49 protein-coding genes (2 of these 49 only partly in view) are annotated in these 57671 nt (G+C 52.6%); 26 read left to right on the top strand and 23 right to left on the bottom strand.

Annotated elements, in window-relative coordinates:
• Positions 1-820 carry the start of a beta-N-acetylhexosaminidase gene (locus LX87_RS06375; protein WP_111627289.1) on the bottom strand. 1535 nt of this gene lie to the left of the window's left edge, so 820 of the gene's 2355 nt are visible here — the first part of the coding sequence; its start codon is at positions 818-820; the stop codon falls past the left edge of the window.
• Between the two features lie 59 nt (positions 821-879).
• Here LX87_RS06375 and LX87_RS06370 point away from each other — a divergent pair, with 59 nt between their 5' ends.
• The 6 genes from LX87_RS06370 to LX87_RS06345 all read left to right on the top strand — a co-directional run bounded on the left by LX87_RS06370 (position 880) and on the right by LX87_RS06345 (position 11037).
• Entirely contained in the window at positions 880-1485 is a 606-nt protein-coding gene (locus LX87_RS06370; protein ID WP_229310561.1) for a DUF6134 family protein, read from the top strand.
• Between the two features lie 363 nt (positions 1486-1848).
• Positions 1849-4881: a SusC/RagA family TonB-linked outer membrane protein gene (locus LX87_RS06365; protein ID WP_111627288.1), complete on the top strand. Its 3033-nt coding sequence runs from the start codon at positions 1849-1851 to the stop codon at positions 4879-4881.
• A gap of 30 nt (positions 4882-4911) precedes the next feature.
• The gene (locus LX87_RS06360) at positions 4912-6294 is read left to right on the top strand and encodes a RagB/SusD family nutrient uptake outer membrane protein (protein WP_111627287.1); all 1383 of its coding nucleotides are present in this window, start codon (positions 4912-4914) and stop codon (positions 6292-6294) included.
• A gap of 18 nt (positions 6295-6312) precedes the next feature.
• On the top strand, positions 6313-7944 hold the full coding sequence (locus tag LX87_RS06355) for an alpha/beta hydrolase-fold protein (protein ID WP_111627286.1): 1632 nt from the start codon (positions 6313-6315) through the stop codon (positions 7942-7944).
• Positions 7945-7961: 17 nt separating this feature from the next.
• Positions 7962-9872: a CocE/NonD family hydrolase gene (locus tag LX87_RS06350; RefSeq protein ID WP_229310560.1), complete on the top strand. Its 1911-nt coding sequence runs from the start codon at positions 7962-7964 to the stop codon at positions 9870-9872.
• Positions 9873-9984: 112 nt separating this feature from the next.
• Positions 9985-11037, top strand: a complete 1053-nt coding sequence (locus tag LX87_RS06345) for a sialidase family protein (RefSeq protein WP_111627285.1) — start codon at positions 9985-9987, stop codon at positions 11035-11037.
• Between the two features lie 18 nt (positions 11038-11055).
• Here LX87_RS06345 and LX87_RS06340 read toward each other — a convergent pair whose 3' ends face one another.
• Both LX87_RS06340 and LX87_RS06335 read right to left on the bottom strand, forming a co-directional pair.
• Entirely contained in the window at positions 11056-11454 is a 399-nt protein-coding gene (locus tag LX87_RS06340) for a hypothetical protein (protein ID WP_229310559.1), read from the bottom strand.
• Between the two features lie 102 nt (positions 11455-11556).
• The gene (locus tag LX87_RS06335; protein ID WP_111627283.1) at positions 11557-12012 is read right to left on the bottom strand and encodes a hypothetical protein; all 456 of its coding nucleotides are present in this window, start codon (positions 12010-12012) and stop codon (positions 11557-11559) included.
• Positions 12013-12366: 354 nt separating this feature from the next.
• Between LX87_RS06335 and ileS the strand changes: the two genes are divergently transcribed.
• Positions 12367-15795: an isoleucine--tRNA ligase gene (ileS, locus tag LX87_RS06330; protein ID WP_111627515.1), complete on the top strand. Its 3429-nt coding sequence runs from the start codon at positions 12367-12369 to the stop codon at positions 15793-15795.
• 306 nt (positions 15796-16101) lie between these two features.
• On the opposite strand, the gene LX87_RS06325 is transcribed toward ileS, so the two are convergent.
• The 4 genes from LX87_RS06325 to argS all read right to left on the bottom strand — a co-directional run bounded on the left by LX87_RS06325 (position 16102) and on the right by argS (position 20217).
• Positions 16102-16812 carry an aspartate/glutamate racemase family protein gene (locus tag LX87_RS06325; protein ID WP_111627282.1) on the bottom strand — a complete coding sequence of 237 codons (711 nt, stop codon included), beginning with the start codon at positions 16810-16812 and terminating at the stop codon, positions 16102-16104.
• 20 nt (positions 16813-16832) lie between these two features.
• Entirely contained in the window at positions 16833-17726 is an 894-nt protein-coding gene (locus LX87_RS06320) for a 1,4-dihydroxy-2-naphthoate polyprenyltransferase (protein ID WP_111627281.1), read from the bottom strand.
• Positions 17727-17804: 78 nt separating this feature from the next.
• A complete protein-coding gene (locus LX87_RS06315) occupies positions 17805-18422 on the bottom strand; it encodes a glutathione peroxidase (RefSeq protein WP_111627280.1) in 618 nt (205 codons plus the stop codon).
• Positions 18423-18438: 16 nt separating this feature from the next.
• Positions 18439-20217: an arginine--tRNA ligase gene (argS, locus tag LX87_RS06310; RefSeq protein WP_111627279.1), complete on the bottom strand. Its 1779-nt coding sequence runs from the start codon at positions 20215-20217 to the stop codon at positions 18439-18441.
• 227 nt (positions 20218-20444) lie between these two features.
• On the opposite strand from argS, the gene LX87_RS06305 reads away from it, so the two are divergent.
• From LX87_RS06305 to LX87_RS06290, 4 genes are all read left to right on the top strand, one after another.
• On the top strand, positions 20445-21506 hold the full coding sequence (locus LX87_RS06305) for a hypothetical protein (protein ID WP_111627278.1): 1062 nt from the start codon (positions 20445-20447) through the stop codon (positions 21504-21506).
• Positions 21507-21570: 64 nt separating this feature from the next.
• The gene (locus tag LX87_RS06300; protein WP_111627277.1) at positions 21571-22086 is read left to right on the top strand and encodes an RNA polymerase sigma factor; all 516 of its coding nucleotides are present in this window, start codon (positions 21571-21573) and stop codon (positions 22084-22086) included.
• Positions 22067-23278, top strand: a complete 1212-nt coding sequence (locus tag LX87_RS06295) for a hypothetical protein (RefSeq protein WP_111627276.1) — start codon at positions 22067-22069, stop codon at positions 23276-23278. The genes LX87_RS06300 and LX87_RS06295 overlap by 20 nt, the downstream gene beginning before the upstream one ends.
• Positions 23279-23348: 70 nt before the next feature.
• On the top strand, positions 23349-24965 hold the full coding sequence (locus tag LX87_RS06290; RefSeq protein WP_229310558.1) for a hypothetical protein: 1617 nt from the start codon (positions 23349-23351) through the stop codon (positions 24963-24965).
• On the opposite strand, the gene LX87_RS06285 is transcribed toward LX87_RS06290, so the two are convergent.
• Both LX87_RS06285 and LX87_RS06280 read right to left on the bottom strand, forming a co-directional pair.
• A complete protein-coding gene (locus LX87_RS06285) occupies positions 24931-25158 on the bottom strand; it encodes a DUF2905 domain-containing protein (RefSeq protein WP_111627275.1) in 228 nt (75 codons plus the stop codon). The two genes, LX87_RS06290 and LX87_RS06285, sit on opposite strands and share 35 nt — an antisense overlap.
• A 67-nt stretch (positions 25159-25225) precedes the next feature.
• The gene (locus tag LX87_RS06280) at positions 25226-26659 is read right to left on the bottom strand and encodes a glycoside hydrolase family 140 protein (RefSeq protein ID WP_229310557.1); all 1434 of its coding nucleotides are present in this window, start codon (positions 26657-26659) and stop codon (positions 25226-25228) included.
• A 138-nt stretch (positions 26660-26797) separates the two neighbouring features.
• Here LX87_RS06280 and LX87_RS06275 point away from each other — a divergent pair, with 138 nt between their 5' ends.
• The 4 genes from LX87_RS06275 (at position 26798) to LX87_RS06260 (ending at position 30112) form a co-directional block, all read left to right on the top strand.
• The gene (locus LX87_RS06275; RefSeq protein ID WP_111627274.1) at positions 26798-27316 is read left to right on the top strand and encodes an L-threonylcarbamoyladenylate synthase; all 519 of its coding nucleotides are present in this window, start codon (positions 26798-26800) and stop codon (positions 27314-27316) included.
• 56 nt (positions 27317-27372) lie between these two features.
• Positions 27373-28884 carry a CCA tRNA nucleotidyltransferase gene (locus LX87_RS06270; RefSeq protein ID WP_111627512.1) on the top strand — a complete coding sequence of 504 codons (1512 nt, stop codon included), beginning with the start codon at positions 27373-27375 and terminating at the stop codon, positions 28882-28884.
• A gap of 44 nt (positions 28885-28928) precedes the next feature.
• Positions 28929-29132 carry a hypothetical protein gene (locus LX87_RS06265; protein ID WP_111627273.1) on the top strand — a complete coding sequence of 68 codons (204 nt, stop codon included), beginning with the start codon at positions 28929-28931 and terminating at the stop codon, positions 29130-29132.
• Positions 29133-29308: 176 nt separating this feature from the next.
• Complete coding sequence (locus LX87_RS06260) at positions 29309-30112, top strand: YciE/YciF ferroxidase family protein (RefSeq protein ID WP_111627272.1); 804 nt, start codon at positions 29309-29311, stop codon at positions 30110-30112.
• A gap of 60 nt (positions 30113-30172) precedes the next feature.
• On the opposite strand, the gene LX87_RS06255 is transcribed toward LX87_RS06260, so the two are convergent.
• Positions 30173-31474, bottom strand: a complete 1302-nt coding sequence (locus LX87_RS06255; RefSeq protein ID WP_111627271.1) for a DUF2851 family protein — start codon at positions 31472-31474, stop codon at positions 30173-30175.
• 127 nt (positions 31475-31601) lie between these two features.
• Positions 31602-32426: an orotidine-5'-phosphate decarboxylase gene (pyrF, locus tag LX87_RS06250; protein ID WP_111627270.1), complete on the bottom strand. Its 825-nt coding sequence runs from the start codon at positions 32424-32426 to the stop codon at positions 31602-31604.
• Positions 32427-32559: 133 nt separating this feature from the next.
• On the opposite strand from pyrF, the gene rfbC reads away from it, so the two are divergent.
• The 3 genes from rfbC (at position 32560) to LX87_RS06235 (ending at position 34725) form a co-directional block, all read left to right on the top strand.
• Positions 32560-33105 (top strand): dTDP-4-dehydrorhamnose 3,5-epimerase, encoded by a 546-nt coding sequence (gene rfbC / locus LX87_RS06245; protein WP_111627269.1) that lies wholly within the window; start codon positions 32560-32562, stop codon positions 33103-33105.
• A 191-nt stretch (positions 33106-33296) separates the two neighbouring features.
• On the top strand, positions 33297-34067 hold the full coding sequence (locus LX87_RS06240; protein ID WP_111627268.1) for a tyrosine-protein phosphatase: 771 nt from the start codon (positions 33297-33299) through the stop codon (positions 34065-34067).
• Positions 34068-34323: 256 nt separating this feature from the next.
• On the top strand, positions 34324-34725 hold the full coding sequence (locus tag LX87_RS06235) for a hypothetical protein (protein WP_111627267.1): 402 nt from the start codon (positions 34324-34326) through the stop codon (positions 34723-34725).
• An 82-nt stretch (positions 34726-34807) separates the two neighbouring features.
• Here the strand turns inward: LX87_RS06235 and LX87_RS06230 are convergent, their stop codons facing one another.
• From LX87_RS06230 to LX87_RS06195, 8 genes are all read right to left on the bottom strand, one after another.
• Positions 34808-35824 (bottom strand): DUF6807 domain-containing protein, encoded by a 1017-nt coding sequence (locus tag LX87_RS06230; RefSeq protein WP_111627266.1) that lies wholly within the window; start codon positions 35822-35824, stop codon positions 34808-34810.
• 99 nt (positions 35825-35923) lie between these two features.
• On the bottom strand, positions 35924-37270 hold the full coding sequence (locus LX87_RS06225; protein ID WP_111627265.1) for a Gfo/Idh/MocA family protein: 1347 nt from the start codon (positions 37268-37270) through the stop codon (positions 35924-35926).
• A 126-nt stretch (positions 37271-37396) separates the two neighbouring features.
• Complete coding sequence (locus tag LX87_RS06220; RefSeq protein ID WP_111627264.1) at positions 37397-38140, bottom strand: 3-keto-disaccharide hydrolase; 744 nt, start codon at positions 38138-38140, stop codon at positions 37397-37399.
• 87 nt (positions 38141-38227) lie between these two features.
• Positions 38228-39151 carry a sugar phosphate isomerase/epimerase family protein gene (locus LX87_RS06215; protein ID WP_111627263.1) on the bottom strand — a complete coding sequence of 308 codons (924 nt, stop codon included), beginning with the start codon at positions 39149-39151 and terminating at the stop codon, positions 38228-38230.
• A gap of 165 nt (positions 39152-39316) precedes the next feature.
• The gene (locus LX87_RS06210; RefSeq protein ID WP_111627262.1) at positions 39317-41044 is read right to left on the bottom strand and encodes a RagB/SusD family nutrient uptake outer membrane protein; all 1728 of its coding nucleotides are present in this window, start codon (positions 41042-41044) and stop codon (positions 39317-39319) included.
• A 32-nt stretch (positions 41045-41076) separates the two neighbouring features.
• Positions 41077-44166, bottom strand: a complete 3090-nt coding sequence (locus tag LX87_RS06205; RefSeq protein WP_111627261.1) for a SusC/RagA family TonB-linked outer membrane protein — start codon at positions 44164-44166, stop codon at positions 41077-41079.
• 103 nt (positions 44167-44269) lie between these two features.
• Positions 44270-45097 carry a FecR family protein gene (locus tag LX87_RS06200; protein WP_111627260.1) on the bottom strand — a complete coding sequence of 276 codons (828 nt, stop codon included), beginning with the start codon at positions 45095-45097 and terminating at the stop codon, positions 44270-44272.
• Positions 45098-45326: 229 nt separating this feature from the next.
• Positions 45327-46184 carry a CAP domain-containing protein gene (locus tag LX87_RS06195; RefSeq protein WP_111627259.1) on the bottom strand — a complete coding sequence of 286 codons (858 nt, stop codon included), beginning with the start codon at positions 46182-46184 and terminating at the stop codon, positions 45327-45329.
• Positions 46185-46561: 377 nt separating this feature from the next.
• Here LX87_RS06195 and LX87_RS06190 point away from each other — a divergent pair, with 377 nt between their 5' ends.
• Complete coding sequence (locus LX87_RS06190; RefSeq protein WP_111627258.1) at positions 46562-47941, top strand: AMP-binding protein; 1380 nt, start codon at positions 46562-46564, stop codon at positions 47939-47941.
• A gap of 136 nt (positions 47942-48077) precedes the next feature.
• Here the strand turns inward: LX87_RS06190 and LX87_RS06185 are convergent, their stop codons facing one another.
• Positions 48078-48476: a hypothetical protein gene (locus LX87_RS06185; RefSeq protein ID WP_111627257.1), complete on the bottom strand. Its 399-nt coding sequence runs from the start codon at positions 48474-48476 to the stop codon at positions 48078-48080.
• A 439-nt stretch (positions 48477-48915) separates the two neighbouring features.
• Positions 48916-49827 (bottom strand): nucleotidyltransferase family protein, encoded by a 912-nt coding sequence (locus LX87_RS06180; RefSeq protein WP_111627256.1) that lies wholly within the window; start codon positions 49825-49827, stop codon positions 48916-48918.
• Positions 49828-50067: 240 nt separating this feature from the next.
• Between LX87_RS06180 and LX87_RS06175 the strand changes: the two genes are divergently transcribed.
• From LX87_RS06175 to LX87_RS06145, 7 genes are all read left to right on the top strand, one after another.
• Positions 50068-51246, top strand: a complete 1179-nt coding sequence (locus tag LX87_RS06175) for a homogentisate 1,2-dioxygenase (RefSeq protein WP_111627511.1) — start codon at positions 50068-50070, stop codon at positions 51244-51246.
• Positions 51247-51260: 14 nt separating this feature from the next.
• On the top strand, positions 51261-52397 hold the full coding sequence (gene hppD, locus LX87_RS06170; protein ID WP_111627255.1) for a 4-hydroxyphenylpyruvate dioxygenase: 1137 nt from the start codon (positions 51261-51263) through the stop codon (positions 52395-52397).
• Positions 52398-52507: 110 nt separating this feature from the next.
• On the top strand, positions 52508-53233 hold the full coding sequence (gene phhA, locus LX87_RS06165) for a phenylalanine 4-monooxygenase (RefSeq protein ID WP_111627254.1): 726 nt from the start codon (positions 52508-52510) through the stop codon (positions 53231-53233).
• An 81-nt stretch (positions 53234-53314) separates the two neighbouring features.
• Positions 53315-53752, top strand: coding sequence for a MarR family winged helix-turn-helix transcriptional regulator (locus tag LX87_RS06160; protein ID WP_111627253.1), 438 nt, complete (start codon positions 53315-53317; stop codon positions 53750-53752).
• A complete protein-coding gene (fahA, locus tag LX87_RS06155; protein ID WP_111627252.1) occupies positions 53749-54927 on the top strand; it encodes a fumarylacetoacetase in 1179 nt (392 codons plus the stop codon). Before LX87_RS06160 ends, fahA begins: the two co-directional genes overlap by 4 nt.
• 96 nt (positions 54928-55023) lie before the next feature.
• The gene (locus LX87_RS06150; RefSeq protein WP_111627251.1) at positions 55024-55383 is read left to right on the top strand and encodes a hypothetical protein; all 360 of its coding nucleotides are present in this window, start codon (positions 55024-55026) and stop codon (positions 55381-55383) included.
• Between the two features lie 131 nt (positions 55384-55514).
• A complete protein-coding gene (locus LX87_RS06145; RefSeq protein WP_111627250.1) occupies positions 55515-55877 on the top strand; it encodes a DUF1801 domain-containing protein in 363 nt (120 codons plus the stop codon).
• 73 nt (positions 55878-55950) lie between these two features.
• Here LX87_RS06145 and LX87_RS06140 read toward each other — a convergent pair whose 3' ends face one another.
• Both LX87_RS06140 and LX87_RS06135 read right to left on the bottom strand, forming a co-directional pair.
• Complete coding sequence (locus LX87_RS06140; protein WP_111627249.1) at positions 55951-57384, bottom strand: SusD/RagB family nutrient-binding outer membrane lipoprotein; 1434 nt, start codon at positions 57382-57384, stop codon at positions 55951-55953.
• A 23-nt stretch (positions 57385-57407) separates the two neighbouring features.
• On the bottom strand, positions 57408-57671 hold the final stretch of the coding sequence (locus tag LX87_RS06135; RefSeq protein ID WP_111627248.1) for a SusC/RagA family TonB-linked outer membrane protein. The gene runs 2859 nt beyond the window's last position; 264 of the gene's 3123 nt are visible here — the last part of the coding sequence; the start codon falls outside the window, past its right edge — the gene reads right to left on this strand; the stop codon is at positions 57408-57410.

Below are 57671 nucleotides of genomic sequence, written 5' to 3'. Positions count from 1 at the left end.
CCGGAATTACCGTAACGTATCTGGATTGGGCATACCGCACCACCTCGCGCACTTCCTCCTGGGTATAAAAACCGCCGTACGGTTTTCCGTCAAACTGCTGCGGATCAGACTCATAATAATGACCGATCAGGGTTTCCTGACGCTGGCTACCCACCTGCGTGAGCTTGGGGTACTTTTTAATTTCGATTCGCCAGCCCTGATCGTCGGTCAGGTGCCAGTGAAACGTGTTGAACTTGTGCAGGGCCAGCAGGTCAATGTATTTTTTGATAAACGAAACCGGGAAGAAATGCCGGGCTACGTCCAGATGCAGTCCACGGTATGAGTAACGCGGCTGATCCTCGATCCGGCAAGCGGGAACGGACCAGTTTACAGCCGTTGAAACTCGGGTCGAACTAAAAATTTCGGGCGGCAGAAGCTGATACAGCGATTGAATCGCGTAAAAAAATCCCGCTGGCTGGGCCGCTTCAATCGTTATTGTCCTGGTAGTAACATCCATTCGGTAGCCTTCCGCACCCAGACCCGTATCCCCGACGGAACGGAACGTCAGCACACTTTCGGCGGCCCCGGATTCGTTAGCAGACTGAATGCCAAGAGTCAGGCCACTGGCGGTATTGACCTGCCGGATGAAATTTTCGGCCAGCGTTCGCAGTTCCGGGTTTGCAGCCGGAATCCGGACAATGGTGGTGTTACTCAGCACAAAACGGCCTTCACGGGTTTCAAGATGGGCTGGCCGGGGAATAATCGGACACCGGTTTTCCGACTGACCCAGACAGGTAAAAGACAGGAGAATACCCAACCACAAAAAACCTTTTTTAAACATAAAGACAAGCTGTTGAGTTTTTGACGATTCAAAACCATAGAAACAAACCCAACCCCAACGTGCTACAATTCGTTCTGATTTTCGGCTTGCTGATGCTGACTTGTACACGCAGTTTCTGCCAGACCATCACCCAAAAATACGACATCGAAATTGCCGGCATTACCATCGGTCACATGACCGTCGCGCAGGTTACCAGTCCAGCTTCCGTGGTTTATGATCAAACCTGCAACGTGGAGTTCTGGTTTTTCGGGAAAATACGCATCGCCTACAAAACCCTTTCCCGCTTCGACCCCAATACCAGCCAGCTCCTGCGCTCCGACATTGATGCCCATAGCAACCGGGGTGATTACCTGTCGGATGTTATCTGGCAGAAAGACCATTATGATATTAACGTAAAACAGTACAAATACGAGCGAAAAGCCGTGGAGACCCAGCCCATTGATTTCACGGCCATGCAGCTATATTTTGAGGAACCCGTGGGCCGCAGCCGGGTTTTTGCCGAATATTTTGGCGACTACGCCACCATCGAACCCACCCGAAAAGGCAGTTACCGCATCCGGATCGACGACCGGGAAGACGAGTATTTTTACGAGAATGGCAAGCTGATCAAAATTATCAAGAAGAATCCGATCAAGAATTTTGTTATCCGCCTGAGCAATTCTTAACGCTGCGCACACGCCTGATTTAGCCCCATTTTCAGTTTGACAGGCCGCTACTTTAAAAGTAAAACAATACAAATATTTAATTTTAACAAACCAAGATTACTCATTAACAAATTCCGTCTTTTTAAATAATATCAAAATTATATTTGCGCTTTAACTACAAGTACCTATAATTGCATCGGCGGTAGAAGCAAACAATTATAAAATCTACTGGCATAAGCCATCTCGGGCAAACGTTCCGGTTTGCTGCTTCATATCCCTTGGTTTCAGTCTTGAATTTACCTCCTCAATTTGGGGAGTGTTGTCATTTGTATTGCCTTTTCACACCACCTCCTTGATTATTCTTACACAACAACCCAATTAAGAATGAAGCAATTCTATGCATTTCTGCTCGTCTGGCTCGTAGTCGGCGGCCTGGGGAGAGTCTGGGCGCAGGACCGAACGCTGTCCGGAAAAATTACCAGTTCGACCGACGGCTCTCCCCTGCCCGGCGTCAACGTGGTCGCCAAAGGTTCATCGAAAGGCAGCGTCTCGGACGCCGACGGTAATTACACCCTGGCCGCCCCCGCCGGTACCAAAACCCTGGTTTTCTCCTACATCGGTTTTCTCACGCAGGAAGCCCCCGTGCCCGCATCCTCCAACACCGTCAACATCGCCATGACGGAAGCGGCCCAGAGCCTGGACGAAGTGATTGTTTCGGGTCTGGCCACGAGCGTTAAACGCAGCAATGCCGCCAATGCCGTCGCCCGGATTACTGCCGACGAACTGGTGGGTAAAACCCGCCCGGTTACGCTGGATGCGGCTATGAGCGGCAAAATCGTCGGGGCCAATATTGTGCAGAACAGTGGCGCCCCCGGTGGTGGTATTTCCGTTAAACTACGCGGTATTTCGTCCATCAACGGCAGTTCCGAACCGTTGTATGTGGTGGATGGCGTATTTGTGAACAACTCCCAGTTTGCTACCGGCGCGGGTTCGGGTTCATTCAGCGGAGCGGGAACCAACCAGGATCAGGCACCCAACCGGATTTCGGACATCAACCCCGCCGACATTGAATCAATGGAAATCCTGAAAGGCCCCAGCGCGGCCGCCATTTACGGAACGCGCGCCAATGCCGGAGTTATCATCATCACCACCAAAAAAGGCAAAGCGGGCAAAACAAAGGTGAGCTTCGGGCAGGATATCGGCTTTTCGTCGGCCATCCGGCTGCTGGGTTCGGAGGGCTGGAGCCTGGACCCCATCGGCCCCGAGGGACAAAACAAATTTGATTACGTGTTCGGAAACGGCACACCCGGCAGCGGCAGCAAAACCGAAATAGAACTCTGGCAGAAAGCCACCGCCGAAGGCAAAATCTACGATTATGAGAAATACATTTACGGCAATACCGGCCACATTAGCAACACGCGCCTGAGCGTTTCGGGTGGAAACGACAAAACCAAGTTCTACTTCGCAGCGGGCCTGAACGACGAAACCGGCATTCAGAAAGGAACGGGTTTTCAGCGCAAATCCATCCGCCTGAACGTGGATCACAAGCTTGCAAAGTGGATCGATTTCTCGATTGGTTCGAACTATATGCGTACCGGTGCGCAGCGGAGCTTCAGCGGAAACGACAACCGCGGGGTTTCAATCGGTTATACGCTGGCCTACACGCCCAACTACGCCCAGCTTTTCCCCGTCAACGGCGTCTATCCGCTCTCCCGCTATACCGGCGACAGCCCGATTGCCATTGCCGAGCGGACCATCAATGACGAGATGACCAACCGGTTTATCCAGTCGTTCACCAGCAACGTGTATTTCCTGCAAAAGCCGAACAGCACCCTCAAGCTGGCGCTCCAGGGCGGTCTGGATTACGTCAACACCGAAGCTGAAGTCTATTTTCCGGAAGATTTGCAGTCACAACTCACGCGGGCGACGCCGGGTGCTTCCCGCTATTCGAAAAACCGGAGTTTCAACACCAACCTTCAGGCTTTCCTGATCTACAACTGGCAGTTGGCGGGGGGCAAAATTGACCTCACGTCGCAGGTGGGTGCCGTTCGGCTGACGACGGACAACGACTTTAGCTGGATTCAGGGCGACGGTCTGCTGCCGAAGCAGAAAAACCCCAACACCGGCAGCGTCCGGACGTTCAACGAAACCTGGCAGGCGTGGCAGGATGTGGGTCTGGTAGCCCAGCAGGAGGCCAATTACCAGGATAAAATCATCGGTACGCTGGGCATCCGGTTCGACAAATCGAGCCTGAACGGCGATAATCAGAAATGGTATAGTTTTCCACGGGCATCGCTGGCCGTTAACGTTGCCAAGTTTGATTTCTGGTCTTATGACCCCATCAGCCAGTTGAAATTGCGGGCGGCTTTCGGACGCACCGGCGGGGTCCCGGCTTACGGCAATATTTTCACCTCACTGGGCACCACCATCATCGACGGTCAGCTCGGTTCGGTGGTTCCAACAACCGTGGGCAACCCGACCATCGAACCCGAAACCGCGCAGGAAATCGAATGGGGAATCGATCTGGGATTTCTTAAAAACCGTATTGGGCTGGAAGCGACTTATTACGACAAACAGATATTCAACCTGCTGAATCCCTACACCTTATCGTCCGGAACGGGGGTAACACAATTCAATGCCTATCCAGTCGGCGATTTGCAAAACCGGGGGATTGAACTGGGCCTGAACCTGGTGCCGGTTGAGATGTCAAATTTTACCTGGACCTCTTCCGTTCAATACTGGTTTAACCGCAGCAAGATCACGCGGCTGGAAATTCCGAACACGACGGTTGGCTCAGGTTTCAGCATCTACGGACGGAATCAGTTGCGGCTGGGCGAATCGCCGACGCGCTGGTTTGGCTCCCCGAACGTGCCGGACGAAAACGGTGTCGCTCAGGCCACGCGGTATGAAGACGCCCAACCCCGCTACCAGATTTCGTTTTCGAACCAGATTAAACTCTTCCAGCATTTTGATTTTGGCTTCCTGCTGCACACCAGTCAGGGCAATTTCAACTCCAACCTGACCACCAAGCAAAAAGATACGGGAGGTACGACGGTAGACTGGAGCCAGGTTGATAACCTGTACGGCAACGTGGGGCTGCCCAACGGCCGCGCCCGGCTGCCAACCAACCCCAACGTAACGGCCCGGGAGTTTATTCAGGATGCCAGCTACGTGCGTTTGCGGGAAGTATCGCTGTACTACACCCTGCCGAAAACCCTGCTGACCAGAGCCTTCAATAATGTGGTATCGAACATCCGCGTGGGTGCATCGGCCCAGAACCCGCTGACCTGGACCAACTACCAGGGGTATGATCCGGAGGCTTCCAACTTCGGTAATCAGTCGGTGGGCGCAAGCGTCGATAATGCCGCGTTCCCGAACAGCAAACGGTTATTTTTCCACCTGGCGGTCGATTTTTAATAATCCTGGTCTATCCCAAATCATCCCTTCATGAAATTCTCTTTCAAACATATGGTGCTGCTGGCCGGACTTACCCTGTCCATGCCGTCCTGTAGCTTTTTCGAGGTCGAAGACACCATCGACCCCAACAATCCCACGCTGGAATCCATCCTGACCAATGCGTCGCGGATTCAGATCAACCAGCTCGGTATCGGTATTCAGTCGGCCCTGCGCAACGGTCGGTCGAACTTCGTACTGGTCGCCGGTTCGATTGGCCGCGAGATTTACAACCTGGCTTCAACCGAGTTGACCTGGACAACCGAACTACTCGGAAGCACCAACGGCGGTTTTAGCGCAACCACCTTATTCAACGGCTATTACGCCGATTTCTCACAAACCCGTCGCCGGGCGGAATTCTTCAAAATGGCCGCTGAAAATTCGGCTCCGGGTGCGCTGACCGACGCCGAGAAAGACGGCATTCGGGGGTTTGTCAATACCGTGGAAGCCTACACGATGCTGAATATGCTCAACATGCAGTATAAAAACGGCATCCGCATCAAGTACACCGACCTGTACAGCCCCGGCGATTTGCTCAAACCTGGTCCGTTTGTTTCGTACGAAGAGGGGTTGAAGGAAATCCGGCGACTGCTGGACGAAGGGGCAACGCAACTGGCCGCGGGCGGGGCCACCTTCGGGTTCACGATGACGAGCGGTTACGCCGGATTCAACACCCCCGCGACGTTCCGGAAAGTAAACCGGGCGCTGGCGGCCCGCACGGCCATGTACCAGCAGGACTGGACCGGTATGCTGACGCTGCTCAACGACTCGTTTCTGGATCTGAACGGCCCCATGACAACCGGCCCCAACTTTACGTACTCAACCACATCGGGCGACATTACCAACCCGCAGTTTCAGCAAATGAACACGACGGCTTCGCCGGTTGTGGCCCAGTCGCTCTTTATCACGGAAGCCGAACCGGGTGATACGCGGGTAGCGAAGAAAGTCACCAAGCGGAGCTCGGTCCGGGCGATGAACGGTATTATTGGCGAGTATGACGTGTCGTTGTATCCCACCAGCACCTTGCCCATTTCGATCATCCGGAACGAAGAACTAATTCTGATGTACGCCGAAGCAATGATGCAAACCGGCAAACTGGCCGAAGCGGTCACGGCGCTGGACAAAGTTCGGGTAGCCGCCGGTTTGAAGGAACTGGCCGTTGCGAAGCCGACGGTTGTTAACAACAAAGCCGCCCTGATCGACGAGTTGCTGAATCAACGGCGGTATTCGCTGTTTTACGAGGGTTTCCGGTGGTTCGACATGCGCCGGTACGGGCGTCTGGATCAGTTGCCGAACGATCAGCCCAACCACAAGGTCTACGAGCAGTTGATCCGGCCATTTGCCGAAGTACAGTGGGATGCCAAGAATCCGCAATAATTAAACCCCTGAACCTTCATGAAAAAAGTTTTTTCAAATTCAATATTTCGCTGGGCGCTGGTTATTCTGGCGGTTTTCAGTTCGGGCGGCAGTTTTGCCCAGACGAAGCTCCGGTTTGAGATTTCGTACCCGGCTTCGATCAGTTCGGCCCCGCTCACGGGCCGGATGTTTCTGATCATCTCCCGCAAGGACAGCACCGAACCGCGTTTGCAGGTGGGCCGCTATGGTACGCAGTTCTGGGGGGCTGATTTCGAGAAACTGGCTTCGGGCAAAACCGTCACCATCGACGGTTCGACGCTCGGTTATCCCATCAACGCGCTGAAAGACGTGCCGAAAGGCGAGTATTTTGTGCAGGCCGTACTGAACAAATACACCGAATTCAAGCGGTCGGACGGGCACACGGTCTGGATGCACATGGACCAGTGGGAAGGCCAGCAGTGGACGCGGTCGCCGGGAAACGTGTACAGCGAAGTCCGGAAAATCACAATCGACCCGGCGAAAAGCGAAACCGTTAAGCTGGAGGTTACGAAAGTGATTCCGCCGATTTCGGTGCCCGCCGATACCAAATGGGTGAAACGCATCAAAATCCAGAGCCAGAAACTGACTAAATTCTGGGGTCATCCCATTTACATCGGCGCAACGATTCTGCTGCCCAAAGGCTACGACGATGAACCGGGCCGGATGTACCCGACGGTGTATCAGCAGGGCCACTTTTCCATTGCGCCCCCGTTCCGTTTTGCCGAAAATCCGGCCAACGAATTCTACAAAGACTGGACCGCCGACGATGCGCCCCGGTTTATTGCCGTCACGCTCCAGCATCCGTCGCCGTATTTCGATGACTCCTACGCGGTCAATTCGGCCAACAACGGTCCGTACGGCGATGCGATTCACGAAGAATTGATTCCGGAAATCGAGAAGAAATTCCGCTGCATCCGTGAAAGTTACGCCCGCTTGCTGACGGGCGGCTCTACCGGCGGCTGGGAATCGTTTGCGTTGCAGGTCTGGTACCCGGATTTTTACGGCGGCACCTGGTCGTTTGCGCCCGATCCGCTCGACTTCTGGAACGTGGAAGGCATCGACATTTACAAGGACAAAAACGCGTTTTATAAGGAATACGAGTGGTATAAGGTTCCCACGCCAAACACCCGCATCCCGGCCACGGGCGAAACCCGGCTCACGTCCGAACAACGCAACACGATGGAACTGGTCAACGGAACCAAAGGCCGGTCGGGTGGTCAGCTCGACGTCTGGAGTTCGGTGTTTGGGCCGGTCGGTGCCGATGGGTATTTTAAACCGTTGTTCGACAAAAAAACCGGTGTGATTGACCCCAGCGTAGCGCAGTACTGGAAGGAACATTACGACTTACGGTATTATCTGGAAAAAAACTGGGCGACCGTTGGGCCCAAACTCGTTGGCAAACTCCACGTGATCTGCGGGCGGATGGACGATTTCTTCCTTAACTTTGGGGTGTACAAAATGGAAGAGTTTTTGAGCAAAACCACCAGCCCGGCCTACGGCGGTTCGTTTACGTACGGCGACCGGGGTGGGCATAGCTGGCGGCCCTATTCCAACGGCGAGCTGCTCAAAATCATGGACGCGCACATCAAAAAGATGGCCCCGGCCAAAAGCACGACCAGCAAAGCCAACTAGTCAACACACTAAACTGTATGAAAATGAACCTGAAAATACCGTCCGTTCGTCGGCTTCTGTCGCTGGCCTTCGGAACGGTTTTGGCAAGCCCGTTGCTGGCACAGCCGGTGGTCAACAAAGCCGATTCGCTGTATATCGTCCAGAATTACACCAAGATGGAACGGATGGTGCCGATGCGCGACGGGGCAAAGCTGTTTACCTCCATTTATGTTCCGAAAAACACGTCGCAGAAATATCCGATCATGTTCGACCGGACGCCCTACAGCGTGGCTCCGTACGGGGAAGATAAGTATAAAACGTCGCTGGGTCCTTCAATGGCGTTTGCCAGAGACGGCTATATTTTTGTTTATCAGGATGTTCGTGGACGCTGGATGTCGGAGGGCGAGTTTGTGGCCGTTCGGCCGCATAACCCCGATAAGAAGAAAAAAACCGATGTGGACGAGAGTTCGGACACGTATGATTCCATCGACTGGCTCATCAAAAACATTCCGAACAACAACGGCCGGGTAGGCACCTGGGGGATTTCGGCCCCCGGTTTTTACACGACCATGACGGCCATCGACGCCCACCCGGCCCTGAAAGCCGTATCGCCCCAGGCTCCCGTAACCGACTGGTATATGGGCGACGACCGGCACCACAACGGCGCGTTTTTCCTGATGGGGACGTTTGCCTTTCTGTCGTCGTACGGTAAGCCCCGGCCTGTTCCAACGTCCAAACCGTCGCCCGGTTTCTCAGCCTACGGAACGCCCGATTCGTACAAGTTCTACATGAATGTCGGACCGCTCTCGAAAATAAACGAACGGTTTTTCAACAACCAGAACAAAGTCTGGCAGGAGATGATCGACCACCCGAATTACGATGAATTCTGGCAGGCCCGGACGCCCGTGCCGCACCTGAAAAACATCAAACCGGCGGTGATGACGGTGGGCGGCTGGTTCGATCAGGAAGATTTGTACGGTCCGCTGAAGACCTACGCCGGCATCGAGAGCAAAAACCCGAAGACCAAAAACATTCTGGTGATGGGTCCGTGGATTCACGGCGGCTGGGCGCGCAGCAACGGTGATGTGCTGGGCAATATTACATTTGGTGCTAAAACCGCACCGTATTACCGGGAGAAAATCGAACTGGCGTTTTTCAATCATTACCTGAAAGACGGCCCCGATCCGCAACTGCCGGAAGCGTCGATTTTTCTGACGGGTTCCAACGAGTGGAAACAGTACAGCCAGTGGCCGCCCAAGGAGTCGCAGGAACGCAACATTTACCTGCACACCAACGGTAAGCTGTCGTTTGAAGCACCAAAAGAAACCGAACCGGTGTTTGATGAATACCTCAGCGATCCGAAAAAACCGGTTCCGTATACCAACGAAGTCCGGATTATCCGGGGCAGCGATTTCATGTACGAGGACCAGCGGTTTGCGGCTGCGCGCCCCGACGTGCTGGTATACGAGTCGGAACCGTTAACCGAGGACGTGACCATTACCGGCAACGTCATGGCGAACCTCTTTGTCTCGACCACCGGCACGGATGCCGATTTTGTAGTCAAACTTATCGACGTATATCCCGACACCACCAAAGCCACCAGCCCGATTCCGACGACTAAAATGGCCGGTTTTCAGCTCATGGTGCGGGGCGAGGTCATGCGGGCTAAATTCCGGAACAGCTTTTCGAAGCCAGAACCGCTGAAGCCTGGCGAGATTGCGGAGGTAAAGTTCGATATGCAGGACGCGGCCCACACGTTCAAAAAAGGCCACAAAATGATGGTGCAGGTGCAAAGTTCGTGGTTTCCGCTGGTAGACCGCAATCCGCAGAAATTCATGAATATTTACGACGCAACAGAAGCCGATTACCAGAAGGCTACCCACCGGGTTTACTTCTCCAACAAAAACCCGTCGCACGTCAAAGTGCGGGTGCTGAACAAAGGAATTTAACGTTTTAGAATTGCCGGAAAGCCGTAGGGGATTGTCTCTTACGGCTTTCTGCTTTTTATTTAGAGCATAAAACCAATACCTTTGACCCTACTTCCTAACCCTCCAACTACGCATGAAAACCACAGTGATTATTCTTTTGCTGGGCCTGTTGCCCGGCTTTCTGGCCGCTCAGCAAACCAGCGGTATCGTCACCTCCGAATTCATTTACGAGCAGGCACCCTTCCCCTCCTGCCATGCCTCCACCCTAGCCGAAACGCCAGACGGTATTGTGGCGTCCTGGTTTGGCGGTACGCGTGAAAAACATCCCGACGTTGGCATCTGGGTCAGCCGCCGGACTAAAAAGGGCTGGACGGCCCCGGTCGAAGTCGCCAACGGTGTTCAGCCTGACGGTAGCCGACACCCAACCTGGAACCCGGTCTTGTTTCAAATGCCCAAAGGCCCGCTGCTGCTGTTTTACAAAGTCGGGCCCGATCCGGAAACCTGGTGGGGCATGAAAATCACCTCGTCCGATGGCGGTAAAACCTGGTCGAAACCCGAGCGACTACCCGACAACATCGTGGGGCCGATTAAAAACAAACCCGTCCTGCTGGCATCCGGCACGTTGCTCAGTCCGTCGAGCAGCGAAGACAACGGCTGGCGGCTCCACATGGAAAGTTCTGCGGACGGCGGCAAAACCTGGCAGAAAACTCCGGCGCTCAACGACGGTAAAGAATTCAGCGCCATTCAACCCAGCGTATTGTTCCATCCGGGCGGCCGGTTGCAGTTGCTTTGCCGAAGCAAAAATAAGCATGTACTGGAAGCCTGGTCGGAGGATGGCGGCAAGACCTGGTCGGCCTTGAAAGCGACGGAACTGCCCAATCCCAATTCCGGAACGGATGCCGTCACCCTGCGCGACGGTCGGCAGTTGCTGGTGTATAACCACACGCCAAAGGGCCGCTCCCCGCTGAACGTGGCCCTGTCGCCCGACGGAAAACAATGGCAGGCGGGTGTAGTGCTGGAGAAGGAACCCGGCGGTGAGTTTTCGTATCCGGCCGTTATTCAAACGCGCGACGGACGGGTGCATATTACGTACACCCATCACCGGAAAAAGATAAAATATGTGGTGGTTGACCCCGCTAAATTAAAACTGGCCGATATAAAAGAAGGACAATGGCCAAACCTGTAACGGGTTTGGCCGGGATGATTAACGAACGGTTTGCTGTCGCTCGATGACGGTTTTAAGCCGTTCGATTTCCTGCTGCTGGCTGTCGGCTTTGAAATAATAGTATAAACCGGCGATCAGGAAAATCTTTGACAGAATAAAAACAATCAGAAAAGCAAGCCGCCAGAGCCTGTGGACCCGGATGAAGGAATCGCTTACTTCGACTTCCAGATACGCTGGTTTGTCGGCTTTTGGCTCGTCGTTTTTCTGCTGCTCCTGCCCGTTCAGATCGCGTTTTTTGATCTCCTTGCCGGTCGTCCGGGCCTGAATGAGTTCCCAGGTTCCGGGCGGTGGCGGAACCGCATTATCCAGACAATATTGTTCAATTACAATTTCAAGCTCATTTAAAGCCGCAGAAACTTCCGGATAAAGAACCTTCATTTGCTGAACGTCCTGCTCTTCCTCCTCCGAGGCTAGCCCCAGCAAATAAGCTTCTAAAACTCCGCTACTTATGTAATTCTGAATATCCAACTTCCTGTGTAATTACGAACGACGAAACAGATGTATGTAATTCCGGACGGCTTTTAAGATCTCCGGTTTTGAAATATCCAATTGTTCGGAAATCGCATCAAATGAATATCCCTGGCGAAATGACAGATCAAAAATAAACTCCGGGGAGAAACGGCCCGCCGACGAACTGGGCTCGGCACTGGCAGCGTCCGGTTCGCTCGTTCGGGCTTTACGTTCAAGCGCCTTCAAACGGGCCAGCCTGATGATAGCAAGGGCGGGACTGGTTGAACTGGTCGAAAAAGAAGACAACGATAAGGAAGTGAATACGTCCAGCAGTGCCTCCTGCGCCAAATGCGTTTGGGGGAGTATCTGTAAAATAACCCCATAAGCCATCGCGCCAAAACGATCGAACAAAGCCCGCTGATCCGTAGGGGTTCGGAGGTGCTGCCATTGGGAAGCGTTTCCTGCCGATCGTTCCAATTCATTCATGCCATACCATCCTTAAAAAGAACCTGAATTACCGGCAATACGGTTAACATAATTGCTATACCGGTAAGCTTGCGGCTGTTTCAGTATAGGCTTCGTTTCAAATTGAATCAGAACAAAATACGACCAACTACCAGTAAAAGTGCAAAGAAAGCGTCTAACATCCTAATAGCGTACCGGATACAGAACCACTTGGAAAAGCGTTGCAGCAACAACCAGTCGGAAACCTTGCTCCGCCGTGAGCCTGAAAGCCGTCAATCACGCTAATCGGGTCTAAACAATTCTACTTTGGGGGATTGTCCGCTACTCACCTTAAAAATCCGTATCTTTGCACCTGATTTCAAATCCAGCAATACCGTGAGTTACAAAGAATACAAAAACCTGAATTACGCACAGGTAACCAACGATATTTTAGCGTTCTGGAAAGCCAATCGCGTCTTCGAACAATCGGTTGAAACGCGCGAAGGACAGCCTACGTTTACGTTTTACGAAGGACCGCCGTCGGCCAACGGAAAACCGGGTATTCACCACGTCATGGCGCGGTCGATCAAGGATATTTTCTGCCGGTATAAAACCCTACAGGGCTTTCAGGTGAAGCGCAAGGGCGGCTGGGATACGCACGGGCTGCCCATTGAGTTGCAGGTTGAAAAAGAACTGGGTATCAACAAAGACCATATCGGCAAACCCGAATCGGAAGGCGGTATCAGCATCGAAGCCTACAACCAGAAGTGCCGCGAAGCCGTGATGAAGTTTACGGATATGTGGAACGACCTGACCGAAAAAATGGGCTACTGGGTCGACCTCGACAGTCCGTACGTTACCTATCATACCGAATACATCGAATCCATCTGGTATCTGCTCAAGGAGCTGTATCAGAAGGGTTTACTATACAAAGGATACACGATTCAGCCGTATTCGCCCAAAGCCGGAACGGGTCTGTCGTCGCACGAACTGAACATGCCCGGCACGTACAAAGACGTGAAGGACACGACGATTGTGGCGATGTTTAAAACCAAACCGTCGGAGCAAACCGCCCGCGTCTTTGGCGACCTGTCAGGAACAACGCCCTACATCCTGGCCTGGACGACAACCCCCTGGACGCTGCCCGCCAACGCGGCCCTGACCGTTGGGAAAGACATTGACTATGTGCTGGTGAAAACGTTCAACCCGTACACCCACGAACCTGTACACGTGGTGCTGGCGAAAGCGCTGGTAGGGCGATGGTTCAACGAAAAAGGCAAGGACGGCGATCTGGAAGGCTACGCGGCTTCGGACAAAAAACTGCTGCCGTGGACGATTGTGGGCGAATTCAAAGGCGCGGATCTGGCCGGTATCGAATACGAGCAGCTTCTGCCCTACGTCCAGCCCGACCGACCGGCCTTCCGCGTTATCCTCGGCGATTTCGTGACGACCGAAGATGGTACGGGCGTAGTCCACACGGCTCCGACCTTCGGGGCTGACGACTTCCGGGTTGCCCAGCAGAACGGTATCCCGGCCATCATGGTGAAGGACGAAAACGGTAAAGAAGTACCGATTGTCGATAAACAGGGCCGGTTTGTGAAGGAAATCGGTGAGTTTGGCGGCCGGTATGTGAAAGAGCAATATTACTCGGACGAGGAGCAGGACGCACCGGAGTTCAAGCCTACCGACGTGCTGATTGCCATCAAGCTCAAGAGCGAGGGCAAAGCCTTCAACGTGGAGAAATACGAACACCCCTACCCGCACTGCTGGCGGACCGACAAACCCGTGTTGTACTACCCGCTCGATAGCTGGTTTATCCGCACGACGGCGGTGAAGGACAAACTGGTCGAACTGAACAAAACCATCAACTGGAACCCCGAAAGCACCGGAACCGGACGGTTTGGCAACTGGCTCGAAAACCTCGTTGACTGGAACCTGAGCCGCAGCCGGTTCTGGGGAACACCGTTGCCCATCTGGCGCAACGATACCGGTGAAGAAGTCTGCATTGGCTCGGTAGCCGAACTGAAAGCGGAAGTCCAAAAAGCCGTGGCGTCGGGTGTGTTGTCGGAAGAGCAAAAAGCCAAAAACGAAGCCTATCTACAAAAACTGGCGTCGGGCGATTATGACCTGCACCGGCCTTTTGTTGATGAACTGTACCTGCTTTCCGAGTCCGGCAAGGTGCTGCAACGCGAACCGGACCTGATCGACGTGTGGTTTGACTCCGGGGCTATGCCGTACGCGCAGTGGCATTATCCGTTCGAGAACAAGGATATTTTCGACAAAGCGTACCCGGCGGATTTCATTTCGGAAGGGGTCGATCAAACGCGCGGGTGGTTCTTCACGCTTCACGCCATTTCGGGGATGCTGGGCACGCTGGACGGTAAAGCCGATTCGTCGGTGGCCTTTAAAAACGTGGTTTCAACAGGTCTGGTGCTCGACAAAAACGGCAACAAAATGTCGAAGCGGCTGGGCAATGCCATCGATCCGTTTACGACGCTGGAAACGTACGGCGCCGATGCAACGCGCTGGTACATGATCACCAACGCCGAGCCCTGGGACAACCTGAAGTTCAACCTCGACGGTATTGCCGAGGTTCAGCGCCGGTTTTTCGGAACGCTCTATAATACGTATTCGTTCTTCGCGCTGTATGCCAACCTCGACCAGTTCGATTTCGACGGTGTGCGGACCATTCCGGTTGAACAACGCCCGGAACTGGATCGCTGGATTCTGTCGAAATTGCAGTCGCTGGTATTGGAAGTCGAGCAGCAGTTCGAGAATTACAACCCGACGAAAGCAGGCCGGGCCATTCAGGATTTTGTCAACGATCAGTTGTCGAACTGGTACGTACGGCTGTCGCGTCGGCGGTTCTGGACGGGTTCGGCGCAGGGCAGTTCGGCGGAAGATAAACAGGCGGCTTACGAAACGCTGCACGAGTGTCTGACGACGGTTTCAAAACTGATGTCGCCCATCGCGCCGTTCTTCGCCGACTGGCTATACCGCAACCTGACGAAAGAACAAGAGTTGTCGGTTCACCTGTCGTCGTTCCCGAAAGCCGAAACCACCCTGATCGACAGCGATCTGGAAACGTCGATGCAACTCGGTCAGGATATCTGTTCGCTGGTTCACTCGCTGCGGAAAGGCCACAAAATCAAGGTGCGCCAGCCTTTGACGAAGGTGCTGATCCCGGTTCTGAACGAAACCACACGTCGGCAAATCGAACACGTTTCGCCGATTATCCAGTCGGAAGTAAACGTCAAAGCCGTGGAATTCATCGACGATGCATCCGGTATTCTGAAAAAGAAAATCAAGCCGAATTTCAAGACGCTCGGGCCGAAATTTGGGCCAATGATGAAAGATATCGCTACGACGATCAACGCCATGACCGAGGACGACATCCGCAAGCTGGAAGCCGCCGGAAGCCTGCAACTGGCGCTTGGCGAGATTACGCTGGCCGACGTGGATATCCGGACGGAGGATGTGCCGGGCTGGATTGTCGCCAGCCAGAACGGTTTGACGGTGGCGCTGGACGTTACCATCACGGCTGAACTGCGGCAGGAAGGCATCGCCCGCGACTTTATCAACCGCATCCAGAACCTGCGCAAAGACCAGAATTTCGACGTGACCGATAAAATCCGGATCGAACTGGAGGAAGGTACCGGCGAAGGCCCGAATGAGGTGCTGAACACGGCCATCCAGACGCATAAGGACTACATCTGTCAGGAAGTGCAGGCGCTGTCGCTCGACCTGGTTACGGACCTGAACGGCAACGCGACGGAAATTGAAATGGACGAGTTCCGTCTCCGTTTAAAAGTAGCCGTCGCCTAACAAGCCAGGCGGTTAAAAGAAAGTCCGTGTTTCTGGAAGATACTAGCTTTCAGAAACACGGACTTTTAGTTATGGTCAATTCTATTTTACAAACTGTTCTTTTACAATCTGTCTTCTTAAACGAATTGATGGAGGTGGCATAACGGCATCAAGAATCAATTCCTGCAACAATTTGTCTGATAACTACCCGTCTAAGAAGGCGATAAAAAGAAAAGATGGTGAACACCTTCCGCACAATCCTATCATCTCCGCGTCCACCATCTTACTGGTTTTAACACGTTATGACGTGAATTGTTTGAAATATGTTTATCCGGCAATTGAAATTTTGGCCAAGCTAAAGTTAACGGCTGCCAGCGCATGAAGCGTTGTCGTGTCGAACAAAGGGACGGCGGTATGGCGGGACTGTACCAGCAACGGAATTTCAGTGCATCCCAGAATAACGCCTTGCGCGCCGTCCTGAGCCAGTTTCTCAATGATGGACACGAATCGCTCACGCGTGCTTTCACTGAAAACGCCCTGACTGAACTCGGTATAAATCTTCTGGTGGATATACTGCTGGTCTTCTGGGTTCGGCAACGTGACGTCGATACCGAAGCGCTCCCTGAGTCGGCCACGAATAAACTGGCGTTCCATCGTGTAACGGGTTCCGAGCAAACCTACTTTCTGAAAACCCGCCCTCTGAATGGCTTCTGCCGTCACATCAGCAATATGAATCAGCGGAACCGGTAATCGTTCGGCCACAGCGTCGGCCACTTCGTGCTGGGTATTGCAGGCAATCACCACGCAGTCGGCTCCGGCGCGGACCAGGCTCTGGGCCATATCATCAACGGCGGTTTCGATGGCCTGCCAATCGTCGGCGCGTTGCCATTGGTCAAACTCCTCAAAATTGGCACTCGACAGAATAATTTTTGCCGAATAATTACCACCCAGCCGCTTCCCAACTTCCTGATTCATAAGACGGTAATAAGCCGCTGTACTTTCCCAGGTCATCCCTCCGATAATGCCGATCGTTTTCATGCTTCCGAGAAGTAGGGTTGTTAACTAACCAGCGCCACGCCCCACAACACCACAAACAGTAAGGTCGACATCGCCAGTTGGCCCAGTCGTGGATTCAGTTCGCCCGGTTGCCGGTGATTGGCCACCGCCCGACCATTCAGCACAAACAGCGGAAAGGCCAGCAGGTACAGCCAGTTCAGCCAGTGGTAGCCGGTGGTCAGCGTATAAAACACCGCGCACAACATTCCGCCCAGCAGCAGCAGCCAGTGGTACCGAATGGCACGCTGACGCCCCAGCCGCACCGGAATGGAGTTTTTGCCGGTTTTAGCATCCGTTTCAATATCCCGGATGTTGTTGATATTCAGCACGCCCGTTGCCAGCAGACCCACGCTGGTGGCTGGCAGAAGAAGCCCCGGATCAAACGATAACGTATGCAAAAAGTAAGTTCCCAATACGCCCACCCAACCGAAAAAAAGCAACACGGCAATGTCGCCAAAACCACTGTAGCCATAGGGCCGTTTGCCGTTGGTATAGGCAATGGCCGCACCGATGCAGAGGAATCCTAGTCCCAGAAAAATCCAGAACACCTGCGCCGACGCGTTTTTCAGCGACTCAAACAACAGCCAGACGCCCGAAATCAGCGACAGAACCGCCGTAACGATAATCCCGCGCAGCATAGCTTCTTTGGTAATCAAGCCCGTAGCTACGGCCCGGCGGGGGCCTACGCGCTCGGCGGTATCTTTCCCCGACACCGCGTCGCCGTAATCATTGGCGAAGTTGGAAAGGATTTGTAGAAAAATAGTAGTGAGAGAAGCCAGAATAAAGATTTTCCAGCTAAACCGGCCTGCTGAGGAGGCCAGAAAGCTCCCCAGAATAATGCTGGCCAACGACAAGGGTAAGGTACGCGGCCGGGCAGCCGCAAGCCAACTTTTCATAGTGATGAGTTAAAAGTTAAGAGTTAAGAGTTAGCTGACGCATTCAACTCTTAACTCTTAACTCTTCATTCTTAACTCTTAAATGCCGACGGCTTTTTTGAACTCTTCGTCGGTCGGTAATACTTTGGAAGCGAAGAAGTGCGTCAGTTCGCCTTTCTCGTTGATGACGTATTTGCAGAAGTTCCAGGTCGGAACTTTGTCGTTCCAGCCGTTCGCCGACTTGTCAGACAGCCACTTGTAGAGCGGAGCCTGGCTTTCGCCAATCACGTCAACTTTCTCGAACATCGGGAAGGATACACCGTAGTTCTTTTTGCAAAATTCGGCAATCTCGGCGTTCGAGCCGGGGTCCTGGCTTTTAAAGTTGTTGGACGGGAAGCCCAGTACCACCACTTTGTCGCCGTGTTCTTTGTAAAACGCTTCCCAATCGGCAAACTGTTTGGTAAAACCGCACTTGGAAGCCGTGTTCAGGATGACGACTTTCTTACCCCGATACTGCTTGAGGGGCACGGTTTTTCCTTCGATGGAATTAACGGTAAAGTCGTACAGAGACTTGGCCGGAGCCGTTGCCGACGCCGGACGAACGGCCACTTCGCTTTTATCGCTCAGCAGAAAATTGATAACGGTTTTTACAGACATAAAGCTGGATAAGGTTACAGCCACAACACCAACGGTTACTACAAGGAGCAGCTTTTTCATATGAATCGGGAAAAGGTTACATTTTAGTTGGCACTTCGATTCCTAATAACTCCATTGATTTCCGGATAGTTTCCGCTACTGCTTTCGACAGCGCCACCCGGAATTTCAGCTTGTCGGCGTTGGGCTCCGACAGGATCGACAACTCCCCGTAAAACTGGTTATACGCCTTGGCCAATTCAAAGGCATACTGGGCCAGATACGAGGGTGCGTAATCGGTGCCTGCTTCCGTAATCCGCTGCGCAAACTGCGTCAGTAAATATACAAGTTGTTGCTCACTATCAGCCAATTCGACCGTAACTAATTCCGCTGCGGGCTGGACGCCCAATTGGTCGGCTTTCCGCAATACGGAGCAGATTCGGGCGTGTGTATACTGCACAAACGGACCGGTATGGCCCTGAAAATCGATTGACTCTTCGGGGTTGAACGTCATCCGTTTTTTCGGATCCACTTTCAGCAGGTAATATTTTAACGCCCCCATGGCCAGCATATGGTACAGGCGGGCCGCTTCTTCACTCTCGAAATCGTCGATCTTGCCCAAATCCCGGGTCCGGTTGCGGGCGGTTTCCACCATTTCGCCAATCAGATCGTCGGCATCCACCACGGTTCCTTCGCGTGATTTCATCTTGCCACTCGGCAAATCGACCATCCCGTACGACAGGTGGAACAACCCGTCGGCATACGAACGGCCCAACCGGCGCAGAATAGCAAACAACACCGCAAAATGATAATCCTGCTCGTTGCCCACTACCCAGATGCCTCGCCTGATCGGAAAGTCCTGAAACTTCAGGTCCGTCGTTCCCAGATCCTGCGTGATATACACCGACGTACCATCCGAGCGCAGCACCAGTTTGTGATCGAGTCCCTCGTCGGTCAGGTCAATCCATACGGAGCCGTCGGCTTTGCGGTAGAAAACGTTCTGCTGCAAACCGTCTTCGATCACGTCCTTGCCCAATACATACGTCTCCGATTCGTAATACGTTTTATCGAACCGGACGCCAATCTGGAAATACGTTTCGGCAAACCCTTCGTACACCCAGGCATTCATTTTTTTCCAGAGTTCGACGGTTTCGGGGTCGCCCTGCTCCCACTTCCGCAGCATTTCCTGCACTTTCAGCAGCAACGGCGCTTTTTTCTCGGCTTCTTCTTTGGGCAGTCCTTCCTCAATCAGTTCCTCAATCTGCTGCTTATAGGCCTTGTCGAACCAGACGTAATATTTTCCGATCAGGTGGTCGCCTTTCATGCCCGTCGATTCGGGTGTTTCGCCATTGCCAAACTCCTGATACGCCAGCATCGACTTACAGATGTGAATCCCCCGGTCGTTGACCAGACAGGCTTTAACCACATCGTAGCCATTCGCCACCAGAATCCGGCTGACCGAATCGCCCAGGAAATTGTTGCGCAGGTGGCCCAGGTGCAGCGGTTTGTTGGTATTCGGCGACGAAAACTCGACCATCACCGATTCATTTTTGGCGGGTAACTGTCCCAGCTTCGGATTGTCCAGAATGCCGTTTAACTCCTCCACCCAGACCGCATCGGCAATGCTCAGGTTCAAAAAGCCCTGAACTACGTTGTATTTGCTGATCAGCGTTGTATTTTCCTGGATGTATTGACCAATAGCCTGCCCGATTTCGACCGGCGGTTTTCGGGTGGTTTTGGTCAGCGGGAAGGTCACGAAGGTATACAGCCCTTCAAATTCTTTCTTAGTCGGTTGTAGTAAAACGTTGTCAACGGGCGTCTCATACAACGATTGAATCGCTTCCGAAATAGCCTGTTTGAGTTGTGCCTGAATATCCATTCAATAAAAGCAAGTGGTTGGTGGAATCAACCATGAAAGGTACGGCTGATTCACGCACAAAGCTACGGCAAAAATTACTTTTCGAATCGTGTTCCGGGCCGGTTTTAGCGGCTTCTTTTCCGGGTAACAAAAAAACTTCGGCATTTTGCCAGCGTTTATGCCCACTTTGTCGTCTAGAGGGCATTGCCCTGTTTACCAATCTCTATCTTTCCTTACTACCTTGTCCGATGAAAACGACCACCCGATTTCTGCTGCTTATCTTCGGCTCTGGAATCCTCACCGGTTGTGACCCCAGCCGCCCCAAAGAAGCCGCCCGCCAGTCAGCCTGTCGCATTCAGAAGATTATGGCAACGGCCCAATCGGATGTGTACAGCCAACAGGAGGAAACGAATTTCACGTACAACGCCGACGGCAATCTGACCCAGAAAGCGTTTAAGCGCACCCTGTCCTATCCGAACGGTATTGGCAACCAGCTCTACACGGTTATGGATACGTACACGTACGACGCCAACGGCTTCCTGACGACCTCTGCGTCCCAGACTTCCGAACAAACGACCCGCCCCAACAACACCATCCATTTGCAGCAACGCTCGTCAACCACCACCTATTCGTATACAGACGAACGGTTAACAGGTTACGAAGCCCGGGATCAGAACCCGTATGGAGTTGTCACCCGTTCTACGGTTGTATTGAATTATGATGTGAAAGGCGAATTATTGACCAAAACCGACACCCGAACCCCCGAAACCGTTCCTGCCGACGCTCCCGAGAAACCGTCTGGTCCGGTTCAGCGCATCTGGACGTACAAAAGTGGACAGGTAATTGACTACGTCGAAAAAAACGAAACCACCGAAAGCCGCCCTTTAACCTTGCAGAACGGTTTAGTGACGAAGATGGCCCTGCCCGGCGGTTATACCCAGCAAAACACGTACGATAACCAGCAACGGCTTATTAAAACCGAGGAATTTGTAAATAACCAGTTAACGGGTTATTATACACAGGAATGGAGTAATGCCAAACCGGCCATAAGCACCTTACCGGCTTTCAAAGGCCACCCGCCAATGCTGCCGGAATTTGGTGTAACCGGCGTCCTGAGCAAATACAGTCCGTATGCCATTAATTCACAAACCAATGCCATACAGCACATTTCGGAAAAAACCAGTACGCCAACCGTGAATGCGCAGGGTCTGGTGGAAAGTACCACCGGGGAAATCCGGCTGCTGCATCCCAATGCGCTTCCGCAGCGAACGGCTTTGACTGAAACATACACCTATTCAAACTGCCAGTAATAGCCTGACACCACGCACATTACCAGAGCTGATTGAAAGCTGTCGACGGGGAAGCGAGACGGCTATGAAAGCGTTCTACGAACGGTTTTATAGCTATGCCCTATCGGTATGCCTAGCGTATGCCGACAGCCGCGAAGATGCCTGCGAAATGCTGAACGACGGTTTTCTGAAAGCCTTCCGCAGCCTGAACCAACTCAAAAATCCGGAAGCCGTTCTGCCGTGGCTACGGCGGATTATGGTTAACACGGCCATTGATTACTACCGTAAACGGCCCCAAAAAGCCGTCGAAATTTCTGCTGAAACCGTTGGTAATCAATTGGCAGAACCGCATCTGAACGACGAAGCCATCCTGGCCCAGCTTTCGGCCGAGCATATTCTGGCGGCTTTGCACCGGCTTCCGCTTCCTTACCGGCTTGTTTTCAGCCTGTACGTGCTGGAAGGCTATTCTCACCGCGAAATTGCCGACTGGCTACACCTGGCCGAAAGCACGTCGCGGGCGCATCTGACCGAAGCCAACCGCCTGCTCCGGCTGGCGCTGAACGCTCAAACCACCGACCGCCATGAGCGAACCAAACGATAAAATGCTGCACGACTGGGTCCGCCAGACGCTGGACGCTCACCGGCCCGACTACGACCCGGCGGGCTGGGAACAACTGCGGCCAAGGCTGTGCCGACGGCGGTTCCGGCCCTGGCCGATCCTGGCGCTGATTGTCTTTCTGGTCGGCAGTTTGCTGATGTGGTTAGGCCGGAATACCGTACCGAATCACCCTGTTGGGATCAGCCCATCGCTTCGTCTGCCGAAAAACAACGTTTCCCTTCCCAGCCAAACGGAGGGTTTTCCCGGCTCTATCCATCAAAACACGGTTAGCACTTCGCTTCCCAAAAAAACGGAAGTGCCGTCCCGAAACACCGAACTATACAATGATGAGCTTCGCCCCCCCATGTCGTTTCGTGAAAAGTACATGGAAAGCCGGTCGGTTTTGCCGCCTGCCGACTGGTGGAAAAAAACGGCTGTTTTGCCGATTCGCGTTGCTCCGGTACCAGAAATACGGATTCAGCAGCAGATGCTGAGCGGCTTGTTTGGAACGGATTCGACTACGTATCGGGTGCTGACCCGTAACAGTCAGACCTGGCCAAATGCCGTGGTGGTTTGTGATTTTACCACCAGCATGACGCCCTACAGCACGCAACTTTATGCCTGGTTGAAGAAAAACGCCCAAAATTCGGCTATCAAAGGCACGGTTTTATTTACCGATTGCGACAGCCTGGGCCGGGAAACCCGGGCGGGCGGACCAGCCGGGCAACTATTTGCTACGACCGAGCGTGACCCGGCCCGGGCCTTACCTACCTTTCTGGCAGCCTACCGCAATACCCTCCATAATGCCAACGAGGCCGAAAACGATATAGAAGCGCTGCTTTTTGCACAAAACCGCTTTCCGAACGCCGATCATTTAATTCTGATTGCCGACATTGATAACCCCGTAAAAGATATGGCGTTGCTCAATCAGATCACTAAACCGGTACACGTTGTACTCTGCGGTCGTGACTGGGATTCAACCCAGGCTTTTCATCCGGATTTTTACACCATTGCCCGCCGGACCAAAGGCTCGCTGCATACACTGGAAGACGATATTGATCCGGCGCAACTACACTCCCGCACCTGGTTACAGGTAGGAAACCATTACTATCGTTATCACCGTGGCAAAGACCGGTTTGTGTTGACGCGCTTCCGGCACCGGCCCAAACGTTTGGCAGGCTTGTTTTGGTGGTAAGTTAATGCGTTTCGCTTTGCAGAAACTGAGCGGATTGCTTAACTTTAATCAGTATTTAATTATAATGCTGATGATCAGACGTCTCGCGATTGGATTGTGGTGCTGGATGGTAGTAGCTGTTGTTCCCGCGCTGGCCCAGTTTGAGCCTTCCGTCCGGCTAGAATTACCCATTAGCCAGAACTCGGAGGATGTGTTCGACGTAACGCCCCTGGGCGACCGGGGGGTGCTGGTCAACGTTCGGCAGGGCGATTATTACTCGTCGGCCCCCACCAAATTCTTGTTCAAACGCTACGACACAAATCTCAAGCAACTCTGGACGGCTGAATATAAAATTGAGTCCTATTACGAACCCGTCCGCTCCTGCCGTACCGAACATTATCTGTACTGGCTCATGAAGGAAGACGAGAACGAGAAAATATCGGTTCTCCGCCTGAATCTGGAAGACGGCTCAATGGAGTCGTTCAAGGGCGATCTGGTTACGCCGATGGAGATTTTTCACTTTAAAGTGCTCGACAACATCGCTTACCTCGGCGGCTATTACCGTTCGCGTCCGGTCGTGGTGTCGTTTTCATTTTTCGACCTGACTTCCAAGGTTTTACCGGGCCTTTATACCAATCACATTCAGCTCAACAACATTGAAGTAGACGAGTACCGGCGGCTGGTGCACGTCATGACCGACGCTACCCACCAGCGCAATTGCGAATTTACGGTCCGGACCTATTCCTACGAAGGCAAACTACTGCGGACAGTGAATCTGGACGGCAATGAACACAGCCTGATTTCGGGGAAACTGCTGCCCCTTAACGACGAAGAATCGCTGCTCGTCGGGAATTATTCCAACGACTGTACCCCCTATTCGCAGGGTGTTTACATTTCGCGCATCCGCAACGCCGTTGCCCCGCTGGACGTGGACAAGGAAGGAAACAATATGGTGGTTACCACCACGGAGGAAACCCGTTACATTGACTTTTCGGAACTCCAGAATTTTTTCAATTACATGAAACCCAAGCGGCAGCAGAAAATGCTGGAACGGCTGGCTCGGCGGAAAGACCAGGGCAAGGATACCAAGTTCCGGTACCGGCTGCTGGTGCATGACCTGATCCCGACGGAAGAGGGCCTGATGCTGGTGGCAGAAGTCTATTACCCGCAATACCGGGGCAGTTCGTATCCGTTCATTGGCAGCACCCGCTCGTTCGACCGGTATCAGGAAGGTTACCGGTATACCCATGCTTTCATGTGTGGTTTTGACAAAAAAGGGCGGCTATTGTGGGACAATTCGCTTCCCATTCCGGATTTGACCAGCTACGATCTGCATCCGATGGTGCAGGTACTGCGTACGGGAAATGCCACGGTGCTGGCTTACCCACACGAGGGCGAAATCAACTCGGAAGTAATCGAGGGCGGAAAAGTGGTGCGGGAACGGGAGAAATACTCGCTGAAAAAACTGGCTGAAAACGAAAAAGTAGTGTATTCCGAAAACGATCAGCTGGAAGCCTGGTACGACGGTCATTTCCTGGCCTGTGGTTTTCAGAAAATCTCAACCGATCGCTCGCTGGCTCCCCCCCGCGAGGTATTTTACATCAACAAAGTTACCTGCAACCTTTCAGAACCGAACCACAATCCGTCAAGCCGCTCCGAAGCACCGGACAAGACTACCCAAAAAACTTCCGGATCAAAACAACGATAAGGTTCAGCAAAATGCTGACGACAATGCACGTAACAATTGGAAAGTAAAACCCGCCGTTTTTGCCTTCAATACGAATGTCGCCCGGCAGCCGGCCCAGCCAGTTCAGCTTATCGCCAAAAAAGTAAACGACAACACCGGCCAGGACAACGATTATCCCAATCCCGATCAAATATTTTCCAACGCCCGGATTCATAACCTAATAACGGTATTCTTCTTTCTTTTGTAACGCAACGGCAGTTCAAACCGTGCGGCAAAGCGTCCTATTTCTTTAATCCGAAACCCGCAAAGGGTGCTCTGGCGTCGTCCAGCACCAGCACCCAGTCTGTGGTTGGACCCGCAAAAGGCGGTTTAAACTCCTGCGGAGCGGTATTCGGAAATTCGCCAATTTTCAGGCTTTTCCCATCACGCGGGTTATACCAGTAGGCCAGAACTTTGGGTGCGGCACTCAGCCGGAGCAGGTCAATTTTCAACGGGCTGCCGTTGGGCGTGTAAGCAATCAGAAAATTATCATCTTCCGAAATAGCCGCTACCTGATGATTACCGTCGTCGGGGTTGGTGTTCTGAATCAGCCGGTCGTCAGGCATCAGGCGCGTCCACGGGTGTGACTCGAATAACCGGCGCATAATTCCCATCTGAAACGCCCCGGCATGATCGAGCGCCCGCTTCCAGTATGTACGGGCCGACGAAACCGGCGGGTTCCGGTCGATATCAAAAAACTGCCAGATGTTATGATTGCCGTACGTATGCCCGCAACCGCCCGACAGCATGGCCCACCAGGCCGCCTGCCGTACGTCAAAATCGTCAAAATAGCCCTGTTCCGGTTTATGCGCCACCGGATGATCTTCATAACGTGGCTCGCCATCCAGCGTCGGTTTTGGGGGAAACATGGCGTAATTCTGCCGTTGCAGCACGTAATTTTTCTTGTTCCTGGCGCTATGGCCCGACTGAAACATATTGATGTTAAGCCATTTGTCGCTGTGAAAAAATCCCGCCGAATTGCTGTCGCCCTGCGGGTGGTAGGTCATCAGTTTAGTACCGCCGTCGCCTTTTTTGAGTCCTTCGGCCATCGCCCGGATCAGGGCCAGTCGCTGTTCACCCTCCGGATTGCGATCTCCGCCCAGAATCCAGATGACCGGTTTACCACGGTACCGCTTCCCAATGAATTCGCCGTACGTGCGGGCGTTGGCCGTATTGAAAATCTCCGGTCCTTTCCCCCATTTTTTGTTGAATTTATCGCCCCAGGTCGGCAGCATACCGACCACCAGACCCAGTTCAGCCGCCCGGTTAACCACCCAGTCGACGTGCTGAAAATAGGCTTCGTTTGGTTTTGTGGGGTCGTTATTGACGAGCGGTAATTGTCCATACTGATTAGGCTGCGTCAAACCGTCCAGTTCGGCCAGCACCACGGCCTGAATGACCGTAAACCCTTTGGCCGCCCGGTTTTTCAGGTAAAGATCCGCTTCTTCCTTCGTCAGCCGATGAAACAATTCCCAGGCCGTATCGCCCAGCCAGAAAAACGGTTTGCCATCGCCCCGCATGATGTAGCGTTTATCAGGAATGACATACAATTTGGAAAGCGCCACGGTTTCTTTGGATACCGGAGCGGTTTTCTGAGCCTGTAGGCCCGAAATGACCCCTAAAAAGAGAATACTAAAAATAAGCGCACGCTTCGGCCTGCTTCGAAAAAAGGACATAATCGGATTTCTAACTAAATTCATTGGTCGCAAGTGGGAAACCGCAAAAACAGACATTTGAATGAAATCTAAGACGGTTTGCTTATAATTCAAACAGCTTTCCAAAAACTTGCCGTACTTTTGCGGCTTGTTACGACTATGACACCAACACCACGCGATATCGTTGCCGAACTCCGGCAGGGCCGACTCATCCAGTTAAACGATGAAACCGGGGTTTCGCTGGCCTGCGATCCCGGCCACGCAGAAGCCGTTCAGCATTTGCTGGATGTCCGGAAAGATCTGGTTCCGGCTCCGCTGCCCACCATCCTGATCACCGATAGCGGCCAATTAAATCTTTATGTCCGGCCCGTGCCGGAAGTGGCCTGGGATTTGATTGACTTTGCCGAAAAGCCGTTGACGGTTCTATTATCTAACGGTGTTAACCTCCCTGAAGCCTTCCGGGCGCAGGTGCCGGTGCGAAAAACCCTGAGCGAACCGGTGCGGAAACTCATCGGGGCGTTTGGACGTGGGCTGCTCGCGCTGCCATTTGAAGGTATTGAATGGCCGGTCGGTCTGTCCCAGCCAACTGTCTCGTGGGGCGACTTACCCGCCCAGGTTCAGTTACCCCGCATTATGGAATTAGGTCCAAAGGGAGAAGTAGCCTTTTTAAGAAAATAATGAACCGCACCGCAACCGCCGACGTCTGGTCGCCCGATTCATTATTCGTTTGTTCTATGAACTTTGCTGAGACCTTACATACCAATCCCATTTTTGAAGTAATCGCCCGGCAGGCGGCTGCGCTTGATGTTCGCGCGTACGTCATTGGCGGTTTTGTTCGGGATCTGATTTTGAAGCGTCCGTCGAAAGACATTGATATTGTTTGCATCGGCAGTGGCATCGAACTGGCCGAAGCCGTGGGCCGTGAACTGAAAGTGCCGGTAACGGTTTTTAAAAATTTCGGTACGGCCATGCTGCGCTCCGGCTTTTCGGAGTCCGACGGAGAAGCATCGACCGATTCGCCCGACAGTTGGGAAGTGGAGTTTGTGGGTGCCCGAAAAGAATCGTACCGCTCCGAATCCCGGAAACCGATTGTGGAAGACGGCACGCTGGAAGACGATCAGAACCGCCGGGATTTTACAATCAACGCAATGGGAATCAGCCTGAACCAGGGCGATTTCGGCCAGATTCTGGACCCGTTTGGCGGTCTGGACGATCTGCGCCGGAAAACCATCCGGACCCCGCTCGACCCGACGGTTACGTTCTCCGATGATCCGCTCCGGATGATGCGCGCCATCCGGTTTGCTGCGCAACTGGGCTTTGACATTGAACCCGATACGTTTGATGCCATTGCCGGAATGAAAGACCGGATTACGATTGTTTCGCGGGAACGGATTACCGATGAACTGAACAAAATCATTCTGTCGGCCAAACCGTCTTACGGCTTCAAACTGCTGTTTCACGCCGGTTTGCTGGACCTGATTTTTCCGGAACTGGTAGCCCTGAAAGGCGTTGAAACGATTGAAGGAAAAGGCCACAAAGATAATTTTTACCACACGCTGCAAGTGCTCGACAACGTGGCCGACCGTTCCGACGATCTCTGGCTGCGGTGGGCGGCTTTGCTCCACGACATTGCCAAACCCGCCACCAAACGGTTTGATCCGAAAGTGGGCTGGACGTTTCACGGCCACGAAGACCTGGGGGCTAAACTGGTTCCGGGTATTTTCCGGCAAATGAAGCTGCCGCTGAACGAGAAAATGCGGTTTGTTAAAAAACTCGTCCGGTTGCACCTGCGCCCCATTGCCCTCGTCAAGGAGCAGATTACCGACTCGGCCCTCCGCCGACTGCTCATTGAAGCCGGCGACGATCTGGAAGCCCTGATGAACCTGTGCCGAGCCGATATCACGTCGAAAAATTACGACCGCGTCCGCAAGCACATCGCCAACTTCGATAAGGTCGAACGCAAACTCCGGGAGCTTGACGAACGGGACAAACTGCGTAATTTCCAGCCGGTTATAACGGGAGAACTGATCATGGAAACCTTTGGGCTGAAACCGTCCAAAGAAGTAGGGCAAATCAAAACCGCCGTGCGCGAGGCCATTCTGGAAGGAACCGTTACAAACACGCTCGAAGCCGCCCTTCCGTTTATGATCGAAGAAGGAAAAAAAATCGGTCTGGAGCCGGTGAAAATACCGACCCCTGCCAACGAATCATCCATTCCCAGCGAACAACCGTCACCGGAAAAATAAGGAATAGACCGCTATAAAATCACTACTACGACTTGTGAAGTACAATGGATAAGAACAACTTCCGACGCTTTTTCGGCGCAACGCTGACCATTCTTGGCATTATTGTCATTTTATTTGCCTGTATTGCCTTTCTATCCGATGCCAAACCGCTGTTGGGCATGAGCATCACAAAATGGGAATCGCTGGCTCCGTTTATTGTTGGTCTGGTCTTTTTAGGCTCCGGCGTCAGTCTGATCAACAATTCCTAGCGTCTGCGCTGGCCGTGAGGAGTTTCTACGAGGAGGCCAATCCCCGAAACGAGGTAATTTATCTACAGGTAGGATTATTTAAAGCCTTAATAGTCAATAATTTATAAACTGGTACAGCATTTGGGCGAAGGGGAGTGCAATGAAACTCAATGTTTAACCCTTTAAATCATATCTGTATGGCTTCGTTCACGGATCAGTTAGCGAATTTTTTTGGCATGAATGATACGGACACCTCACTGCGTGAATTGTTCATCAGCGAATTGAAAGGCATTTACTACGGCGAAAAACAAATTGCCGATGCACTGCCAACGATGGCAGAGGCCGCTACGACCGATGTGGTACGGGACGCTTTTCATCAACACCTGGCCGAAACCCGGAATCAAATCCAGCGACTGGAACAAATTTTTCAGCACATAGGCGTTGAAGCCGACGAAAAAACCTGCAATGCCGTCGACGGTCTGGTCGATGATGGCGATGTGGTAATTGCGGCTACCGACTCAGGTTCACTCACCCGCGACGCGGGCCTGATCATCGCTGGTCAGAAAGTGGAACACCACGAGATTGCCGCTTACGGCTCGCTCCATTCACTAGCCCGGCTCCTGGGTTACCATGAGGCTGCCCAACTGATTGAGCAAAGTCTGGAAGAGGAGAAAATGACCGATAAAAAGCTGACCGAAATTGCCGAGTCGTTCATCAACGAACGGGCAAAATTGGAGTCAGATAACGACGACGATACCGATCGGAATGGGATTCGTTCACAAATGCGGGATACGGTTCGCGAAGGCGACTATGGGCAGACGACCGGTCCGTTTGAAACGGGCAGCAGTCGCTCCGGAGTAACCGGCACAGGTACGGAAGAAACGGCAGGAACCGCAAACCGTAACTGGAATTCCGGCGATGATGTCTGGACCAGTCCCAGCAGTAACAACCCCTATCGTGGCACCACCGACCCAACGGCCGGAGGACCCAGTGGACTTTAAGCGTTAGTAAGTAATACGTAATGGCGGGGCCGTTCGAATTTCGAACGGCCCCGTTTTGTTTTAGCTACCCATCGTTTTCGGGCACCCTTTGAGCAAACTCACCCCAATCTGACACGAAAGACATTGTTTGGTCTGGCAGTAGTTTTTGTATAATTCGATGGAAGCCTGCGAATCAAAAGCGGTCTGGATCGGAATACCCAGCTCCTGCCAGACTCGGGTGACCCGGTTGTTTTCGGCGGGCAGTTGTTCCAGCAGCGCCACGGCCCGTTCCCGGTAGTCGGGTTGATCTTTGTGGTGTGAATAAGCCACCAGCAACGGTAGCACCACGTTGATCAGCAAATTTTCGGCGGAGGCTTGCCCCAGCGTTGCCAGAACGGTATCCGACGATTTTCCGAAACGGTAATGCGTTTGCCAGTAAACGGAGGGAGTCACCTGCAAATGCCGCAGCAAGGCCGCACTTTCGTCGGTTTCGATCAGCAGCGAAAACAGGCTGTTTTTATAAGTCAATAGTTTGGCGAACTGCGCCAGCCGAAGCGTCGGGAAATTAGCCGGACGCAGCCGCGCCCACTTCCACGAATGGGCCGGTACCTGTTTTGCCGTCAATTGATATTTAACCGCCAGAAAACCGTATTCCCGCAGCAAAGTCGCCTGATACGCATCCGGTTCGGCGTCGTTTAGGAGTCCGGCGGTCCCGAACAGCAGAGCTTCAATCTGAAGCAGGTTATCACGGTGCTTGTGTAAAATTTTAAGCGGAACCTGACGGCTTACTTGCTCGAACGGTTCGGCATTGACCTGAAAACCGAAAGCCGCAGCCAGCAATCGGTAGGTTGTTTCTTCCCAATCCTGCCCCGCCATCCGAAACAAATCCATAACCCCGGCGGCTTTCCGTTCCAGCCGTTGCAACAATACCTTATCAAACATCGCCGTCCGGCGCAGCGACTCCACATCTCCGATTCGGCCCGCACACGGTATGGTTCCCGCTTCCGCCAGCAGGGTCTGGTACCGGTATAACAGACTCCGCTCCACGCGTTCGCTCAGACACAAGGTCGGGATGACCGAGCCATCCGACCGTTTTAAGACCACGGCTTCCTGATCCCAGACAATGTGCAGAATGACGTTATCATACGCTCGGTCTTGGTGATGACGGTGCAAAAGCCAATAGCCCGCCCGGATGTGTGCTTCCACCGTTCCGACCCATTCCACATTGCCGACCAGCAGCCGGGCCTGCGTAAAATCTGGTCCTGAATCCGGATTCCGGTATCCCGGATGAATCACCCGGAGTGTTTCGCCTTCTACCGTCCGCAAATCGGTAGTCCGGAAATATTGAAACTGCCAGAGAAAGTAAAGAAAATCCTCAGCCATGTAGGAGTTATGAGTTATGAATGAAGAGGTATGAGTTGACAGGGCAACTGGCTTCGTAACCTTTGAAGTAGAAAAGCTCCAAAAGTCACACTGTTCACCCAAACTCATCATTCTTAACTCTTCACTCTTACTTCTTTAACTCCAGCTGCGTTTTCATTTCCTGCTGCAACGTCCGCGCTTCGTCGGCGGCTTTCTGGGCGAAATCGGTGCCGCTGGATGCGTAGAGGATGCTGCGCGATGCGTTGACCAGCAAACCGCATTGGCTGTTCATACCGTAACGCGATACATCGGCCAGACTACCGCCCTGCGCCCCAACGCCCGGAACCAGCAGAAAATGAGCGGGAATGAGCGTCCGGATGTGCGCCAGTTCATCGGCCCGGGTTGCTCCTACTACGTACATCATCCGCTCAGCACCCGCCCAGGTTTGCGACCTTTTAATCACTTTTTCGTATAGCTTTTCCCCATCAACGGGCAACTGCTGGAAGTCGGCACTGCCAGCATTGGAAGTAAGTGCCAGCAGAATGACCCACTTGTTTTCAAATTCCAGAAAGGGCTCCACAGAATCGCGGCCCATGTAAGGCGCTACTGTTACGGCATCGAAATCCAGCCCCGACGAAGCCGGATCAAAGAACGTGCGGGCATACAGACTGGACGTGTTGCCAATATCGCCCCGTTTGGCGTCGGCAATCGTAAAACAGTCTTTTGGAATGTATTCCAGCGTCCGTTGCAGGCTTTCCCAGCCGCGCGGTCCCTGGGCTTCGTAGAATGCAATATTGGGTTTATAGGCGACAGCATACTCCGCCGTGGCTTCAATAATCTGTCGGTTAAAAGCGGCAACCGGGTCCGGCTCACGCTGAAGATGGGCCGGAATGCGCCGGATATCGGTATCCAGACCGACACATAAATAGGACTTTTTACTTACAATAGCCTGATACAACTCCTGAGCCGTCATAGGTCGATCGGATGCGAAAAATACTAGGTTTCTATAAAAAGGTGCGGCTCAAAATTACTGGAAGTAGATAGAGTTTCCTAAATTTGTCGGCTGATACCGGACAAACCGGTGCTTCAGGCTCAATAGGTATTTCATGCAGGTTATCAAAACATCAATCGAAGGGTTGATTGAATTACGCCCTCAGACATTCAAGGACTCTCGCGGCAGCTTTCTGGAAACGTATAACCAACCCGTTTTTACTGCATTGGGATTACCGGACCGTTTCGTGCAGGACAATCAGTCGTTCTCGGTAAAAGGTGTCCTGCGGGGATTGCATTTTCAGAAGGAGCCGTTTGCTCAGGGTAAACTGGTGCGGGTTATTATCGGAAAAGTGATGGACATTGCCGTCGACCTGCGCGAAGGGTCGCCCACGTTTGGCAAGTACGAATCCTTTATTCTGGATGGCGAAACCAGCAATATGGCCTACATTCCGGAAGGGTTTGCCCACGGTTTTGTGGCGCTGGAAGACAGCATTTTTAGCTACAAATGCACCAACGTGTATAATAAAGCTGCGGAATCGGGCCTGATCTGGAACGACCCCGATCTGAATATTGACTGGGGCATCGAAAATCCAATTGTTTCCGACAAAGATCAGGAACTTGCCAGCTTCCGTGAACTGTATCCGCAGTTTGTTTCCTGACGCTACCCCAACAGGCGTTTTTTCTGAGTTTACGGGAGTCTTCGATATTGGAGATTCCCAATAATCACATTCGGGCCACTCTCGACCGCTCTGGCATGATTCATGTCATCTACTCCCCGACAGTCGAGGTCGTCGGCTAACCGAAACCGTGTACCTCCTCGGCTTTCTGAACTTGATTAGTTATTCAGAAAATGCCTTTTAATTTTTTCCTCCGCGCCTTTGCAAAACCGAACAAACCGGCTTCGGCAACTCTGATTCCCGAACTTTACGTTGATGTTCACGCCCAGTTGCTGCCCGGCAGGCAGGACGGAACCGATTCGGTTGAACACAGTATGAGTCTGCTTCGTGAACTATCGGCCCTGGGTTACCGGAAAGTAGTGGCCACGCTTCACATCATGAACGGCTTCTATCATAATACGATTGAGAGCATCTCGGCGTCTTCCGCATTGCTTACACACGAATTGCAGAAATCAAAGATTGACATCGAAGTCGAAGTGGCCGCCGAATACTTCGTGGATATCAACCTGCTGAAAATTCTGTACACCAATGCCGACTTATTGACGTTTGGCAAAAACAACGCGCGCTACCTGCTTCTGGATACCAGTCTGGTTAAGCGCCCGTATGAACTGGACAAAGTTATTACCGCCCTTCAACAGCGAAATATCATTCCGGTTATGGCGCATCCCGAGCAGTACATATACCTGCAAAAGGACCCCGAAGCGGTTCAGGGCCTCCACGAACAGGGTGTAAAATTCCAGATGAATCTGCTTTCGCTAACGGGCCAGCCCTCCCGCGAATCCCGTCATCTGGCGGAATGGATGATTGACCACCGGCTGGTTTCTTTCGTCGGAACGGATATTTGCCACGAGACCCAATTACCGGCCATCAAGGAAGCCCGAAAGCTGCCCCATTTTCATAAGCTCCTGGAAAGTGGTCTGTTGGTCAACAATTCCTTGGTTTAACCAGAATCCGGTGTGGTTTCCTGCGCTATTATCGGTAGGTTCAGCCGTTACCTTCCTATGACTTTTCAGACCGCCATCAAATTTTTAGCCGGTTAGAAGCCGTTTGGCTACTTTCATAAAGGAAAGAAATGAAAAACTACCTTTTACTAAAATATCCAACTAAAATTTTCTCTCCCAGAGCAAACACTGGCATATTATTTGGATAATTAGTTATTTTAAGATAGCCGTACTAAAAACTTGTAGATAACCTAGTATCATGAAAAAGGTCTCCTACGACTCGATCAAAGCTGATCAAGCCTGGCTTACTGTAGCCCAGCACCTGCAACGTCGGAATCAACTTATCGCTGAAGGAATTTACTTTTTGGAGAAGCACCCCGCCGACCATTCGCTGGTGGGCCGGTTAGTGGTCATTCAGTATCACCTGCGGAGTACCATCCGGCAGTTAGTTAACGACACATCGGCGATGGGGCCAGTCACGCAACTCCGACAGCAGGTTAAACAACAGTGGATGATGGTCCATCAGGTGACCTTTCTGCTTCGTCAGATCGACGACGAACTGGCTAAAATAGGCGTTAAAAGCCCGGTTTTTCGTTCGTGGATGCACCTCAAACAAACCCAGTTTTCGTATAAGGCTCCGGTTAGTGTCCAACTGAATTAACGGACAGACGCAAAAAAGGGGGTTGACGGGCATAAAAAAGCCATCTGATGAATCAGATGGCTTTTTTATGCCCGTCAGCAGTTTAATTGATTTTCTGGCTGAGTGACTCATCCGAAACCGTGCCCGATGTAATCAACACCGTATACCGGAATGTTACTGACTTACCGGCGGGCAGCGTGTAATTCATCGGTTTGTCTTTTCCTTCGCTCATGATACTGGGGGCCAGCGGGTTGGCGGCATACAAACCGTACCCCCGCGAGTGCCAGTAGGTGGGATAACCTACATTTTTGGGATTGTCGAGAATCGCAACCGAGACGTTTTCCCCGTTGATAACGCCCGTCAGGTTCATCCATTTGGCGCGGGTTCCCCACACTTTCTCCCCTTCAATGCCTTCGCTGCTTTTGTATTTTCCGGTAACGCCGGAATTGTCCATCTGCGCAACTTTGGTAGCTACCCCGCTGGCGTCCGTAAAGACTTCCGGCTTGTTGGAGGGATGTTCGAGCTGGCGGGCCAGCCGGATCGCTACCATTCCTTCTTTGTTGTCCTTAAACGTCACATCTTTGTCCAGTGCTTTCAGCGTTGTGATGCGCTCAATACGACGCTCCTTCGCCGTTCCGCTGAATACGAACGTGGTGCTTTCCTGCAACATGGGTTTACCGTCTTTATCGAGCCAGTCGGCCGTCACCGCCAGTTCCCCCTTTTCTCCTCCGCTCTTTAGGGATTTGATGCCCGTGTGTACAATCGTCCCAAACGGTCCGCCGTGTCCTTTAACGTCGTTGGAATTGTTCCAGAAATCATGACCGTTTACGTCGCCGTAGTTGAGCCACATTCCCACATGGTGCGGGTGATCGACGCGCTCGCCCGGGCGGGGGTCCATCGGCCAGCCGCGCGTGATAAAGTTTCCACCCGCCGTCCGGATCGGATAGAGCACCGGCTTTTTCAGCACATCCGGTCCCGGGTAGATGTAAGCCGTAAACGGCTTGCCATCAACCGTTACATCCACGCGTTTCTGCGCTTCATTGTTTATCAGTTGAACGCGTTGCTTCTGCGCCATCACGCTGGTGGTCATCAGGAGAAAGTACAGCGTCAGTTTTTTCATTTTCAGGATGGGTAATTATGAGAACGCGGATTGAACGGACAGGCCCGATCGAAACCGACAAATCCGTTTAATCCGCGTTTTGATCGGATTCTATTTAAATCAAACTTTTACCGTTTTTCCGCTCGCCATGATTTCCTGCTTGGCGCTGTCGTAGGTCACACGTTCACCGGTTTGGTAAGCAATGGTCGACATTATGCTGGCTACCGAGTGGTTGTATCCGGCTTTGGCGGGCGCATTCGGCTCTTTCCGGCTACGAACGCATTCCATCCAGTTCCGCATGTGCCGCGACGTCATCGGGTCGGCCCCGGTATTGGCCGAAGTCACCTGCTTCTCGCCGGTTGTTGCCAGCGTCTGTTCCGGTAGCAGATTGGGCTTCATACCCATTTCCTGCGCAGCTCTGGCTTGCAGACCGCCCTCGGAGCTGATTTTGTTGGTATCCAGGTTAATCATACCCCCGTTCGAGTAGTACAATTCCTTGGTTCCGCCCGCTTCGTTGTTCATCCGGGAACTGTACAGCACCTGGAAGCCTTTGGTTTTGTCATCATCCGGGCCGTAATCGAACACCGCCGTGAACGTATCGGGATTTACACGTCCGTCTTTCCAGACGTAAATACCGCCGTTGGCCACCACCGAGCGGGGGTGATCCAGCCCACTGAACCAGTGAACGGTATCAATCTGGTGCGACATCCACTGTCCTGGAATACCGGATGAATACGGATAGAACAGCCGGAATTCCAGGTATTTACGCGGGTCCCACTCCACCATCGGGCGGTTCATCAGATACCGTTTCCAGTCGGTATCTTCTTTTCTGATTTCCGAAACCAGTTTAGCCCGGCGCCACCGCCCCGGCTGGTTGACGTTCCAGGTCATTTCGACCATGGTAATATCGCCAAACTTGCCGGATTTAATGAATTCGTTGGCGGCCCAGTAGTTTGGCGTGCTCCGGCGCTGCGAACCAACCTGTACGATTTTCTTGCTTTTCTCAACGGCTTTCAGCGCCTTGCGGGCATCTTCCAGCGACTCCGCAAACGGTTTTTCCACGTATACGTCGCGTCCGGCCTCCACGGCTTCCGCGCAGTGCAGGGCGTGCTGAAAATCAGCGGTACTAATAATTACCGCATCCACATCCTTACGGTCGTAAAGTTCTTCGTTGTTGCGGCATTTAACGAAGTTGTCGCTGATCCAGCCATTCTTTTTCAGGTGGGCCTCGGCCTCATCGCGCCGACGGCTCCAGATGTCGGATACGGCCACAAACTCGAAATTAAGTTCTTTGGCATGGGTGGCAAAACTGGGTGCCAGCGCCCCCCGGAAGCGATCCGAGAAACCAACAATCCCGACCCGTACGCGGTCGGCAGAGCCCAGAATACGCCCGTAGCTGGCGGCTGAAAAGCTCATGCCCAGCCCGGCCAGTGCAGATTTCTTTATAAAGTCGCGACGATTTTCCATACGGTATGTCGTTTAGTTGTTTGTAAGATAGTATACGTCTGATAGTTACCAGAAGACCATTAACGGAAAGACTTATTTTACAAAAGTCTACTATAATCCGCTGATCGTTTTTGGCTTACGACTTTTTTATAACGTTTTAATCTTCATATTCCGGAACGAAACCCGGTCGCCGTGATCCTGGAGCAGAATGTGTCCTTTGGGCGCTTCGCCAAACCGGCCGTGCGCGTTGTACGACGGGGCGCTGTACTTGCTCTGTGCCACCAGTTGCCGGAACGCTTCACTGCCCCGCTCGTATTCAACCACCTTTTTGCCGTTCAGCCAGTGTTCTACGTGCTTGCCTTTCGACACGACGCGGGCCTGATTCCATTCACCAATCGGGTTGGCTTTCTTATCCTTAGCTGGAATCAGATCGTAGAGCGACCCAACGGTACGGTTTCCGTTACGGCCTTTTTTCGCGTCCGGGTGTTTGTCGTCGTCCAGGACCTGGTATTCTAGACCATAGGCCGAACCCGCTGGTTTGGGAGTTTCCTCCACCACAAAATATTTCAACCCGCTGTTGGCGCCTTCTGTCAGCTTAAACTCAAACGTCAGATCGAAATCGCTGTATTCGCCATCGGTTACAATATCGCCGTAGTTGGCCGACTCCGATCCGTCGGATTTGCTGATGGTCAGCGTGCCATCCTGAATCAGCCAGCCTTTCTCCGGAAATTTGTCTTTGTAGGCACCCCGCCACCCTTTGGTGGTTTTACCGTCGAACAGCAGTTTCCACCCGTCCTTTTTCTCTTTCTCGGTCAGGGTATTGGGCGCCTGCGGTTTCTCGGCGGCCATCAGCCCTACCAGCAAAGCCGCCGTCATCAAGAATGTTTTCATAATGTTGTCTCCGATAACCTCTGATGTTCTCTGATTAACTCTGATTTACAGTTATTACACAGAGTTATCGGAGAACATCAGAGTTGATCAGAGGGGAAAGTTTAGCGTTTTGGTAATGTAATCTTTGTTGATTTGCGCGCATTGCAGGGGCGTTTTGTTTGGATCGGGAACGCCGTCCAGTTCTACTACCCCCCAGCCTTTGAACTTGATTTTGTCCAGGGCCGCAAACACCGCCGGAACGTCTACGTTGCCCTGCCCCAGTTCAACGAACTTATAGGCTTTCGGATTGTCGGGCTTTTCGGGCAGCGGGCTTTTGGTATCTTTCAGGTGCAGCGCGTGCAGCACGTCTTTGTATTGCAGTACGGCTTTGGCCGGGTCGCCCCCGCCCTGTTTGTAGTGGGCAATGTCCAGCAGCAGTTTAACGTATTTCGGGTTCATTTCCTGCACCAGCACATCCACCTCTTCCGGCGTTTCGCCCCACTGGTTCATGTGGTTATGGTAGGTAGCCTGAACGCCCAGATCAGCGGTTTGCTTCCCGATTTCATTCATTACCTGCGCCAGTTTTTTGAGCTCCTCCGTTGTCGGGGCCTGCCCGTTTTTCCGCAGGCTGTTGGTCATCTGAAGTGCCGAGCCCCCCAGAGCCTTGACAAAGCTGGCATGGGCTACGTGCAAGTCAACCGTGCTTTGAAACTTCGCCGGATCGACTTCTACATTTCCGCTCGAAAACATCGCCAGTTGCAGGCGGTGTTGATTCAGCAACGCTTTCAGTTCAGACGGTTTGGTTTTGTAAGGAGCAAACGTATTGGCCCGAAGCTGAATTCCTTTATACCCCAGCGAAGAAAGCTCTTTGATAGCCTGTTCATCTTTGCCACCCCACGTAATGCCGGAATAACCGATTTTTAAACCGGACTTCTTAGCGGTTTCGGCCAGTAGATTCGTTTTCGTGCCTAGAACAAGCGCCGATAAACCGGCGGTAGTAAGAAATTGACGTCTGTTAACGGTATTCTGCATGATCGATTTGATTCAGTTAACCGAAAGAAGTTTAAAGTGTAGTGGTAGTCAACCGAACCCGGTGAAGGAAGCAAACGTGCGGAAGAATCTACTCAATTCAACTACCAAACGGCTCCTGAACCGATCTGTGGATTCAGGAGCCGTGGCAGGGAATACGGTTTGGGCTTAATACCCCGGATTTTGCGGGTAATTAGCTAAACCGCCCGTCGTCCGGTCAATCTGGTCCTGCGGAATCGGACGCAGCACGTGGTGTTCCTGAATGTTCGGACCGCCATCGGGGTTGTACAGTTTTACCCGTTCCACCAGCTTGCCCCAGCGTTTGAGGTCAAACCAACGGTGCATTTCGCCCAGCAACTCCCGTTCGCGTTCTTCCATAATGAAATCCATCGTGGCCTGAGCCGCCGTAATTTCCATGGACTTTTCTTTACCCGGCCAGGCCGCCCGCCGACGAACCGCATTGATGAACGGAACGGCTTCCGCTGGCTTGCCTTGTTTAATCAGCGCTTCAGCCGCAATCAGGTAGGTCTCAGCCAGCCGGAACATGATAAAGTCGCGGCTACCGGGCTCGTAATTGACGTTCTGACGCAGCGGATCGAGAAACTTTTGCAGGGTTGGAAACAGGTTGGGTCGGTATAAACTCGGCACCAGCACCTGATAAGGCCGTTTGGCCCGCTCCGCCAGCGGCATTTCGTACCCCGGAATAAAGATGGTCGTATCGCCAGCGTTGAATTTCAGCGAGCTTTTTGACGTGTCGAAGATCGGTGTCGTTTTGCTGGGGTTGTTCGACAGCCACGTGTCCTTAAACGATTTCTTGTAGCGCGAATCGTTTACCCGGTCTTTCTCGGCAAACACCACATTCAGCAGGTAATCGGTGGGCCGGAACCGTTTGAAGGGCCGTCCGTTCTGAATATCGCGCATCATCCCGGCCTGTACATCGTATTCCATCCCAAAATAGAGGTGCGTCTGGTTTCCGTTGATCGTGACGTTGCTGGTCGTGGTGGTGTTATACCCCGTATTCGTCCCTACGTTTGAGATGGGGTCCGTGGTATACTGCGTAGCAAAAATGACCTCGCTGTTTACTTCGCCACTTCCCTGCGCAAATACGCCCGCAAAATCCGGTAGCAGGCTGTACGTGTAATTATTGATCACGTTCTGGGCGTGGGTGGCGGCTTTGGCAAAGTCATCGGCAGCCATGGCGTCTTTATCCGTTGCCCGGGTCAGATACACTCTGGCCAGCAGGTGTTCGGCGGCTCCTTTGGTTACGCGGCCATAATCAGAGGTCGGCGTTCCCAGATCGGTCAGCGACGACTCCAGGTCCGAAACAATCTGCGCGTAAACGTCCTTCACCGGTGTACGGGTATACTCCTTGTTGGGCAGCAGGTTGCCTTTGGTCAGCAACGTTACCGGTCCAAATGTCTGGACCAGAATGAAATAGTGGTGCGCCCGCAGAAATTTCAGTTCGGCAATCCGGCGTTTTCTGATCGTTTCGTCCAGCCCCGCAATCCCATCAGCCGCATCGAGCGCCACGTTGATGGTGTTGATGGCTTTATAGAAGGCGTTCCAGAGGTCGCGGGTAATGTCCAGTTGGGCGTTGATCTGCGACGTATACTGATTCACGAACTTGTAGCTGCCGTCGGCCCCCATCGTATACGTATCGGTTCCGAAAACGCTCAAGGTCATCGCCCCCTCCCGACCGTAATATTCACGCAGGGAAGCATAGGCGGCTTTTACCACCGACTCAAAACCGTTCGGGGTGCTGGCATAGGCACTGCTGACCTGCGAAACAGGTACTTCTTCCAGCAGATTTTTACAACCCGTTGTACTGAGCAAAAGTGCGCCCGCAACCAGGGAGGAATGACTAAATAGGCGTATGAGTGATTTATATCTTTTCATCGTGTAAGTTCTTAAAATTACTTCAATCCAGGTTAAAATTTCAGGTTAATCCCAAATGTCGTCTGCCGAACCGCCGGTGACTGATCGGCGTTGACGTCGCCATCGGTTTCGCTGTCAATCCCTTTATACTTCGACCGGTATTCCGAGAAGATAAAGGGTTGCTGGATACTGGCAAACACCCGCAGGGAGCTGATGCGCAGTTTTTCGGTTAGCTTCGATGGCACATTATAGCCAAAGTTAATGTTCCGGATTTTCACGAACGAACCGTCGAAATACAGCAGCGTTGAGCGGAAAGGCGGAAATTCCTGATTTTTGTTCGGCTGCGGAAATTCGTTCGTCGGATTGTTGGGCGTCCAGTAGTCTACATCCAGACTATTGTAACGACCGGCCAGGGTCAGGAAGTCCTGGTGGAAAATACTGCGGAACATATAACCGATGCGGGCAAAGACAAAGAACGACAGATCGAAGCCTTTGTACTCAAACCGATTGGTCAGACCCAGACTGAACTTGGGCACCTGCGATCCGAGGATGACGCGGTCGAGACCGTCAATTTTGCCGTCCTGGTTGGTATCCTGAATCTTGATCTGCCCAGGTGTGCTCTGGTACCGTTTGGCTTCTTCGGCTTCGCTGGTCTGCCAGATTCCGATTTTCTTGTAATCATAATAAGCCGTCAGCGGCTGACCGATGAAACGGGCGTTTCCGATGTCGTCTACTTTCCCGTTGAACAGCTCCAGAATCGACTCCCGGTTGCGGGTAAATTGCAGGTCGGTCGTCCACCGGAAACCACCGGGAGCATCGACGTTGACGCTCGAAACCGTCAGCTCAATTCCCTCGTTGCGGGTTTTGCCCACGTTCCGCAGCACCCGGTCGAAACCGCTGGTAAGCGGCAACTGATCGAACAGCAGCAGGTCACGCGTATCGGCGCGGTAGTATTCCAACGAACCGGAAAGCCGCCCCCGGAATACACTGAAATCCAGACCAATGTTAGCCGAAGTAGTGGTTTCCCACTTCAGGTCCGGGTTGTTGATTGTAAAAGGCCGGTAGCCGAATGCGCCCGTGTTACCAAACGCGTAGGTGGTCCGGGCAAGCTGCGCCTGGGTCTGGTAGGGGTCAATAGCCGTGCTACCGATGGTGCCGTAACTGGCTCGCAGTTTCAGGTTATCAATCCAGGTAACCGACTTCAGGAACGGTTCATTGCTGACGTTCCAGCCAATGGCCGCCGACGGGAAGAAACCGTATTTGGTGTTTTCACCAAACCGCGACGAACCGTCGTAGCGCGCCGTCAGCGTCAGCAGGTATTTGTCGTTGTAATCGTAGTTGATCCGGGCCATGTAGGAGTTCAGCACCCACCGCCGGACGTTGCTTCCTACGTTGTTAATCAGTGATGCCTGCCCTAAATTATAAAACTGCTGGGATTCGGCCGGTACACCCGTTACACTGATTTCATTGGTTTCGTAATCGTCTTTCTGAACCGAATGCAGCGCCGTGATATTCAGGTTATGAATTTTATTCAACGTTTTGTTGTACGTCAGGATGTTTTCCAGCGTCCAGTTGAACTGGTATTCGTTAAACGAGAAGGCGGTTGGATCGGCCAGCCGACGGGAATTGGTCTGGCTCCCGACAAACCGACCGACGCGCCGGTTGGTCAGGTCCGGCCCGAAGTTGGCGCGGTATTTCAGCCCCTCCAGAATGTTCCATTCGCCGTAAATGCTGTTGAAAATCCGCATCCGCTTGGTTAGATCCACCTGCGCACCGGGAACGATCTCGGCAATCGGGTTGGTACGCTGGCCGTCGGTAGTTGGCAGAAAGATCAGCTTTCCGTTTTCATCAAACGGTTTTCCCAGCGGGTTTTCGGCGTAGGAACCACCCAGCGGATTGAAGTTTTCGCCATTACGGATACTATATACGCCGAGGGTTGAAATACCGACTTTAATCCGGCTGCTAATCTGGTGGTCGAGGTTAATCCGGAAGGTGTAGCGGGTAAAATCCTGGTTCTTTACAATACCGACATCCCGGAAATAGTTACCCGAAATAGAAAACTGCGTTTTTTCGTTCCCGCCCTGCACGCCAACCTGGTGGCTCTGAATGTTGCCCTGCCGCAGGAGGTACGATTGGTAATCGGTGGTCCGGTTGTTGGCAATACCGTCTAATTCAACCGTTTCGAACAGTTTGGAATCGGCGGTTGCATCTATGCCTGCGGGGTATTCACCCACGGCCCGGCGCGATTCGCGTTTATACTCGGCAAACTCCGGTCCGTTGAACACGTCGATCTGTCCCAAACGGTCCGAAAAACCGTAGTAGCCATCATAACTGACCACCGTTTTACCGGTTTTCCCGCGTTTGGTCGTAATCAGCACCACCCCGTTGGACCCCCGCGAACCGTAGATAGCCGTTGCCGACGCATCTTTCAGGACTTCCATCGACGCAATGTCGTAGGGGTTAATATCGTCGATCCCTCCGGCCAGCGGAATACCATCCACGACGTACAGTGGGTCGTTGTTGGCGTTGATCGAGCGCCGACCACGAATCCGGACAACCGGCCCGGCCCCCGGCTTGCTGCTGCTCTGCACCACATCGACCCCGGCCGCCCGGCCCTGCAACGCCTGTCGGGCGTTCGTAACCGGCAATTCTGCGATTTCTTTCGAACCAACGGACGAAATGGCCCCGGTCAACTGGCTCTTTTTCTGGGTTCCGTAACCGACCACCACGACTTCGTTCAGCGTCCGTTGATCAACGGCCATCTTGACGTCAATCATTGACTGCGCCCCCACCGTAATTTCCTGCGTCGTAAACCCGACCGACGAGAACACCAGCACGGCGTTATTGTCCGGAACCGCAATCCGGAATTTTCCTTCAGCATCGCTGGTGGTTCCGCGCGTCGTGCCTTTTACGGCGACGTTCACCCCCGGCAATGGCGTATTGTCTTCCGACGACAGCGTTTGTCCGGAGATGGTTCGTTCCTGCACCACGGAGTTTGTTGCAGCCCGGCCCGACGGATTTTTAAAACCTGCCGTGGCGTTGCCAGCGTACGGATCTGTGGCCGCCTGAGCGGGTAGTCCTCCGATTAATAAGCCCGCCAAACTGTAGGTACTTAACTGATTGAAGATGATTCTCCGGTTCATCCACGGAGAATGAAGACTAGTAGTCCTGCCTTTCATACATGTAGAGATGGTTGGTTTAGATTAAATTAACAAAAACGCTACTATTGAATTATATGAGTATTGCTTAGCTAATCGGTAGATTCTGAACCTTGGCAGTGGTATGGATGTATGAAGTTTTACGCTGAACCGTTACCGGGGCCGGAATTTCCACCGACTCGCCAGGCTTCATTTCGATCACCTGGGGATCATCGTTCAGCATCAGTTTTATTTTCCCGGACGACAACATCACGCGTGTTCCTTTTTTTCGCTGCGATACATTAAACCGGGTTCCCTGTACTTCCACCGTCAGGGTGGTGGTGTGCACCCGGAATTTGCTGTCTTCGCCTGAGCCCGGGTGCTCGGCTACAGTAAAATACGCTTCTCCTTCGAGCCAGACCGCGCGCGGCACTTCCTCCGACCACACACGGGCAAACCGGAGCTGACTATTTCCAATCAGTTTCACCATCGTTCCATCCGGCAGTTTAACGGTTTTATCGACACCGTGTGGCGTCCGGATGGTTTCCATAGCGTGCGATCCCTGCGTCCAGAACACCCAGCCGATAAACAGGACAATGGCAGCAGCAGCACTCACCCAGCGGAAAATGTACCAGTTGGTCACCCAGGTCTGGATTTCGGGCTGCAACGGCTGTAACTCCGGCATTTCCTGAATCGACGACCGGATTCGTCCCCACAGCGATACCACCTCCTCTCCCTCCATTGGCAGAGAAGCCGGACTGGATGCCAGATGCACCAGTTCACGGGCGAGCGCCACGGTGTCTTCTTTATACGGATGGTGAGCCAGCCAACCCTCCCAGTAGGCCGAGACCTCGGCATCATCAGGATGTTGTACCCACCGAATGAATAATTCGTCAGCGGCTAACTCCTCGGCAGTATAGGCGGAGAAGTGTTTCATTTAGCATTTTTTATAGATAAAGTTTGTCACAAAAGAAGAGCCAGGGAACGTTCTACTTGTCACCCGCTGAATTTCGACGACAAACCGTTAGCCTGTCCTGTCAGTCTTTACTCAATTCTGTTTTCGGCCATTCGGCCCAATCTGGAGGAGATTTTAAAGAAAAATGGGCAGGTATTTTCCGCACCCGCCCGGTTCGGGCAGGCAGCCCAAAAACGGTTTTGCAGAAAAGTTAGGGAATGGTATACGGGCAGTCGGGCGCGGGGTCCACCAGATTCATAACGACCACGTGGCCGACCCGCTGGTAACCCGAAACCCTGGAACAGGGGCCGTAATCGGCTTTTGTTGCCAGTCCGATGCCCAGCAACCCTTCGCTGGAAGCCGATCCGCGGTTGTTGTGAAAGCCCTGCCCACCCGACGCATCCCGGTCCTGAATCAACAGCGTTTCGCGATGCCCCCAGGCCACGGAAGCGTCCTGATAGAGCCAGGAGAAAATTGCCTGTTCAACCAGGAAAGTGGGTATTTTCAACACGGGTTTGTCGCTCGAATAATAGCAGAACATATAAATATTTTCGGCCCGCGACATAAACTCGTAGCATTTGCCACTAAATACGGTTTTGGCGTTGATACGCTGCAAAGCCGTACGACCGTCCTTGCTGGTGTGTCCGAAAAAATGGTGGGTCGTCATGTCGGCAGCGTGGCCCTGCGCAACGGCATTCAGGTTGGTTTCCAGGGCTTCAAGCGGCAAACCAAGCGTTTTTCCGGCTCCGTAATTGATGCCCGCCCGCGCGGTCCGTTCGCTGTTGGTGATAAACAAGGCCCGATCGGCAGCAGAAAGGGCTGGATACTCTTCCGGCAACGACAAGGTTCCCAGGCTGTTGGCTGGTAGCTTCAGTTGTTTTTCCTCCTGACGCCGGGCGTAATTAAACGCATTGGCAACCTGAGCGGGTGTATCAAAAACCGGAAAACCGTTCGGGGCCGTGGTATAAGCCGGATCTTTCGGCAATTTGATATCGGCCTTCGGATTTTTCGGGGCCTGACCAAATGAAAAGGTAGTAAGGAACAGCAGGAGAGAGATCAGTGACCGCATCGAAACACGACAAGTTGCAAAAGCCGGGCAACCTGCCCTGTTGCTAAAAGTACAGAAACCGCATCAGGATGCCAACATCCCATCGTAATTCTCCCCTACGGTTTGAAATACCGGCATTCATCCGGCCATTGGCACCACCTTCCAGCCCTGAAAAGCGCCTAATTAACAGACACCCGTTTTTACATAAATGTATTTTTTATGGATGAAAGGTAATCGGAATGCCACGAAATGCGCCCATTTTATTATCAATCAGCAGCTTCCATGAAGAAACACAAGAAAAGAACAAGAATTTTAAATAAGTATTTCTACATTAACTACAATTATTTCAAAAAGTAATTCTATTTTAGTAGTTCAAAATCCAGCCCAAACTTTCTACTATGAACACGTTACGCTCTGATTTCCAGAAAGGGCGGACGCTGCTTGACTATTTCTATTATTGGGAACGACAACAGCCCAGAAAAGTCTATCTGCGTCAACCCGAAGGCGACCGTTACCGCGATTATACCTGGCACGAAGTCGGAAAGCAGGCCCGTGTCCTGGCAACTTATCTGAATTCGCTGGGTCTTCCTCCGAAAAGTAACATTGGTCTCCTTTCGAAAAACTGTGCTCACTGGATTATTGCCGATCTGGCTATTCTGCTAAGTGGTCACGTTTCTGTTCCCTTTTATCCAACCCTGACGGCGGGCCAACTCCGGCAGGTGCTGGATCACAGCGACTGTTCTGTGTTGTTTGTTGGTAAACTCGACAACTGGCCGGACATGAAAGCCGGTGTTCCTCCAACCGTTCACTGCATCGCTTTTCCGCCCCAAACCGGCGAAGCAACGCCCCCGGATGCTGCACCCTGGAACGATATTCTGGAACACTACGAACCGATGACCGATAATCCGGAGCCTCATTCGGAAGATCTGTTTACGATTATTTACACCTCAGGCACGACGGGCAATCCGAAAGGAGTCAAGATGCCCTACAAAGCCATGATCAGCGCCATCGACGCTACCCTGCCGCAGATGCGAATCGATGTGCCTAATCCCCGGTTTTTCTCGTATCTGCCGCTTTGCCACGTTGCCGAGCGCAACCTGGTGGAAGCACTCAGTCTCATTACGGGCGGAACGGTTTATTTTGTTGAATCAACGACCACTTTCGCCAGAAACCTGGCTGCGGCCCGCCCTACCCACTTTCTGGGCGTGCCCCGGATCTGGATAAAATTTCAGCAGCATATCCTCCGGATAGTTCCGCAGAAAACACTCGACTGGCTCCTCGCTATTCCGCTGGTGTCGAACCTGATCAAACGAAGCCTGCGGATGACACTCGGTCTAAACAATGCCCGTTTGATTCTGACCAGCGCAGCTCCGACGCCCGTACCGCTCATCGAGTGGTTCCGCCGACTGGGCATCTCTATTCAGGAAGCCTACGGACTGACCGAAAATCTGGGGGTGGTATCGGTCATGCCCGCTAATGCCATCAAAGACGGAACGGTCGGACTGCCTTATCCCGGCATTCAGATGCGATTTGACCCCGTTACCGGCGAACTGCTAACCCGTTCCGACTGGACCATGCGGGGGTATTTTCGGGAACCGGACATGACCACAACTACGCTGGATATCGACGGCTGGCTGCATACCGGCGACGTGGGTTCGCTGGACAAAGACGGTTATTTAACGATTACGGGCCGGTTGAAGAAAAGCTATCAGACCACCCAGGCCGACTATGCAGGCCCCACCGAGATCGAAACCGGTTTTGTCGAGAATACTACGTAGTGGAATGACGCATGAGCTTTCGCACTCCAATCATCATTTAATAAACAAAAAGGGGCAAGTTCTAAGAACTTGCCCCTTTTTGTTTATTGACAAAGTGGACTAGAATTAGCGGGCTATCGCGGCAGCACCCGAGGGATTAGTTCCGCGCCAGAACTACACGGCTTACTTGCGTTTGGATAGCGAACGACTGAGAAACACGCTCTTTGCCGTAAGATACTTCGATTACATACCGACCGTCGGCCAGTTGTGAAAGGTCAAATAAACGACCTGACTGGTCTTTCTTGCTCAGTATGCCATTGTACAACCGGTTGTTTGAATCATCGGCGATTGATACAATGATTTTTTCATTAACAGGTTGATTAACCGACACTTTGAATTTCAGGTTACCGACTTCCCGGATGGTTACCGGAGCCGCTTTCGTTTCGGCTTTCGGGCCGTCCAGAACGCGGGCGTTAGCAGAAGGAGCAATGGCTACAAACGACGTGGTGGCCAACAGTGCTAAGCTTAATAACAGATTATTTTTAACAGTTTTCATATTCTTTCTTAAGGTTGTATTCAGACTCGTTATAGTACAATAAACAAAATGCTTACCCTACTAAACTCTGGTCGACTGCTTTGTTGATACAAATTTATACACTCCTGAATACAAGTCAATTACCCAAATATTAATTCTCAAAAAGTTGTTTATTATTTCAATCTTAAACTTAAAAAAGTTCAATCATTTACGGTTGCTTACTACTAATACTTTAAAAAGTGAAATGTTTATTTTCTCCAATAAATACCACGTTTTATAAAATAGTACAATCAAATCCTGTGGTAATGAAAAAAGCCCAAACCAGCCCGGTTTGGGCTTTTTTCATTACTTTATTTCTAGGTCAAAAATTATCGTATTTAATCTCAATTGAAGTCTATTTTGCTTTTTTAACCCGCAAAACAAAGCTGGTTTTACAAAACAGACAGCAAATCTTACCACATCACCATAATTTTTCAGGATACCGTCCGGCATCGTGCAGGCGTTTCAGCGAAGCCTGAACCAACGGTTTATCTTCCGGATAAGTCACCCCAAACCACTCCGAACGGCTTCGGAAAACCTTACACCGGCCCTGGTTGCGCTCGATTAAATTGGTCATGATGGTTGGGATGTAAAATTCGGCTTTGGGCGAATTATAATTGGCGCGGGCGTAATCCGCAAATTGCTCCTGAACCATCGGGAACACGGCGGGCTTAAATCCCCAGAAGTTCATCGATACCGGTGTCTCGGGTGCCAGTGGTGTTAACCCATCAGCCTCTTCGAATACAATTTGTCCGGCATTTTCTCCTTCGTTCAACCGGTAAATCTTGGTCCGCTCCACCACCGACGCCAGCGTTTCGTCCGAATTCAGTTCGCAAACACCCCGCGACACCGAACCGTAGTCCGAAAGCGTGTTCTGGATTTCATAGCCCACCAGCGCGTGTAGATCGTCGTGGGTATCGTTTACCAGAAAATGGGCCAGAATCTGAAACGCTTCCTGTCCGTAAAAATCATCGGCGTTGATGATGGCAAACGGCGTATCGGTGTGTTTCCAGGCACACAGCATGGCATGACCCGTGCCCCAGGGCTTCGTCCGCTGAACCGGCCCTACACCCTCCGGCACATACGAGTCCAGTGCCTGAATCGCAAAATCAACATCTATTTTACCGGCTAGCTTGGGCAGAAAAATCTCCTCAAAATCCTTCCGCAGCTCCTCCCGAATAATGAACACGACTTTGCCAAAACCAGCGCGGATGGCATCATATAAAGAGTAATCAATGATTGTCTCGCCGTTCGGACCGAATTGGTCCAGTTGTTTGATTCCACCGTAGCGGCTGCCAATACCGGCGGCCAAAATCAGAAGCGTGGGTTGCATCAGGTTTTCTCAGTTGAAAATTCTGTGAATAGATGGACTAAGTGCGGGCAAAAATAAACAAATGCTGATTGGAGTCGACAAGACGCCCCATTAAATGACTATTACAGGATAGAAATCCACAAAATCAGTTTATAAGAAAATTTATTCTATAAATTGTTCAAAAAAATAGTACTTTTTTTTAACATTGTAAGTAAAACAATAGTTAGTAAAGCAATCATTTACCGGTTATTCATCAACGCCATGCCATTTTATCATACACTCGGTCAGATACCGCCGAAGCGGCATACCCAGTTTGAAAAACCGCCCGGCCCCGACGGTAAAGCCGGTCTGTACTACGAGCAGTTGTTCGGCACAATCGGGTTTGAGGGCATGTCGTCGCTGCTCTACCACATCCACCGGCCCACCCAGGTAAAAGCCGTGCTGGAAAGCGTGGATGCCACGCCCGCTGTGGCCGTTGAGAAAAACATGCTCTCACGTAAACTGCTGGGTTTTAAGCTGGAACCGTCGCCGGGTGATTGGCTCGAAAGCCGGGTTCCGCTGCTGATCAACAAGGATGTCATTCTGGGTTTGGCGGCTCCAACCCGCTCGCCAACCGATTATTTTTATAAAAATGCCGACGCTGACGAACTGCTGTTCATCCACCGGGGTTCGGGGCGGCTGCGTACACTGCTGGGTACCATCCCGTTCGAATACGGCGATTACCTGATCATTCCGCGCGGCATGATCTACCAGATCGAGTTCGACGCCGAGACGCAGCCCCGTCTGTTGTACCTGGAATCGCATTCGCCGATTTACACGCCCAAACGGTACCGCAACCAGTTTGGGCAGTTGCTTGAACATTCGCCCTTTTGCGAGCGCGACATCAAACGCCCGCAGGACCTCGAAACCCACGACGAAACCGGTGATTTTCTGATCAGAATCAAAAAACAGGGTGCGCTGCACTCGCTGGTGTATGCCACCCATCCGTTCGATGTGGTGGGCTGGGACGGGTATAATTTCCCGTACGGTTTTTCGATTTTCAACTTTGAACCGATTACGGGCCGCGTCCACCAGCCGCCCCCGGTACACCAGACGTTCCAGACCGACGCCTTTGTGGTGTGTTCGTTTTGCCCCCGGCTGTACGATTACCACCCGAAAGCGATTCCGGCCCCGTACAACCATTCCAACATCGACTCCGACGAAGTGATTTACTACGTAGATGGTGATTTTATGAGCCGCAACGACATTGCACCGGGCCACATCACGCTCCATCCGGGCGGGATTCCGCACGGCCCGCATCCGGGCGCGATGGAACGCAGCATCGGCAAAAAAGAAACGCAGGAATACGCCGTGATGGTCGATACCTTCCGGCCCCTGATGCTGACCGAAGCCGCTATGCAACTCGATGATGGCACCTATTATCAATCCTGGCTTGACTAAACGCATCAACAACTATGGACACGCTGGAAATAACCGAATCAAACCAAACGGCCTACGCCGAAACCGATTTCCTGCCGCTGAATGGCACGGATTATATTGAGTTGTACGTTGCAAACGCCCTGCAATCAGCACACTACTTTCAGACGGCGTTTGGTTTTCAGCCGCTGGCCCACGCAGGGCTGGAAACCGGCTGGCGCGACCGCGAATCGTACGTGGTTGTTCAGGGAAAAATCCGGCTGGTGCTGACCTCGCCCCTGCACGGCGGCACCGACATCGGCCAGCACATCGACCAGCACGGCGATGGGGTTCGGGTGGTGGCCCTGTGGGTCGATGATGCCACGAAAGCCTACGAAGAAACGACACAACGGGGCGCCAAACCGTTCATGCCCCCCACGCGCGAAGAGGACGCCGACGGTTTTGTGGTGCGGTCGGGCATTCATACCTACGGCGATACGGTTCATATTTTTGTCGAACGGAGCCGGTATCACGGCGTTTTTCTACCCGGTTACAAACGCTGGGAACCCGAACACCGCCCGCAGGAGGTCGGCCTGAAACACGTCGATCACATGGTTGGCAATGTGGGCTGGAACGAGATGAACACCTGGGTAAACTTTTACGCCAGTGTCATGGGTTTGCGGCAACTGATTTCCTTCGACGACAAAGACATTTCTACCGACTATACGGCCCTGATGAGCAAGGTGATGAGCAACGGCAACGGACGCATCAAATTCCCGATCAACGAACCGGCGGAGGGCAAAAAGAAGTCTCAGGTGGAAGAATACCTGGATTTTTACGGCGGTCCCGGTATTCAGCACATCGCCGTCGAGACTGACGATATTGTGAAAACCGTCACGGAGCTGAAAAGCCGCAACGTCGAGTTTCTGAAAGTACCCGACGCCTACTACGACGATCTGCTCGACCGGGTTGGGCAGATCGACGAGGAAATGGCCGCCCTGCGCTCGCTCGGCATTCTGGTCGACCGCGACGACGAAGGCTACCTGCTCCAGATTTTTACGAAGCCCATCGGTCCGCGCCCGACGCTGTTTTTCGAGATCATCCAGCGAAAAGGCGCCAAATCCTTCGGCAAAGGCAACTTCAAAGCCCTCTTCGAAGCGATCGAACACGAACAGGAATTACGAGGAACGCTTTAAATTAATTTTGAATGAGCGAATGATAGAATGAGTGAATAGCTACCGCAATAAAAGCAGGATCTTCGATCATATTCACTCAATCACTCATTCGCTCATTCTCTCATTGAACCATGACCCAGGCATACCACACCTATACCGCCGACGACCAGGCCGTCTGGCGGTTACTGTTTGACCGGCAGATGGCGCAACTGCCGGGGAAGGCCAGTCAGGATTACCTCGACGGTATTGATAAGGTCGGTTTTGTAGCCGATCACATCCCGGACTTTGAGCGCGACCTGAACCCGCGGCTGCAACGGCTTACCAACTGGCGGGTTTCGGCGGTACCCGGTCTGATTTCGAACCGGGAATTTTTCGAACTCATGGCCAACCGCAATTTTCCGGCGACGACCTGGCTCCGCAAGCGTGAACAACTCGATTATCTGGAGGAACCGGATATGTTTCACGATACGTTCGGTCACGTACCGATGCTGTCAAACCAGCCGTTTTGCGATTTTCTGGCGGCCCTGAGCCGAATTGCGCTGACGCACGTTGACCACCCGGAAGCCATTGAGATGATTGCACGGCTTTACTGGTATACCGTTGAGTTCGGGCTGATTCAGGAGAGCAACGGCCTGCGGATTTACGGGGGCGGTATTCTGTCGTCGCCGGGCGAAACCACCTACAGCCTGTCGAGCCAGCGCCCCGACCGGATTCCGTACGAAGTCGGGAAGCTGCTCAAAACGCCCTACGTGATCGACCATTATCAGGACCGGTATTTTGTAATTGAGTCCTACGAGCAGTTGTACCACTCAATCCCGGAAATTGAAGAAAAGCTGGAAGCGTTGTTAGTCACCTAGTTTGGACTAAATTTGTGGTTGGTTTTCATCCTATTGCTCGGCCGTATGATGAAATTGACAATGTTAACCGCTAACTGACGCATGACGCACCCCTCCGATAAACGGGCTTATTTTTTCAAGATCGACACCACCATCAAGAGAATCCGGAATGTGCTTCAGAAGCGATTCAACGAAGCCGGATTCGATCTGACGGTCGATCAGTGGGTGCTCATCGACCACCTGTTTCGCAATCCCGGTATTAGCCAGAATATCCTGTCGGAACTGACCACGAAAGATGCGCCGACCGTTACCCGGATGATTGATCTGCTCTGCAAAAAAGGACTGACCGAACGTCGGATGGCCGAAGACGACCGCCGGAAATTCCTGATTTTTCTGACCCCCGAAGGACAGCGCAAATACGACGAGGTATTGCCCAGCGTAGTGGAAGTCCGGCGGAAGGGCTGGGGTGACCTCAGCGAAGAAGATTACCAGCATTTTGTGCGCATCATGGATTCGATCTACCACAATTTTAATGAATGACCCTTCCGTACGGCATCTTCAGCACCGACGGTTCGGCCCCCCGCGTGGGCGTCCGGATTGACGACCAGATTCTCGATCTGGGCGCGGTCGGGCGGCTGGGCTTTTTCGACGACCTGACGTTCGATCAGACGGTTTTTGACCAGCCGGTGCTGAATCCATTTATGGAATTGGGCAAACCCGTTCACCGGGCTATTCGCCAGCGGCTGCTTGAGTTGCTGGCCCATCCCGAAAAACCACTCGATGCCTTTGCGGATCAGGTACGGGTTCCAGCAGCCACGGCCACACTTCATCTTCCCATCCGGATTGGCGATTACACGGATTTTTACGCCAGCCAGGAACACGCCAGCAACGTGGGCCGGATGTTTCGTCCGCAGACCGAGCCGTTATTACCCAACTGGAAACACCTGCCGGTGGCCTACCACGGGCGGGCGTCGTCCATTGTCGTTTCCGGCACCCCGGTTAAACGGCCCAGTGGCCAGTTTTTGGACCCGGATCAGCAACCCGTTTTCGGCCCGACTCAGGCGCTGGATTTCGAGCTGGAACTGGGCATTGTGATCGGCAAACCGTCAGCATTGGGCGAACCGGTGCCGGTTGACGAAGCCGAATCGCACGTATTCGGTTTTGTGCTGTTCAACGACTGGTCGGCGCGCGATATTCAACGCTGGGAGTACCAGCCGCTGGGGCCGTTTCTGGGCAAAAATTTTGCGTCGTCCATCTCGCCCTGGGTGGTTCCGCTCGAAGCCCTCGCCCCCTTCCGCACCGACGGCCCAACGCAGGAACCGACTCCCCTGCCCTACCTCCGGTCAACCGCGCGATCACACTTTGACATTGAGCTGGAAGTCGTTCTGCAACCTGCGAATCAGGAGGAAATTATCATCAGCCGGACCAACGCACGGCATCTGTATTGGAGTGTGGCCCAACTCATTGCCCACCATACCGTCAACGGCTGTAACCTGAACGTGGGCGATGTGCTGGCAACCGGCACCATCTCCGGCCCCACCGACGACAGTTGCGGTTCGCTGCTCGAACAGAGCTGGAACGGTAGCCGTCCGCTGGTGCTGCCCGACGGTTCAACCCGCAGCTTTCTGCACTACGGCGACACGGTAATCCTGCGCGGCTGGGCGGGAAACCGGCAAATTGATTTTGGAGAGGTTCGCGGTACGGTTATTTCGTAGGAAACTACGCGGTGTGTTCATAACTCCCCGGCCCAACTCTTGGTGCTTCAACTATTTATCGTTACTTTAAGCGTTCACGACTAAACCCCTGCGGTTATGAAAGCGTGTATCGTTTTTGCCCTCCTGTTTGCTTTCGTGCTTACCTACTGCCCGGCGTTCAGCCAGTCACAAAAGGGTAAGCAGTTGCTTCCCTCCTATGACCAGATCAGGCAGAAGGACCGGGAAATTGATGATTATATCAACAAAGATGGAACAGCGCAGATCACCCAAAAAGATAGCGTTAATTTATTTAACTACCCTTCCGGAACCGTTACGTACCTTCTCAACGGCAAGCCCTCCAGCGATATTCAGTATGTCAAGCGGGTGTTGTCCCGAAAGGGGCGAATTATCGAATCCCTGTCGATCCACAGGCCCAATCAGCACGGTAAGCGTCTGATTGAAATTAAGTATGAATAAGACGGAGAACGGAGGTTTGTTCGCGTCAAGCACCCTATTCCTCCTGCCGTCTCATCCAAAAAGACCAGACCCGGCTCAATTATTGCACTTTTTGTGGATAAAGTTTAGTTTTGACCAAACTAAACCCTCATATGACAGAACAAGTGGAAACCTTCTTAGCCGACTACAAACCGGAAGTGCGCGATCTCACCTTAAAAGTCCGGGAACTGGTTCGGAGCATCATGCCCGAAGCACACGAATCCGTGAACACCAGTTACAAAACCATTATTTATGGAACCGGCCCCCACATGTCGGACGAAATCTGCTACATCGCCCCGCTCACCTCAAGCGTCAATCTGGGCTTCAACTTTGGCACTCAGCTACCTGATCCCAACGGCTTGCTGAAAGGAACCGGCAAACTCCTGCGGCACATCAAATTTGAGTCGCCGGAAGAAGTTGCTACGCCCGGCCTCACCGAGTTGCTGGAAATGGCCAAAAGCCACGGCACCTTTTAAGCAACCTCATGACTGGATAACAAAAAGGGGTGCCCGGAAAGCCGGACACCCCTTTTTACGTGAATCAATCCTTTTACGGCTTATCCCACCAGAGCGGGGTTGACAAGACAACTTCTGTCGGAACATTGGCTCCGTTTTTGGTCGTTTCGCCGTTCGGGTACGCAGCCCGGCGGATGAAGGCCGGCAGGGCGGCATTCAGCGGAAGCCGAAAGCCTTTGTATTGGTAATCATAACGCCGGGCGTCGTTCCAGGCTTCGGGATTCAGATACGTGGCCACGTATTTTTCCTTGAAGATCAGGTCCAGCGTCAACGCTCCCGCACCGACACTCACCGCCGGATTGGCAATGTAGGCATCCCGCGCAGCCGCATCCACGCCGTACTTGTCCATATTGGCCCGAATACCGTCCAGATACGCCGTGTACGCCCGCGTTTTATTTCCGGCCCGGAAAGCTGCTTCGGCCTCCACAAACCGCATTTCGGCGTTGGTTACAATTAGCAGCGGAGACGCATCACCGCTCAGCGGGGAGTTCAGCGAAATGTAGCTTTCGTCTTTCGTGGTATTGTTACCGCCCACATTGCCCTGGCCATTGCGGGTTCCCTTGTAATCGTTGTTAACGGTTTTGTCCGTGATTTTCGCAATGCGCGGGTCCACAATCCCGTAGGTGGCGCCGTTCAGGTGATTGACCAACTGATCGGAAAGCCAGCCGTCGAGTAACAAAGCCGCGTTATCACGGGCTACCTGCGCCCACGGATTCCGCAACTGAAACGACGACATCTGTGCATCGTCGGCGTTGGACGTGTACGATTTGGAAACTGCATCCAGCACATCAGCCGGTTTGTAGGTGCTTTTCCGGGAAATTTTGTTCAGCATCCGGGCTTTCAGGGCGTAGGCCGTCTTTGTCCAGGCATCCTTACTGCCCTTATGAATCAAATCATTGGCATTCGTCGATTGTCCTTCCGGGATCAGCTGCACTTTCGAATCGGGTTTTGCCAGTTCGGCAATACCTTCATTGAGCAGGTTCAGCGCGGTATTATAAACCGTCTCTTCGCTGTCGTATTTGGGCGTCAGTGTGCTCCCGGTAAACGCGTCGGAAAACGGAGCGGCCCCAAACACGTCGCCAATCAGGCTCAGGTGGTACGACAGCATGATGTCGGCCACACCAACGTATTCGGAAGCGCCCTGTTCCTGCGCTTTCTTTTTCAGATCGTACAGGTCGGCCATACCGAAGTAAACGGCGTCCCAGGTTCCAGTGTAATCGGTAATTTGATAGGTATCCGTCGAACCGGCAGTTCCGGGGCTGGCCAGATACTGCACAAAATACGACGTAAAACCGGCTACTCGCTGCGAGTTCAGGGCGGTTTTCTGCGTCGTCGTGGTCAGAAACGAATTGAGTGGTGGGTTGCTAATCAGGTTCGGGTTTTCTTTCAGATCAAAATAATCCTTGCACCCGCCCAGGCCGATCAGCAGGGTCAGAACCGGGATAACTACTTTATAGTTGAATTTCATGATTATCAGCGAATAAAAGTGACTTAAAAACCAACGTTCAGTGAGAACAGGAAGCTGCGAACGGCCGGGTAGGTAAAGCCGGTGAAGCCGTCGACGTTGCTGCCGCTGCTGTTTGAACTGGTTTCGGGATCGTAGCCTGTGTATTTGGTCCACAGCGCCAGGTTGTTACCCGTTGCGCTCAACCGCACACTCTTGATAAAGGTATTCTTCAGGATGGAAGTCGGCAGGTTATACGATACGCTCACCGACCGCAGCCGGACCCAGGAAGCATCTTCGATGAAGTTTTC

Source organism: Larkinella arboricola (assembly GCF_003259745.1).
In the GTDB taxonomy this organism is placed as follows: Bacteria; Bacteroidota; Bacteroidia; order Cytophagales; family Spirosomataceae; genus Larkinella; species Larkinella arboricola.
This window is presented reverse-complemented; position numbering and strand designations above follow the sequence as displayed.

Bases quoted from the DNA above. Each gene is read 5' to 3' on its own strand.
- LX87_RS06270 (WP_111627512.1), top strand. From the start codon at position 27,373: ATGAACTTTGCTGAGACCTTACATACCAATCCCATTTTTGAAGTAATC.
- LX87_RS06150 (WP_111627251.1), top strand. From the start codon at position 55,024: ATGAAAGCGTGTATCGTTTTTGCCCTCCTGTTTGCTTTCGTGCTTACC.
- LX87_RS06205 (WP_111627261.1), bottom strand. From the start codon at position 44,166: ATGAACCGGAGAATCATCTTCAATCAGTTAAGTACCTACAGTTTGGCG.
- LX87_RS06285 (WP_111627275.1), bottom strand. From the start codon at position 25,158: ATGAATCCGGGCGTTGGAAAATATTTGATCGGGATTGGGATAATCGTT.
- LX87_RS06230 (WP_111627266.1), bottom strand. From the start codon at position 35,824: ATGAAAAAACTGACGCTGTACTTTCTCCTGATGACCACCAGCGTGATG.
- LX87_RS06260 (WP_111627272.1), top strand. From the start codon at position 29,309: ATGGCTTCGTTCACGGATCAGTTAGCGAATTTTTTTGGCATGAATGAT.
- LX87_RS06160 (WP_111627253.1), top strand. From the start codon at position 53,315: ATGACGCACCCCTCCGATAAACGGGCTTATTTTTTCAAGATCGACACC.
- LX87_RS06335 (WP_111627283.1), bottom strand. From the start codon at position 12,012: ATGAATGAATTGGAACGATCGGCAGGAAACGCTTCCCAATGGCAGCAC.
- LX87_RS06345 (WP_111627285.1), top strand. From the start codon at position 9,985: ATGAAAACCACAGTGATTATTCTTTTGCTGGGCCTGTTGCCCGGCTTT.
- LX87_RS06185 (WP_111627257.1), bottom strand. From the start codon at position 48,476: ATGAAAACTGTTAAAAATAATCTGTTATTAAGCTTAGCACTGTTGGCC.
- phhA (WP_111627254.1), top strand. From the start codon at position 52,508: ATGACCCAGGCATACCACACCTATACCGCCGACGACCAGGCCGTCTGG.
- LX87_RS06275 (WP_111627274.1), top strand. From the start codon at position 26,798: ATGACACCAACACCACGCGATATCGTTGCCGAACTCCGGCAGGGCCGA.
- LX87_RS06355 (WP_111627286.1), top strand. From the start codon at position 6,313: ATGAAAAAAGTTTTTTCAAATTCAATATTTCGCTGGGCGCTGGTTATT.
- LX87_RS06350 (WP_229310560.1), top strand. From the start codon at position 7,962: ATGAAAATGAACCTGAAAATACCGTCCGTTCGTCGGCTTCTGTCGCTG.
- LX87_RS06360 (WP_111627287.1), top strand. From the start codon at position 4,912: ATGAAATTCTCTTTCAAACATATGGTGCTGCTGGCCGGACTTACCCTG.
- LX87_RS06190 (WP_111627258.1), top strand. From the start codon at position 46,562: ATGAACACGTTACGCTCTGATTTCCAGAAAGGGCGGACGCTGCTTGAC.
- LX87_RS06225 (WP_111627265.1), bottom strand. From the start codon at position 37,270: ATGGAAAATCGTCGCGACTTTATAAAGAAATCTGCACTGGCCGGGCTG.
- LX87_RS06180 (WP_111627256.1), bottom strand. From the start codon at position 49,827: ATGCAACCCACGCTTCTGATTTTGGCCGCCGGTATTGGCAGCCGCTAC.
- LX87_RS06265 (WP_111627273.1), top strand. From the start codon at position 28,929: ATGGATAAGAACAACTTCCGACGCTTTTTCGGCGCAACGCTGACCATT.
- pyrF (WP_111627270.1), bottom strand. From the start codon at position 32,426: ATGACGGCTCAGGAGTTGTATCAGGCTATTGTAAGTAAAAAGTCCTAT.
- LX87_RS06255 (WP_111627271.1), bottom strand. From the start codon at position 31,474: ATGGCTGAGGATTTTCTTTACTTTCTCTGGCAGTTTCAATATTTCCGG.
- LX87_RS06290 (WP_229310558.1), top strand. From the start codon at position 23,349: ATGATCAGACGTCTCGCGATTGGATTGTGGTGCTGGATGGTAGTAGCT.
- LX87_RS06340 (WP_229310559.1), bottom strand. From the start codon at position 11,454: ATGAAGGTTCTTTATCCGGAAGTTTCTGCGGCTTTAAATGAGCTTGAA.
- LX87_RS06325 (WP_111627282.1), bottom strand. From the start codon at position 16,812: ATGAAAACGATCGGCATTATCGGAGGGATGACCTGGGAAAGTACAGCG.
- LX87_RS06140 (WP_111627249.1), bottom strand. From the start codon at position 57,384: ATGAAATTCAACTATAAAGTAGTTATCCCGGTTCTGACCCTGCTGATC.
- LX87_RS06215 (WP_111627263.1), bottom strand. From the start codon at position 39,151: ATGCAGAATACCGTTAACAGACGTCAATTTCTTACTACCGCCGGTTTA.
- hppD (WP_111627255.1), top strand. From the start codon at position 51,261: ATGGACACGCTGGAAATAACCGAATCAAACCAAACGGCCTACGCCGAA.
- LX87_RS06210 (WP_111627262.1), bottom strand. From the start codon at position 41,044: ATGAAAAGATATAAATCACTCATACGCCTATTTAGTCATTCCTCCCTG.
- LX87_RS06300 (WP_111627277.1), top strand. From the start codon at position 21,571: ATGAAAGCGTTCTACGAACGGTTTTATAGCTATGCCCTATCGGTATGC.
- LX87_RS06220 (WP_111627264.1), bottom strand. From the start codon at position 38,140: ATGAAAACATTCTTGATGACGGCGGCTTTGCTGGTAGGGCTGATGGCC.
- LX87_RS06295 (WP_111627276.1), top strand. From the start codon at position 22,067: ATGAGCGAACCAAACGATAAAATGCTGCACGACTGGGTCCGCCAGACG.
- LX87_RS06280 (WP_229310557.1), bottom strand. From the start codon at position 26,659: ATGTCCTTTTTTCGAAGCAGGCCGAAGCGTGCGCTTATTTTTAGTATT.
- LX87_RS06175 (WP_111627511.1), top strand. From the start codon at position 50,068: ATGCCATTTTATCATACACTCGGTCAGATACCGCCGAAGCGGCATACC.
- LX87_RS06145 (WP_111627250.1), top strand. From the start codon at position 55,515: ATGACAGAACAAGTGGAAACCTTCTTAGCCGACTACAAACCGGAAGTG.
- argS (WP_111627279.1), bottom strand. From the start codon at position 20,217: ATGGATATTCAGGCACAACTCAAACAGGCTATTTCGGAAGCGATTCAA.
- LX87_RS06195 (WP_111627259.1), bottom strand. From the start codon at position 46,184: ATGCGGTCACTGATCTCTCTCCTGCTGTTCCTTACTACCTTTTCATTT.
- LX87_RS06240 (WP_111627268.1), top strand. From the start codon at position 33,297: ATGCCTTTTAATTTTTTCCTCCGCGCCTTTGCAAAACCGAACAAACCG.
- LX87_RS06200 (WP_111627260.1), bottom strand. From the start codon at position 45,097: ATGAAACACTTCTCCGCCTATACTGCCGAGGAGTTAGCCGCTGACGAA.
- LX87_RS06235 (WP_111627267.1), top strand. From the start codon at position 34,324: ATGAAAAAGGTCTCCTACGACTCGATCAAAGCTGATCAAGCCTGGCTT.
- LX87_RS06305 (WP_111627278.1), top strand. From the start codon at position 20,445: ATGAAAACGACCACCCGATTTCTGCTGCTTATCTTCGGCTCTGGAATC.
- LX87_RS06320 (WP_111627281.1), bottom strand. From the start codon at position 17,726: ATGAAAAGTTGGCTTGCGGCTGCCCGGCCGCGTACCTTACCCTTGTCG.
- rfbC (WP_111627269.1), top strand. From the start codon at position 32,560: ATGCAGGTTATCAAAACATCAATCGAAGGGTTGATTGAATTACGCCCT.
- fahA (WP_111627252.1), top strand. From the start codon at position 53,749: ATGACCCTTCCGTACGGCATCTTCAGCACCGACGGTTCGGCCCCCCGC.
- LX87_RS06365 (WP_111627288.1), top strand. From the start codon at position 1,849: ATGAAGCAATTCTATGCATTTCTGCTCGTCTGGCTCGTAGTCGGCGGC.
- LX87_RS06315 (WP_111627280.1), bottom strand. From the start codon at position 18,422: ATGAAAAAGCTGCTCCTTGTAGTAACCGTTGGTGTTGTGGCTGTAACC.